General features: G+C 65.8%; 52 protein-coding genes (2 of these 52 cut by a window edge). 24 read left to right on the forward strand and 28 right to left on the reverse strand.

The features are described 5' to 3' along the window. Positions 1 to 99: the start of a GntR family transcriptional regulator gene (locus S58_RS31335; protein ID WP_015669454.1), read on the reverse strand. Its footprint begins 573 nt before the window's first position; only the first 99 of its 672 coding nucleotides appear in the window; the start codon lies at positions 97 to 99; the stop codon falls past the left edge of the window. Between the two features lie 144 nt (positions 100 to 243). Between S58_RS31335 and S58_RS31340 the strand changes: the two genes are divergently transcribed. The 3 genes from S58_RS31340 (at position 244) to S58_RS31350 (ending at position 4,223) form a co-directional block, all read left to right on the forward strand. Beyond that, entirely contained in the window at positions 244 to 1,446 is a 1,203-nt protein-coding gene (locus S58_RS31340; RefSeq protein ID WP_015669455.1) for an ABC transporter substrate-binding protein, read from the forward strand. A 293-nt stretch (positions 1,447 to 1,739) separates the two neighbouring features. Further along, entirely contained in the window at positions 1,740 to 3,428 is a 1,689-nt protein-coding gene (locus S58_RS31345) for a sensor histidine kinase (RefSeq protein WP_042340338.1), read from the forward strand. 84 nt (positions 3,429 to 3,512) lie between these two features. Next, entirely contained in the window at positions 3,513 to 4,223 is a 711-nt protein-coding gene (locus tag S58_RS31350; RefSeq protein ID WP_015669457.1) for a hypothetical protein, read from the forward strand. Here S58_RS31350 and S58_RS31355 read toward each other — a convergent pair. Continuing rightward, the gene (locus S58_RS31355) at positions 4,213 to 5,034 is read right to left on the reverse strand and encodes a tetratricopeptide repeat protein (RefSeq protein WP_015669458.1); all 822 of its coding nucleotides are present in this window, start codon (positions 5,032 to 5,034) and stop codon (positions 4,213 to 4,215) included. The two genes, S58_RS31350 and S58_RS31355, sit on opposite strands and share 11 nt — an antisense overlap. A 99-nt stretch (positions 5,035 to 5,133) precedes the next feature. Continuing rightward, the gene (locus S58_RS31360) at positions 5,134 to 6,081 is read right to left on the reverse strand and encodes an alpha/beta fold hydrolase (RefSeq protein WP_015669459.1); all 948 of its coding nucleotides are present in this window, start codon (positions 6,079 to 6,081) and stop codon (positions 5,134 to 5,136) included. Positions 6,082 to 6,274: 193 nt separating this feature from the next. Here S58_RS31360 and S58_RS31365 point away from each other — a divergent pair, with 193 nt between their 5' ends. Together S58_RS31365 and S58_RS31370 are read left to right on the forward strand one after the other, a co-directional pair. Continuing rightward, complete coding sequence (locus tag S58_RS31365; RefSeq protein WP_015669460.1) at positions 6,275 to 6,757, forward strand: Hsp20 family protein; 483 nt, start codon at positions 6,275 to 6,277, stop codon at positions 6,755 to 6,757. 164 nt (positions 6,758 to 6,921) lie between these two features. Next, a complete protein-coding gene (locus S58_RS31370; RefSeq protein WP_015669461.1) occupies positions 6,922 to 7,686 on the forward strand; it encodes an alpha/beta fold hydrolase in 765 nt (254 codons plus the stop codon). 366 nt (positions 7,687 to 8,052) lie between these two features. Here S58_RS31370 and S58_RS31375 read toward each other — a convergent pair whose 3' ends face one another. Beyond that, complete coding sequence (locus S58_RS31375; protein ID WP_015669462.1) at positions 8,053 to 8,319, reverse strand: hypothetical protein; 267 nt, start codon at positions 8,317 to 8,319, stop codon at positions 8,053 to 8,055. Between the two features lie 326 nt (positions 8,320 to 8,645). Here S58_RS31375 and S58_RS38245 point away from each other — a divergent pair, with 326 nt between their 5' ends. Next, on the forward strand, positions 8,646 to 8,807 hold the full coding sequence (locus tag S58_RS38245) for a hypothetical protein (protein WP_160167621.1): 162 nt from the start codon (positions 8,646 to 8,648) through the stop codon (positions 8,805 to 8,807). Between the two features lie 5 nt (positions 8,808 to 8,812). On the opposite strand, the gene S58_RS31385 is transcribed toward S58_RS38245, so the two are convergent. Continuing rightward, positions 8,813 to 9,856 (reverse strand): hypothetical protein, encoded by a 1,044-nt coding sequence (locus tag S58_RS31385; protein ID WP_015669464.1) that lies wholly within the window; start codon positions 9,854 to 9,856, stop codon positions 8,813 to 8,815. A gap of 551 nt (positions 9,857 to 10,407) precedes the next feature. Here S58_RS31385 and gltB point away from each other — a divergent pair. Then, positions 10,408 to 15,144, forward strand: coding sequence for a glutamate synthase large subunit (gltB, locus tag S58_RS31390; RefSeq protein WP_042340339.1), 4,737 nt, complete (start codon positions 10,408 to 10,410; stop codon positions 15,142 to 15,144). Between the two features lie 289 nt (positions 15,145 to 15,433). After that, positions 15,434 to 16,882: a glutamate synthase subunit beta gene (locus tag S58_RS31395; protein ID WP_015669466.1), complete on the forward strand. Its 1,449-nt coding sequence runs from the start codon at positions 15,434 to 15,436 to the stop codon at positions 16,880 to 16,882. Between the two features lie 894 nt (positions 16,883 to 17,776). Here S58_RS31395 and S58_RS31400 read toward each other — a convergent pair. The 3 genes from S58_RS31400 to S58_RS31410 all read right to left on the reverse strand — a co-directional run bounded on the left by S58_RS31400 (position 17,777) and on the right by S58_RS31410 (position 19,829). Further along, complete coding sequence (locus tag S58_RS31400) at positions 17,777 to 18,592, reverse strand: arylamine N-acetyltransferase family protein (protein ID WP_042340340.1); 816 nt, start codon at positions 18,590 to 18,592, stop codon at positions 17,777 to 17,779. A gap of 5 nt (positions 18,593 to 18,597) precedes the next feature. Continuing rightward, entirely contained in the window at positions 18,598 to 19,413 is an 816-nt protein-coding gene (locus S58_RS31405) for an arylamine N-acetyltransferase family protein (RefSeq protein WP_015669468.1), read from the reverse strand. An 89-nt stretch (positions 19,414 to 19,502) separates the two neighbouring features. Beyond that, positions 19,503 to 19,829 carry a winged helix-turn-helix transcriptional regulator gene (locus S58_RS31410; RefSeq protein ID WP_015669469.1) on the reverse strand — a complete coding sequence of 109 codons (327 nt, stop codon included), beginning with the start codon at positions 19,827 to 19,829 and terminating at the stop codon, positions 19,503 to 19,505. Positions 19,830 to 19,918: 89 nt separating this feature from the next. On the opposite strand from S58_RS31410, the gene S58_RS31415 reads away from it, so the two are divergent. Then, complete coding sequence (locus tag S58_RS31415; protein WP_015669470.1) at positions 19,919 to 20,473, forward strand: carboxymuconolactone decarboxylase family protein; 555 nt, start codon at positions 19,919 to 19,921, stop codon at positions 20,471 to 20,473. A 4-nt stretch (positions 20,474 to 20,477) separates the two neighbouring features. Here S58_RS31415 and S58_RS31420 read toward each other — a convergent pair whose 3' ends face one another. Beyond that, the gene (locus S58_RS31420; protein WP_042340341.1) at positions 20,478 to 21,479 is read right to left on the reverse strand and encodes a KpsF/GutQ family sugar-phosphate isomerase; all 1,002 of its coding nucleotides are present in this window, start codon (positions 21,477 to 21,479) and stop codon (positions 20,478 to 20,480) included. Between the two features lie 171 nt (positions 21,480 to 21,650). On the opposite strand from S58_RS31420, the gene S58_RS31425 reads away from it, so the two are divergent. Next, a complete protein-coding gene (locus S58_RS31425; RefSeq protein ID WP_042340342.1) occupies positions 21,651 to 23,354 on the forward strand; it encodes an outer membrane beta-barrel protein in 1,704 nt (567 codons plus the stop codon). 172 nt (positions 23,355 to 23,526) lie between these two features. Here S58_RS31425 and S58_RS31430 read toward each other — a convergent pair whose 3' ends face one another. The 3 genes from S58_RS31430 to hemH form a co-directional block, all read right to left on the reverse strand. Continuing rightward, the gene (locus tag S58_RS31430) at positions 23,527 to 23,973 is read right to left on the reverse strand and encodes an NfeD family protein (RefSeq protein WP_015669473.1); all 447 of its coding nucleotides are present in this window, start codon (positions 23,971 to 23,973) and stop codon (positions 23,527 to 23,529) included. Between the two features lie 16 nt (positions 23,974 to 23,989). Continuing rightward, the gene (locus S58_RS31435; RefSeq protein WP_015669474.1) at positions 23,990 to 24,994 is read right to left on the reverse strand and encodes an SPFH domain-containing protein; all 1,005 of its coding nucleotides are present in this window, start codon (positions 24,992 to 24,994) and stop codon (positions 23,990 to 23,992) included. A gap of 189 nt (positions 24,995 to 25,183) precedes the next feature. Next, on the reverse strand, positions 25,184 to 26,251 hold the full coding sequence (gene hemH / locus S58_RS31440; RefSeq protein WP_015669475.1) for a ferrochelatase: 1,068 nt from the start codon (positions 26,249 to 26,251) through the stop codon (positions 25,184 to 25,186). 95 nt (positions 26,252 to 26,346) lie between these two features. Here hemH and S58_RS31445 point away from each other — a divergent pair, with 95 nt between their 5' ends. Together S58_RS31445 and shc are read left to right on the forward strand one after the other, a co-directional pair. Then, positions 26,347 to 26,754 (forward strand): MAPEG family protein, encoded by a 408-nt coding sequence (locus S58_RS31445; RefSeq protein ID WP_015669476.1) that lies wholly within the window; start codon positions 26,347 to 26,349, stop codon positions 26,752 to 26,754. A gap of 207 nt (positions 26,755 to 26,961) precedes the next feature. Next, positions 26,962 to 29,016: a squalene--hopene cyclase gene (shc, locus tag S58_RS31450; RefSeq protein WP_015669477.1), complete on the forward strand. Its 2,055-nt coding sequence runs from the start codon at positions 26,962 to 26,964 to the stop codon at positions 29,014 to 29,016. A 774-nt stretch (positions 29,017 to 29,790) separates the two neighbouring features. On the opposite strand, the gene panE is transcribed toward shc, so the two are convergent. Further along, positions 29,791 to 30,654, reverse strand: a complete 864-nt coding sequence (gene panE / locus S58_RS31455) for a 2-dehydropantoate 2-reductase (RefSeq protein ID WP_015669478.1) — start codon at positions 30,652 to 30,654, stop codon at positions 29,791 to 29,793. Positions 30,655 to 30,872: 218 nt separating this feature from the next. Between panE and S58_RS31460 the strand changes: the two genes are divergently transcribed. Then, on the forward strand, positions 30,873 to 32,150 hold the full coding sequence (locus tag S58_RS31460) for an MFS transporter (RefSeq protein WP_042341040.1): 1,278 nt from the start codon (positions 30,873 to 30,875) through the stop codon (positions 32,148 to 32,150). Between the two features lie 197 nt (positions 32,151 to 32,347). On the opposite strand, the gene S58_RS31465 is transcribed toward S58_RS31460, so the two are convergent. The 3 genes from S58_RS31465 to S58_RS31475 are packed head-to-tail and all read right to left on the reverse strand — an operon-like array spanning position 32,348 to position 36,273. Beyond that, positions 32,348 to 33,541 (reverse strand): nickel/cobalt transporter, encoded by a 1,194-nt coding sequence (locus S58_RS31465; protein WP_015669480.1) that lies wholly within the window; start codon positions 33,539 to 33,541, stop codon positions 32,348 to 32,350. Further along, positions 33,538 to 34,167 (reverse strand): DUF1007 family protein, encoded by a 630-nt coding sequence (locus S58_RS31470; RefSeq protein WP_042340343.1) that lies wholly within the window; start codon positions 34,165 to 34,167, stop codon positions 33,538 to 33,540. The genes S58_RS31465 and S58_RS31470 overlap by 4 nt, the downstream gene beginning before the upstream one ends. 24 nt (positions 34,168 to 34,191) lie before the next feature. Beyond that, complete coding sequence (locus S58_RS31475) at positions 34,192 to 36,273, reverse strand: M3 family metallopeptidase (protein WP_015669482.1); 2,082 nt, start codon at positions 36,271 to 36,273, stop codon at positions 34,192 to 34,194. Between the two features lie 126 nt (positions 36,274 to 36,399). On the opposite strand from S58_RS31475, the gene S58_RS31480 reads away from it, so the two are divergent. The 6 genes from S58_RS31480 to S58_RS31500 all read left to right on the forward strand — a co-directional run bounded on the left by S58_RS31480 (position 36,400) and on the right by S58_RS31500 (position 41,392). Continuing rightward, a complete protein-coding gene (locus S58_RS31480) occupies positions 36,400 to 36,660 on the forward strand; it encodes a hypothetical protein (RefSeq protein ID WP_015669483.1) in 261 nt (86 codons plus the stop codon). A gap of 675 nt (positions 36,661 to 37,335) precedes the next feature. Beyond that, positions 37,336 to 38,478: a type III PLP-dependent enzyme gene (locus tag S58_RS31485; protein ID WP_015669484.1), complete on the forward strand. Its 1,143-nt coding sequence runs from the start codon at positions 37,336 to 37,338 to the stop codon at positions 38,476 to 38,478. 179 nt (positions 38,479 to 38,657) lie between these two features. Then, on the forward strand, positions 38,658 to 39,251 hold the full coding sequence (locus tag S58_RS31490) for a GNAT family N-acetyltransferase (RefSeq protein ID WP_042340344.1): 594 nt from the start codon (positions 38,658 to 38,660) through the stop codon (positions 39,249 to 39,251). Next, positions 39,239 to 39,400 carry a hypothetical protein gene (locus tag S58_RS38750; RefSeq protein ID WP_173424444.1) on the forward strand — a complete coding sequence of 54 codons (162 nt, stop codon included), beginning with the start codon at positions 39,239 to 39,241 and terminating at the stop codon, positions 39,398 to 39,400. The genes S58_RS31490 and S58_RS38750 overlap by 13 nt, the downstream gene beginning before the upstream one ends. Positions 39,401 to 39,498: 98 nt before the next feature. After that, positions 39,499 to 39,888, forward strand: a complete 390-nt coding sequence (locus S58_RS31495) for a RidA family protein (protein WP_015669486.1) — start codon at positions 39,499 to 39,501, stop codon at positions 39,886 to 39,888. A 79-nt stretch (positions 39,889 to 39,967) separates the two neighbouring features. Further along, on the forward strand, positions 39,968 to 41,392 hold the full coding sequence (locus S58_RS31500; protein ID WP_015669487.1) for a homospermidine synthase: 1,425 nt from the start codon (positions 39,968 to 39,970) through the stop codon (positions 41,390 to 41,392). Between the two features lie 322 nt (positions 41,393 to 41,714). Here the strand turns inward: S58_RS31500 and S58_RS31505 are convergent, their stop codons facing one another. The 9 genes from S58_RS31505 to S58_RS31545 all read right to left on the reverse strand — a co-directional run bounded on the left by S58_RS31505 (position 41,715) and on the right by S58_RS31545 (position 48,424). Continuing rightward, positions 41,715 to 42,023 (reverse strand): hypothetical protein, encoded by a 309-nt coding sequence (locus S58_RS31505; protein WP_015669488.1) that lies wholly within the window; start codon positions 42,021 to 42,023, stop codon positions 41,715 to 41,717. Between the two features lie 102 nt (positions 42,024 to 42,125). Next, a complete protein-coding gene (locus tag S58_RS31510) occupies positions 42,126 to 43,145 on the reverse strand; it encodes a WD40 repeat domain-containing protein (RefSeq protein ID WP_015669489.1) in 1,020 nt (339 codons plus the stop codon). Then, positions 43,145 to 44,188: a CobW family GTP-binding protein gene (locus S58_RS31515; RefSeq protein ID WP_015669490.1), complete on the reverse strand. Its 1,044-nt coding sequence runs from the start codon at positions 44,186 to 44,188 to the stop codon at positions 43,145 to 43,147. Before S58_RS31515 ends, S58_RS31510 begins: the two co-directional genes overlap by 1 nt. 71 nt (positions 44,189 to 44,259) lie before the next feature. Next, positions 44,260 to 45,135: a metal ABC transporter substrate-binding protein gene (locus S58_RS31520; RefSeq protein WP_015669491.1), complete on the reverse strand. Its 876-nt coding sequence runs from the start codon at positions 45,133 to 45,135 to the stop codon at positions 44,260 to 44,262. A gap of 11 nt (positions 45,136 to 45,146) precedes the next feature. Continuing rightward, positions 45,147 to 46,019, reverse strand: coding sequence for a metal ABC transporter permease (locus S58_RS31525; RefSeq protein ID WP_083938709.1), 873 nt, complete (start codon positions 46,017 to 46,019; stop codon positions 45,147 to 45,149). Further along, complete coding sequence (locus S58_RS31530; protein ID WP_015669493.1) at positions 46,016 to 46,777, reverse strand: metal ABC transporter ATP-binding protein; 762 nt, start codon at positions 46,775 to 46,777, stop codon at positions 46,016 to 46,018. Before S58_RS31530 ends, S58_RS31525 begins: the two co-directional genes overlap by 4 nt. Continuing rightward, complete coding sequence (locus S58_RS31535) at positions 46,777 to 46,971, reverse strand: hypothetical protein (protein WP_015669494.1); 195 nt, start codon at positions 46,969 to 46,971, stop codon at positions 46,777 to 46,779. The genes S58_RS31530 and S58_RS31535 overlap by 1 nt, the downstream gene beginning before the upstream one ends. A 293-nt stretch (positions 46,972 to 47,264) precedes the next feature. After that, a complete protein-coding gene (crcB, locus tag S58_RS31540) occupies positions 47,265 to 47,651 on the reverse strand; it encodes a fluoride efflux transporter CrcB (RefSeq protein WP_042341041.1) in 387 nt (128 codons plus the stop codon). A gap of 173 nt (positions 47,652 to 47,824) precedes the next feature. Then, positions 47,825 to 48,424, reverse strand: a complete 600-nt coding sequence (locus S58_RS31545; RefSeq protein WP_015669496.1) for a superoxide dismutase — start codon at positions 48,422 to 48,424, stop codon at positions 47,825 to 47,827. 105 nt (positions 48,425 to 48,529) lie between these two features. Between S58_RS31545 and S58_RS31550 the strand changes: the two genes are divergently transcribed. Next, positions 48,530 to 49,063, forward strand: a complete 534-nt coding sequence (locus tag S58_RS31550; RefSeq protein ID WP_015669497.1) for a GNAT family N-acetyltransferase — start codon at positions 48,530 to 48,532, stop codon at positions 49,061 to 49,063. Between the two features lie 155 nt (positions 49,064 to 49,218). Continuing rightward, positions 49,219 to 49,653 (forward strand): DUF2147 domain-containing protein, encoded by a 435-nt coding sequence (locus tag S58_RS31555; RefSeq protein WP_015669498.1) that lies wholly within the window; start codon positions 49,219 to 49,221, stop codon positions 49,651 to 49,653. 6 nt (positions 49,654 to 49,659) lie between these two features. Here the strand turns inward: S58_RS31555 and S58_RS31560 are convergent, their stop codons facing one another. Continuing rightward, on the reverse strand, positions 49,660 to 50,808 hold the full coding sequence (locus S58_RS31560) for a DUF3095 domain-containing protein (RefSeq protein ID WP_015669499.1): 1,149 nt from the start codon (positions 50,806 to 50,808) through the stop codon (positions 49,660 to 49,662). A 142-nt stretch (positions 50,809 to 50,950) separates the two neighbouring features. On the opposite strand from S58_RS31560, the gene S58_RS31565 reads away from it, so the two are divergent. Then, entirely contained in the window at positions 50,951 to 51,754 is an 804-nt protein-coding gene (locus S58_RS31565) for an RMD1 family protein (RefSeq protein ID WP_015669500.1), read from the forward strand. Between the two features lie 99 nt (positions 51,755 to 51,853). Then, positions 51,854 to 52,702 carry a hypothetical protein gene (locus S58_RS31570; RefSeq protein WP_015669501.1) on the forward strand — a complete coding sequence of 283 codons (849 nt, stop codon included), beginning with the start codon at positions 51,854 to 51,856 and terminating at the stop codon, positions 52,700 to 52,702. Positions 52,703 to 52,730: 28 nt separating this feature from the next. Here the strand turns inward: S58_RS31570 and S58_RS31575 are convergent, their stop codons facing one another. Beyond that, on the reverse strand, positions 52,731 to 53,447 hold the full coding sequence (locus tag S58_RS31575) for an MgtC/SapB family protein (RefSeq protein WP_015669502.1): 717 nt from the start codon (positions 53,445 to 53,447) through the stop codon (positions 52,731 to 52,733). Positions 53,448 to 53,593: 146 nt separating this feature from the next. Here S58_RS31575 and S58_RS31580 point away from each other — a divergent pair, with 146 nt between their 5' ends. Further along, positions 53,594 to 53,995 (forward strand): hypothetical protein, encoded by a 402-nt coding sequence (locus S58_RS31580; RefSeq protein ID WP_042340346.1) that lies wholly within the window; start codon positions 53,594 to 53,596, stop codon positions 53,993 to 53,995. A 1-nt stretch (position 53,996) separates the two neighbouring features. On the opposite strand, the gene S58_RS31585 is transcribed toward S58_RS31580, so the two are convergent. After that, positions 53,997 to 56,038, reverse strand: the 3' portion of a protein-coding gene (locus S58_RS31585) for a heavy metal translocating P-type ATPase (protein WP_042340347.1). The gene runs 253 nt beyond the window's last position; the window shows 2,042 of its 2,295 coding nt (coding positions 254-2,295); its start codon lies off the right edge, out of view; its stop codon occupies positions 53,997 to 53,999.

Below are 56,038 nucleotides of genomic sequence, written 5' to 3' on the forward strand. Positions count from 1 at the left end.
AAGCTCGCTGATCTTCAGCTTCTCCTCCGGCCGGTAGAGTCCGGAGAGCAGGCCGGCGCGGAGCTGTTCATAGACGGTCTGGGTGGCGCTTCCGGACATGGAATCATCTCGATGGACGTCATTCCATATTACCAGACCGAAAGTAGATTTTCTTAGAAAAGTATATTTTTATTGCCGCAAAGTCGCGCTGCCCCTATGCTTCGGGACACGCCGCCGTCAGCGCGGCCTGTCAGGGAGGTGTCCATGCGAAGCACCATCGCAGCCGCGGGGCTGTTAGCCGTCTCGGCGGTGCTCGGCGCGAGCGCCCGGGCGGAGGATCAACCCGGCATCAGCGCCAGTGAAATCCGGATCGGACAGACCATGCCCTATAGCGGGCCGGTGTCCGCCTTCGGCATTCTCGGCAAGGGCGAGGTCGCCTATTTCAAGATGGTCAACGACCGCGGCGGCATCAACGGCCGCAAGGTCAACCTGCTCTCCCTCGACGACAGCTACGTGCCGCCCAAGACGGTCGAGCAGACGCGCCGGCTGGTCGAGAGCGACGAGGTCGCCTTCATATTTTCCACCATGGGGACCGCGCATAACACCGCCATCGCGAAATATCTGCAGGGCAAGAAGGTGCCGCAGCTGTTCGTGGCCTCCGGCGCCTCGAAGTTCGGCGACCCCGCGCAGTTTCCTCTCGCGCTGATGGGCGTCATGGCGCCGTTCCGCAACGAGGCGCGGATGTATGCACGCTATGCCCTGGAGAGGAAGCCCGACGCGAGCTTCGCGGTGCTGGCGCAGAACGACGATTTCGGCCGCGACTATCTCGCCGGCTTGAAGGACGTGCTCGGCGAGCGCTTCGAGACGGCCGTCACAGCGGCGACCTACGAGCCGACCGAGCCGACGATCGACTCCCAGATCGTGAAGCTGAAATCGACCGGCGCGGATGCGCTGGTAATCGCCGCGACGCCGAAATTCGCCGCGCAGGCGATACGCAAGACCCATGAGATCAACTGGCGCCCGATGACTTTTCTGAGCAACGTCTCGGTGTGGATGTCTTCGGTGATGGAGCCGGCCGGACTGGAGGCCGGCATCGGGATCATCTCGACGGCCTATGTCAAGGACCCGCTCGATCCGGCCTGGGCGGACGATCCCGGTGTGAAGGGATGGCGCGACTACATGGCCAGATACGTACCCGACGGCGACCTCCGCGATTCCAACTACGTCAACGGCTACAACAACGGCATGGTGCTGGAGCACGTGCTGAAGGCGGCCGGGAACGATCTGAGTCGCGACAACATCCTGCGGCAGGCGTTGTCGATCAAGGACCTGGAGTTGCCGATGCTGCTGCCCGGCATCAAGGTCAATACCGGTGAGACCGACCACCTCCCGGTCGAGCAGGTGCAGTTCATGCGCTTCACCGGCAAGCAGTGGGAGCGCTTCGGCGAGGTGCTGTCGACGAAATAGCCAGCGGCGGAACCGATCGGTCACCCCTTACGCAGACCCGGGCCGCGGCGGGCTGTTAGCGTCGCTCGGGCAATCCACCGGCGTTGCGACACCGTGGCCGCACAGGAGTTGACAGGAGCGCGCAACAACGCGACGTACGCGGTTCGCGTTGATGAGCCCTGCGCTCACTGGAACAAAAGTTCCGCAAGATAGTTTCAGTTCGGGAGCGGCCTGCCCTTCTGCGGGGTCCGGCGTAGCAGTTCTTGCGGCAGACGCCATGGTCAGCCGCGCAGAGGGCGAGAGCGGGGAGACATGTGGTGCTGCGAGGGGCATTCCGAATCGTGCGGAGGTTCGGGACCTGGCCCATCTCGGCGTATCTCCTCATTCTCGCGCTCGCGACCTCCATTCCGATCACCGCCTGTGCAGCGTTTCTCGCCTATCACTTCGTTGCGGAGTCCTCGCAATACAGGAAGGTCGAGTACGAGGACCGGCTGCGGCTCATGCGCAACGCGACCGAGCTGCGGGTCGCCAACATCATCGAAGACCTTCAGGTCCTGGCGCTGTCGCCGTCTCTGGCGGATGGACGGTTTACCGAATTCAGGGATCACGCGATCGACGCCGTCAAGCTGATCGGCGGCGTGGCGATTGCCCTGTACGAGCCCAACGGGCAGCAACTCGTGAACACCCGGCTCGACCTCGGCACGCCGCTGCCGAAGCGGGTCGCGTTCGATGCCGAACGCCGCGCGATCGAGACCGGCCGCCCACAAGTGTCCGGCCTACAGAAGGCCGTCGTCGATGGCCAGCCGATCGTCACCATCGCGGTGCCCGTGCGCATTGCGGGGCAGATCCGCTACGCACTGAACGTCGGGCTGTCGCCCCGATACCTGTCGACCCTGCTGGACGACTACGTCACGGCCGGGCTCGTCGGCAGCATCATCGACCAGCAGGGGTTGCTGCTGGCGCGGCGGCCGCTGCTGGACGGCGATGAGCTGATCGGCCAGCCCACCATCCCGGCGGTGAGATCGCATCTTGGCGCGGCATCGGCCTGGTGGATCAAGGCGGTGTCGCGCTCGGGCATCGCCACCTACACCTCGCTGCTGCGGTCCGACCAGAGCGGCTGGACCGTCAACCTCGCCGTGCCGCGCGATGCCATCGACGGCCCGTTGCACCGGACGGTCGAATGGATCGTCGCGCTGACCCTTTTCACCTTCGCGCTCGGCATGGCGCTGGCGCGGCTGCTCGCCCATCGCTTTCTCGCCGAGTTCTCGGACCTGGAGCGCTACGTGTCGGGGCTGCAGGCCGGCGTCGCCCCGCCCAGGGTCGGGCGGATCAGCGAGGTCAACCGCATGAAGAAGGTGCTGTACCGGGTGGGCGGAGAGCTGGCGAGCGCGCTGCGCCAGCAACGCGACCTGCTCGACGAGATCAATCATCGCGTCAAGAACACGCTCGGCACCGTCCAGTCGATCGCGCGCCTGTCGCGCGCGAGCGCCGGCGACATCGATCAGTATGTTGTCGCGTTCGAGGGCCGCATCCTGGCGCTGTCCGAGGCTTATAATCTGCTGACTGAAAACAACTGGGTCGGCGCCGACGTCAGGGCGATCGTCGACCGCACGCTCGCCCCCTATGCCGGCCCCGACCGGCTGACCGTCAGCGGTCCGGGCCTGCTGCTGCCGCCGAAGCTGACGCTGGCGCTGTCGGCAGCCATCCAGGAGCTCAGCACCAACGCCGCCAAATACGGCGCGTTCTCGACGCCGTCGGGAAAGCTGGACATCGCCTGGACCGGCGACGAGAGCGATGTCGTCCGTCTGGTGTGGATCGAGACGGAAGGGCCGCTGGTCCGCAAGCCGACCCGGCGCGGCTTCGGCACAAAGATGATCATGGCCATGTTCGGCTCCGAAGCCGGGTGGTCCGTCGACCTCGACTTCGATCCCCGCGGCCTGCGCTGCACGATGCAGTTTCGCGTCGGAGACGAAGAACGGAACGAGGTGAGATTGACCGGTTGAGCGCGCCATCGCGCACTGAAAGTGTCTGACACAAGCGGCGCGCTCAGGTACATTCTCACGTCGCCATCAGGAGCAGCAGGACCAATGTCGGACGACGATCCGCTCACGCTGAAATTCCGCTGTCCGAAGGAGCTCGAGGGCCTCATTCCCCCCCCGGTGCCGGCGCCGATGGGCGTTCCCGACTGGGTCAAGACGATGCCGGCCACCGCGTTCAGCGCGCTCAACCAGGCCGAGGAGCAGACCGTCAAGCGCTGCCCGCCCTTCATCGACGCGATGACGACGGGCTTTCTCATTCCGCTGATCTGCGATCTCAAGGTCGAGGATGGCGGCATCAGCTGGGACAACGAGCTGCCGCCGGGCGGCGCGATCGACTTCCCGCGCTCGCCGATCAGCTTTCACGACGTCGCGCAGGTCACGGGTTCGCCGCTGTTCGAGGCCGACCGTTTCCTGCTCAAGTTTCACAATCTCTGGACCATCGAGTCGCCCGAGGGCTGGGCCTTGCTGTTCACCCATCCCGTCAACCGCTTCGACCTGCCCTTCACCACGGCGACGGGGCTGGTCGACAGCGATCGCTTTCACGACTCGTTCGTGCACTTTCCCGCGCATTGGCACGACACGGCGTTTCGTGGCGTGATCCCGAGGGGCACGCCGGTCGCGCAATGCATCCCGGTGAAGCGGCAGGCATGGACGATGCAGACCTCGGCCTTCACCGAGGAGGAGGTCGCCGAGATCCACGAGGTGCGCGATGCGCTGAAGCGCGAGACCGGCGTCTATCGCAAGCGGTTCAGGGCTTGAGCGTCCCGTCGGCGCCAAGGAATTTGGCGGCGGCGCTCGGACGGAAGAAGAAGCGGCCGTGCGAGGTCACGGCCATGATGTAGGCCGCACGTGACAGCAGATGCGGACGGCCGCGCACCACCGTGCGCAATGCGGCCTGGGCGCCGTCGCGATCGCCCATCTCGGCAAGGCACATCGCGAGATGGGCGCGGGTCTGGGTGTCCTCGGGCCGCAGCCCGAGCGCGTGGCGGTAGCTACCCGCGGCCTCGGCATAGTCGCCATCGAGGAACTGCACCTGGGCGAGCTCGATCAGGATGTCGGGCCGTCCCGCCGCTGCGTCGCGCGCCGCCAGCAGGTGCGTCCGGGCACGGACGCGATCATTGGCCCGCAGGCAGAGCCGCGCCAGATCGAGCGCGAGGTCGACGTTGTCGGGTGACAGCGTCAGCGCCTCCTCGATGACGGCGATGGCTTCACCGAGCTGTCCGGACTGGGCGAGCCGCCCCGCCAGCTCCTGGAACGCCGGCAGAAAGGGCGGCCGCCGCGCCGCGGTCTTGCGCAGCTGCGCGATGCCGTCCGCTGCGCGCCGGGACTCGCACAAGGCTGCGCCGAGCAGCGTCTCGAGTTCCGGATCGCTGCCGCGGAGCACAGCCTTCTCCAGCGGCGCAACCGCCTCGCTCGCGCGCTGCTGGCCGAGCAGCGCATGGGCGAACACCAGGAGCGCAGGCCGATCGGCCTTGGCTGTGCGCAGGATCGAGACGGCGATCTGCTCGGCGCGGGCGAACTGCCGCGCACGCAGCGCGTGGATCGCCTCCTGCAGTGCCTGCGCCTGCAATCTGTTCTGCGCCTTGCTCACAACCAGCCGTCACGACACGTGGGGAGCGATAGCTCTAGCCCGCAAGGCCCAGGGGTGTCCAGCAGACGGCGCGAAGGCTCAGCCGAACAGCGGCGTGCCCGGCACGAAGGCGTCGAACGCGGCCCAGAACTGCGAACGGTAGCGGTCCTGCTCCTGCAGGATCTCGTGCTTGGCGCCGGCGATGACGAGATGCGAGCCGGCGCGCAGATGATAGGCGAACTCCTCGATCGCCGCCGTCGACACCACCGTGTCGCTGGAGGCCGCCAGCATCAGGATCGGCTGGCGGATCTGCGACGGATAGCTCATGCCGCGAAAGGTCATCATCGCGGAGAATGCCGCGTCCGCCCATGCGACCGTGGGCGAGGCGATGCCGAGCGTCGGATCTTCTTCGAGGATCGCGGCGTTGCGGGCATAGCGGACGGGATCCGAGGTCAACGGATTGTTGACGAAGGGCGCGAGCCCGCTGATCTCGTCGTTGCCGCCCGGCACATAGCGGCCGCCCTGCCCGGCGATGCGCATCGCCCGCAGCAACAGCCGCGCCGGCAGCGAGGTGCGGCTGCCCGGCAGGTCGATCATCGGCGCCGACAGCACGACGCGGTCGAACCAGCGCTTGCCGGAATGCGCGAGCCGCAGCAGCACCGTGCCGCCCATCGAATGCGCCAGCGCGAAGTAAGGCGGCGGACAGTCCGGCAGCACCACCTGGGTGACGAAGGTCTCGACATCGATCTCGTAGTCGGAGAACGAGCGCACATAGCCCTTGCGCGTGTCGCGCAGCCGCCGCGACGAATGGCCCTGGCCGCGCCAGTCGATGATGGCGACCGCAAAGCCGCGGTCGCGCAGGTCGCGCACGGTCTCGAAATACTTCTCGATCGACTCGCTGCGGCCGGTGAACACACAGACCGTGCCCTTGCGCCCGGCCGGCGGGGCCCAGCGCGCAAAGCGCAGCTCGGCACCATCGGGAGTCTTGATGGTGCCGGCGGTGACGTCTTCGGGGACGGGATTGGCGGGAATCGAGACGAGCGTCATGAGGCGCCCATCGAATAGGTGAAAGGCAGCGGGAATCAAGGGGTGGAACGGCAAAAAGAGCAGGTCATGGACGCTCTTGAACGTCGAAACGTCTGACCCATATCGAGATTGTGCAGGCCGCATCAGGCTGCACGACAGCCCGGCCCGATGGCGGGCGGGTTAGCCAACAGTCGCTCAATGGAGGACTTCGACCATGCGTACCTATGATCTCACCCCGTTCTATCGTTCCACCGTCGGTTTCGACCGTCTGTTCTCGCTGCTCGACCAGGCGACCGCCGAGCCCAGCCCCGGCTATCCGCCCTACAATATCGAGCGCACCGGTGAGAACGCCTACCGCATCACCGTCGCCGTCTCCGGCTTTGGCAAGGATGAGCTCTCCCTCGTCGCGAAGGAAAACACGCTGACGATCAAGGGCGAGAAGGCCGCCAACGAGAACGGCAAGGCGAAGGCCGAGTTGCTCTATCGCGGCATCGCCGCCCGTGCGTTCGAGCGCTCGTTCCAGCTTGCCGACCACGTGGTGGTGAAGAATGCCAGCCTCGAGAACGGCCTGCTCCATGTCGACCTCGTGCGCGAGATTCCGGAAGCGAAGAAGCCCCGTTCGATTCCGATCTCGACCTCGGCGCAGGCGTCCGAGCAGCCGGTGATCGAAGGATCGGCCGAGAAGGCCGCCGCCTAACCGGCATACGCACTTTGGGAATGCCAACGCCCCGGACAACCGGGGCGTTTTTTTTGTGCGTGCTGCAGTGCAATCAAACGATCGTGACCCGCGGTAACGGCCTGCGCCCTGCCCGCGAAGACGCCAGTGATCACCTCATCCTCCCGAACACTGGAGCCCTCGCCATGAACGTCTTTCGCACCCTCTCGCTCGTTGCAGCCCTGACGGCCTTGGCCGGCCCTGCCCTGGCGCAGCCCGCCCCGCCGCCCAAGGTCCACAACGTCGTGCTGGTGCACGGCGCCTGGGCCGATGGCTCGAGCTGGGCCAAGGTCATCCCCTATTTGCAGGCTGCCGGCCTCAAGGTCACGGCCGTGCAGAATCCGCTGACCTCGCTTGCGGACTCCGCGGCCGCCACCCGCCGCGCGCTGGCGGAGCAGGATGGGCCGGCCGTGCTGGTCGGCCATTCCTGGGGCGGCACGGTCGTGAGCGAGGTCGGCACCGATCCGAAGGTCAGCGCGCTGGTCTATATCGCGGCCCGCGGGCCCGATGCGGGCGAGGACTTCGTCAAGCTCGCCGGCCAATATCCGACACCGCCGGCGCGCGCCGGCATCGTCGATCATGACGGTGAGACCAAGCTCAACGAGGAAGCCTTCCTCAAGTACTTCGCCAATGGCGTCGATGCGACGACGGCGAAGGCTCTCTATGCGGTGCAGTGGCCGACCGCGGCGACGATCTTCGCCAACCGCACCACACAGGCAGCGTGGCACGACAAGCCTTCCTTCTACGCAGTGTCGAAGCAGGACAAGACCATCGATCCGGATTTCGAGCGCTTCCTGGCCAGCCGCATGCACGCCACCACGATCGAGCTCGATGCCGGGCACCTGTCGCTGGTGTCGCATCCGAAGGAGGTTGCGGATCTGATCCTGAAGGCCGCCGGGCAGCACGAGTGATGCGACAGACGACAGATGGTGCCGGACTCGTCCCCGGGCCCAACAAGTAACGCTGTCATGCTCGCGATAGGAGGCTGCTGCGTCAGGACCGCGACGTGACCCGCCGCACTCTGGCGAAATCATGCTGCATGTGTCGAGTCATCCATCGTCGTGCGATGGCAACGCCGAGAGCCAGCGGTGGCGGTGCTTGCACAAGCTCGCCGACGACGGCGGGGTCGGTGACGGAGGGGGTCGGGTGCGTATCATTTGGCAGGTTTGCCCCGCGCCTCGCCAGATCGCGGTGGCTTAACGATGAAGTCACGCGGCGATCTGGTACAGGGGAGACCCCGGAGGCCGCCTGCCTCCGGGGTCTGACAATGGTCCCCGTCACGCAGGCTGCGACAGCTCCGGGCCGGTGAAGGATGCATTGCGCCGGGCCGCGCGCTTTTGTTTCAGGCAACCGTTGCCGAACGTGCCCCAGGAGGCCGGGTTGTTCTTGCCGCAGCGCCAGGTGAGGCCTGCCGTCTGCACCGGAGCGCCGATCGTATCGAACGGAGCGGCGGACGGGACGGTCGCGTGGGCGGCGGTAACCAGGAACGTGGCAGAGATTGCCGCGGCGAAAGCGGAAACACGATTGAGGGAAATGCGCTTCATGGGAATAACTCCTTTTGGGGTGCAATGAAATTTACGGATGCCCTTCATCTGACTGGCAAATATTCGTTCCATCGCGCCGGCCTCGGGTTCACCGTCAGACCGCAACCGTGACCATTCGCCACACTCGAGACGCGAATATTAGCTCAGCCACAACCCCGCGCGCCCGCGAGGAGAGGTGCACCTCTGTTGCTGGATCAGATCGACCTGATCTCATCTGCACGCCGACGCGCCCGCCGAACTGGCCATCGTCGGAGCGGATGCCGGCCTGCGAAGGCGCCGCCCCGGGGGACCGGGGCGTTTTTGTGCGGAAGGATTGGAATGCTCTGATGCTCCGCAGCCGCTCCAAACACAATGTCATGCCCGCGAAGGCGGGCATCCAGTACGCCGAGGCGGTGGTGATGAGCCGAGATGCCGGTGGCTACTGGATCGCCCCGTCAAGCCGGGCGACGACAGGTGTGGTTGGGGTGACAGCACGGCAGAACCTCTGAACGGCTTAGTCCAGCCCCTGAGCCGGCGGCATCTTTGCCGTCGGCAAGATCTGCGGCGCCGGCTTCGCAGCCGGTGGGGGCACGGAGGCGGTCGTCTGCGGTGTGGCCGCGGCCGATTGGACAGGCTTTGCGTCGGCCGGCTTCGCCTCCGATGCTTTCGCTTCCGGTGCCTTCGCCTCCGGTGCCTTGGCCTCAACCGGCTTGGCCTCAACCGCTTTCGGCTGCTCCGCCTTGGCCTCGACCGGCTTCGTCTCGACGGGCTTCACGTCGACAGGCTTTACGTCGACAGGCTTGGCCTCGGCCGGCTTGATGTCCGCGGGCCGGGGCGCAACCGGCTTGGCCGCCTCGGCCGGTTTCGGATTGAGCGCGGCGGTCTGCGGCGCGGGCGCCACCGGCCGGGCGGCGGGTGTCGGCACCTTCGGCAGCTGGGCCGGCATCGCATTGGCCACCCGGGGCGTGGCAGGCATCGGGGGCACCAGGCGCGGATCGGCCCGGATCACGCTCGGCGGCGGCAGACGATCGAGGCCGCCGCGCGGCGCCGGCTCGTAGCGCATCCGCTCATAGTCGTCGCCCCATTGGGATGCCGGCACGAAGCGCAGGATGCGGCCGGAGCGGGCATCGACGACGAGCTTGCCGTCCTCGCCCTCGCGGTCGAGCACCGCCACGACATAGACATTGCCGCGCTGGCGCGGCGCGCCGAGCGGCGAAAAGCCGTTGTCGCGCAGGATCGCATAGACCTCATGCACCGGCAGGAAGGCCGGCGCGTAGCCATAGTCCGGCTGGTAGCCGTCTCGATAGCCATCCTGGCGGTACACCGGCGCCGGCGGCACATAGCGCTCGTCGCGGTAGCCGTAGTCAGGGCCCGGCCGGTAGCCGTAGCGCGGCGGCGGCGCGGGCACGACGGCCGGCGGCGGCAGATCCGGATAAGGCGCATCGAAATCGGAGACCGCCGTATAGGGCGCGCGGATGCCCGACGGCGGCAGCGGCTCGGCCTGCGCGGCAAATGCCGCGATCAAAGAGGCTGAGACGGCTCCAACTAGCAACTTCATGGCTCAAAGCTCCTGCATGCCCCCGCACGTGAAGCTGTTCGCTTCTTCTCAAGTGTCGCGGAAGTTCTGCCGTGATTCCGGCGGTCCTGGGTCGGAGAGGGGGCGGGATCGAGGCGTTGGATTTCAAAATCGCGCGCAACGCGTGATCGGCAGGCGCCGGTGCGGCGTTCCCAGCCGGAAGATTTGCCGGGGTTTATGGCCTGGAGAGCGGCTTGGCCGAAGGACTCGGACGCGCTTGTGTGATAGGTTAAAGTTTGGCATCTTGCGTTTTAGGACAGAAATGCTGTCTAAAATTTCGTTGCAAAGGTGACCGAGACTTTGCAATGATGTTACGGCGCCCAATCACGTTACGACATGGGGCGCTGCGACATGAACAGGCCGTGATCGTCCAGAGGGGACTTAGTCCCCCGGACCCTGGCCTGAATTCTGCAAATGCGGCTCGCTGAGAAGGACGAGCGTTGGTTCCGGAGAGGGGCCGCGCAGCGCCCGGGGTGCGCCGGACTGTACCGGACTGTGGTGAAGGCCCTGACCAATAATTGATGGGGACGGATATGAGCGGATCGAAGGTCGAGCACGGAAAGTTGGGCGGCGCGGTGCAGGCTGTGGATTCGCGTGAAAAACCGGCCGAGATCACCCGCGAGCTGCATACGTGGCGCCCCGAAGCCGAGGGCCTCTATGACCCCTCGCAGGAGAAGGATTCCTGCGGCGTCGGCTTCATCGCCAACATCAAGGGCCAGAAGTCGCATCAGATCGTCTCCGACGCGCTGAACATCCTGTGCAATCTCGAGCACCGCGGCGCCGTCGGCGCCGATCCGCGCTTCGGCGACGGCGCCGGCATCCTGGTGCAGATCCCGCACGCCTTCTTCTCGCGCAAGGCGAAGGAGCTCGGCTTCACCCTGCCCGCCCCCGGCGAATATGCCATCGGCGCGCTGTTCATGCCGCGCGACGAAGCGTGGCGGAACGTCATCAAGAGCATCATCGCCGACCAGATCGAGGACGAAGGCCTGGTGCTGCTCGGCTGGCGCGACGTGCCGACCGACAACTCCTCGCTCGGCGTCACCGTGAAGCCGACCGAGCCGCGCACCATGCAGGTGTTCATCGGCCGCAACGGCGCCGCCAAGACCGAGGACGAGTTCGAGCGCAAGCTCTACATCCTCAGAAAGTCGATCTCGCAGGCGATCTACCAACGGCGCGACCGCGGCATGTCGGGCTATTACCCGTGCTCGCTGTCGTGCCGGACCGTGATCTACAAGGGCATGTTCCTGGCCGACCAGCTCGGCAAGTACTACGCCGATCTGCACGAGCCGGACTTCGAGAGCGCGCTGGCGCTGGTGCACCAGCGCTTCTCGACCAACACCTTCCCGACCTGGTCGCTGGCGCATCCGTACCGAATGATCGCGCATAACGGCGAGATCAACACCTTGCGCGGCAACGTCAACTGGATGGCGGCGCGGCAGGCCTCGGTGTCGTCGGAGCTGTTCGGCAAGGACATCAGCCGCCTCTGGCCGATCTCCTATGAAGGCCAGTCCGACACCGCCTGCTTCGACAACGCGCTCGAATTCCTGGTGCAGGGCGGCTACTCGCTGCCGCACGCGGTCATGATGATGATCCCGGAGGCGTGGGCCGGCAATCCGCTGATGAGCGAGGAGCGCCGTTCGTTCTACGAATATCACGCCGCGCTGATGGAGCCGTGGGACGGCCCGGCTGCGATCGCCTTCACCGACGGCCGCCAGATCGGCGCCACGCTCGACCGCAACGGCCTGCGGCCGGCGCGCTATCTCGTCACCAAGGACGACCGCATCGTGATGGCGTCCGAGATGGGCGTGCTGAAGATTCCGGAGGACCAGATCGTCACCAAGTGGCGGCTGCAGCCCGGCAAGATGCTGCTGGTCGATCTCGAGCAGGGCCGCCTGATTCCCGACGACGAGATCAAGGCACAGCTGGCCGCCAGCCATCCGTACACCGAGTGGCTCGGCCGCACCCAGATCCAGGTCGAGAAGCTGCCGGACGTGGCGACCAAGGGCGCGCGCACAAACCTGCCGCTGCTCGATCGCCAGCAGGCGTTCGGCTACAGCCAGGAAGACATCAGCCTCTTGATGACGCCGATGGCTGCGACCGGCGAGGAAGCCATGGGCTCGATGGGCAACGACGCGCCGATCTCGGCGCTGTCGGACAAGCCCAAGCTCCTGTTCACCTACTTCAAGCAGAACTTCGCCCAGGTCACCAACCCGCCGATCGATCCGATCCGCGAGGAGCTGGTGATGAGCCTGGTCTCGATCATCGGTCCCCGGCCGAACCTGTTCGACCTCGAAGGCGTCGCCTCGACCAAGCGGCTCGAAGTGCATCAGCCGATCCTGACCGATGCGGACCTGGAGAAGATCCGCTCGATCTCGGAGGTCTCCGACAGCCACTTCGTCTCGCGCACGCTCGATACCACCTTCGATGCGAGCCTGGGCGCGGCCGGCTTCGAGCAGGTGCTCGACGATCTCTGCGGCCGCGCCGAGGCCGCGGTGCGCGAGGGCGTCAACATCATCATCCTGTCCGACCGCATGGTCTCTGCCGACCGGATTCCGATCCCGTCGCTGCTCGCCTGCGCCGCCGTGCATCATCACCTGATCCGCACCGGCCTGCGCACCTCCGTCGGTCTGGTCGTCGAGTCCGGTGAGCCGCGCGAGGTGCATCACTTCGCGTGCCTGGCCGGTTACGGCGCCGAGGCGATCAACCCCTATCTGGCCTTCGAGACCATCGTCGCGCTGAAGGACAAGCTGCCGGGTGCGCTGAGCGACTACGAGGTCGTCAAGCGCTACATCAAGTCGATCGGCAAGGGCCTGCTCAAGGTCATGTCGAAGATGGGCATCTCGACCTACCAGTCCTATTGCGGCGCGCAGATCTTCGACGCGGTCGGCCTGCGCGGCGAGTTCGTGCAGAAGTTCTTCTACGGCACCCATACCCGGATCGAAGGCGTCGGCCTTGCCGAGATCGCCGAGGAGACCACGCGCCGCCATCGCGATGCGTTCGGCGACGCGCTGGTCTACAAGACTGCGCTCGACGTCGGCGGCGAATATGCCTTCCGCACCCGCGGCGAGGACCACGCCTGGACCGCGGAGTCGGTCGCGACGCTGCAGCATGCGGTGCGCGGCAATTCGCAGGAGCGCTATCAGGCGTTCGCCAAGCTGCTCAACGAGCAGTCCGAGCGGCTCCTGACCTTGCGCGGCCTGTTCCGGATCAGGTCGGCCGAGGACGACAAGCGCAAGCCCGTGCCGCTCGACCAGGTCGAGCCCGCCAAGGACATCGTCAAGCGCTTCGCCACCGGTGCGATGTCGTTCGGCTCGATCTCGCGCGAGGCGCACACCACGCTCGCGATCGCCATGAACCGGATCGGAGGCAAGTCGAACACCGGTGAAGGCGGCGAGGAAGCCGATCGCTTCAAGCCGCTGCCGAACGGCGATTCCATGCGCTCGGCGATCAAGCAGGTCGCCTCGGGCCGGTTCGGCGTGACGACGGAGTATCTCGTCAACTCCGACATGATGCAGATCAAGATGGCGCAGGGGGCCAAGCCCGGCGAAGGCGGCCAATTGCCCGGCCATAAGGTCGACGCCACCATCGCTCGCGTGCGCCACTCCACGCCGGGTGTGGGCCTGATCTCGCCGCCGCCGCATCACGACATCTACTCGATCGAGGATCTCGCGCAGCTGATCTACGACCTGAAGAACGTCAATCCCGACGGTCAGGTCTCGGTCAAGCTGGTGTCCGAGATCGGCGTCGGCACTGTCGCGGCCGGTGTCGCCAAGGCGCGCGCCGACCATGTCACGATTGCGGGTTATGAGGGCGGCACCGGTGCCTCTCCCCTCACCTCGATCAAGCATGCGGGCTCGCCGTGGGAAATCGGCCTTGCCGAAACCCACCAGACCCTGGTGCGCGAGCGGCTGCGCAGCCGCATCGTGGTCCAAGTCGACGGCGGCTTCCGCACCGGACGTGACGTCGTCATCGGTGCCCTGCTCGGCGCCGACGAGTTCGGCTTCGCCACCGCGCCCCTGATCGCGGCCGGCTGCATCATGATGCGCAAGTGCCACCTCAACACCTGTCCCGTGGGCGTCGCGACCCAGGACCCGGTACTGCGCAAGCGCTTCACCGGCCAGCCCGAGCACGTCATCAACTACTTCTTCTTCGTCGCCGAAGAAGTCCGCGAGATCATGGCTGCTCTCGGCTACCGCTCGTTCGACGAGATGGTCGGCCAGACCCAGATGCTCGACCAGTCCAGGCTGGTGGCGCATTGGAAGGCCCGTGGCCTCGACTTTTCCAAGTTGTTCGTGAAGCAGAAGGCGGAGCCGGGCCAGAAGATCCATCACGCCGAGCAGCAGAACCATCATCTCGAAGCCGTGCTCGACCGCACGCTGATCGATCAGGCCAGACCCGCGCTCGATCGCGGCGCGCCGGTCAAGATCGAGGCCGAGATCAACAACACCGACCGTTCGGCGGGCGCGATGCTCTCGGGCGCGGTGGCCAAGATCTACGGCCATGCCGGCCTGCCGCAGGACACGATCCATGTCAGCCTGAAGGGCACGTCGGGACAGGCCTTCGGCGCCTGGCTGGCGCACGGCGTGACCTTCGAGCTCGAAGGCGAAGGCAACGACTATGTCGGCAAGGGCCTGTCCGGCGGCCGCATCATCATCAAGCCGCCGCGCAACTCCGGCATCGTGCCGGAGGAATCGATCATCGTCGGCAACACCGTGATGTATGGCGCCATCTCCGGCGAGTGCTACTTCCGGGGCATCGCCGGTGAGCGCTTCGCGGTCCGCAACTCGGGTGCGGTCGCCGTGGTCGAGGGCGCGGGCGACCATTGCTGCGAATACATGACCGGCGGCATCGTCGTCGTGCTCGGCAAGACCGGGCGCAACTTCGCCGCGGGCATGTCGGGCGGCGTCGCCTATGTGCTCGACGAGGCCGGCGACTTCGACAAGCATTGCAACATGGCGATGGTCGAGCTCGAGCCGGTGCTGTCGGAGGAGATGATCGCGGAGGACACCTATCACCAGATGGGTGATCTCGAGGCGCATGGCCGGGTCGACGTGTTCAAGAACCTGCTGGCCTCGGACATCGAGCGCCTGCACGTCCTGATCTCGCGTCACGCCAAGGCCACTGGCTCCAAGCGCGCCGCCGACATCCTGGCGAACTGGAAGGACTATGCGTCGAAGTTCCGCAAGGTGATGCCGGTGGAGTACCGCCGGGCCCTGAAGGAGCTCGCGGCCAACGCCGACGCCGAGCCGAAGATCGCGATCGGGGCTTGAGGCGCACGGCACTAACCAAGGACGTCATTGCGAGCGCAGCGACTTGTCCGCCGAAGCCCCTAGGGCGTAGGCGGAAGCAATCCAGGGCCATGAAGAAAGTCTGGATTGCTTCGTCGCCTCCGGCTCCTCGCAATGACGGAATGAAGCAGACGGGCCTCGCCCTTCGAGACGCGGCGCAAGCGCCGCTCCTCAGGGTGAGGAGAAGCAGGAAACTAAACCCTCGTGGTGAGGAGGCGCGCAGGCGCCGTCTCGAACCGTGAGGCCCGAGCAGTCAGGGACGTCACAGGTCATGGGCAAGGTCACAGGTTTTCTCGAAATCGAGCGGCACGATCGCAAGTACGCGCCGGTTGCCGAACGGCTGAAGAACTTCAACGAATTCGTGGTGCCGCTCTCCGAGAAGGAGCTGCGCGACCAGGCGGCGCGCTGCATGAACTGCGGCATTCCCTACTGCCACGGCACCGGCTCGGCCGCGCCGGGCACGCCAGGCTGCCCGGTCAACAACCAGATCCCGGACTGGAACGACCTGATCTACAACGGCAACTGGGAAGAGGCGTCGCGCAACCTGCACTCGACCAACAACTTCCCGGAATTCACGGGGCGCATCTGCCCGGCCCCGTGCGAGGCGTCGTGCACGCTGAACATCGACGACAATCCGGTGACCATCAAGACGATCGAATGCGCCATCGTCGACAAGGCCTTCGAGCAGGGCTGGATCAAGCCCGAGCCGGCCGCCGTCAAGACCGGCAAGAAGATCGCGGTCGTCGGCGCCGGCCCGGCCGGCATGGCCTGCGCGCAGCAGCTCGCGCGCGCCGGTCATGACGTTCATGTCTTTGAGAAGAACGCCAAGGCCGGCGGTCTGCTGCGCTACGGCATTCCCGACTTCAAGATGGAGAAGGGCATCATCGACCGCCGCGTCGGGCAGATGGAGGGCGAAGGCATCACCTTCCATTACGGCGTCAACGTCGGCGGCAAGGACGGTTTGGACACCAAGAGCCTGCTGAAGGACTACGATGCCGTCGCGCTGACCGGCGGCGCGGAAGCGCCGCGCGACCTGCCGATCCCCGGCCGCGATCTCGCCGGCATCCACTACGCGATGGACTTCCTGCCGCAGCAGAACCGCCGCGTGGGCAATGAGCCTGTGAACGCCACCGAGATCCTCGCCGGCGGCAAGCATGTCGTCGTGATCGGCGGCGGCGACACCGGCAGCGACTGTATCGGCACCTCGCTGCGCCAGGGCGCCAAGTCCGTCACCCAGCTCGAGATCATGCCGGCGCCGCCGGAGCGCGAGAACAAGGCGCTGACCTGGCCGAACTGGCCGCTGAAGATGCGGACGTCGTCGAGCCAGGCCGAGGGCGCCGTGCGCGAGTTCGCGGTGCTGACGCAGAAGTTCGAGGGCGAGAACGGCGCCGTCAAGACGCTGCATTGCGTGCGCGTCGATGGCCAGTTCAAGCCGATCCCGGGCACCGAGTTCGCGCTCGCCGCCGATCTGGTGCTGCTGGCGATGGGCTTCGTGCATCCGGTGCACGAAGGCCTGCTCAAGAGCCTCGGCGTCGACCTCGACCCGCGCGGCAACGTCAAGGCCAATTTGACGGACTACCAGACCTCGCTGCCGAAGGTGTTCTCCGCCGGCGACATGCGCCGCGGCCAGTCGCTGGTGGTGTGGGCCATCCGCGAGGGCCGCCTCTGCGCCCAGGCGGTCGACAAGTTCCTGATGGGCAAGACCGAGCTGCCGCGCTGAGCGGCGTGAATACTAGTTGGACTCCACCTCTCGCCGCGATGTCGGTGCACTCCTCTCCCCCTTGCGGGGAGGGGTCGGGGGTGGGGGTCTCCGGGCGCTGAACGGCGTAAAATTCGTCGGTCGCCTGAACTGGCGTGCGGCAATCGCAGCTCTCGCGGACGCTCTCTATCTTAGCTACGTCCGTCATCGCGAGCGCAGCGAAGCAATCCAGGGCCAAGCAAGCGACTCTGGATTGCTTCGCTGCGCTCGCAATGACGCGGTGAGGAAGTAGACTCCAATAAGCGGTTCGCCCGCGGAGCTATGGCTTAGCTCTCATCACGTAGAGCGCGACTCGTGGACCCCCACCCCCGACCCCTCCCCGCAAGGGGGAGGGGAGCGCACCGTCTGTGGGGTCAAGATCGCGTCCAGTCGGCAGAGCGTGAAACAAAAAAGGGGTGGGGGCTTCGTCGACATGAATCCCCGCACGGCCTGAAGTGGCAGGTCAGGTCGACGTTCCATGATCGATCGGATGAGCGTCGAAGCGTCAGAGTCGACGGTTCACCGTGAAGCCCCCACCCGTCCTGGCCATCAGGCCAGCTCGGATGAGCCGCGGCTCGCGCGGCTCTGATGTCAGGCGGGATGAGGCCGCATGCAGCGACAGCGGCCCGGCTCTGCAGCGGGCGTGCCCTCAAGGATTGCGCGCGCCGCGAGCATCACGATGTCAGTCATGGTTGACGGTCCCCAACGTTCGACGGCAGGACGCCGCGAGCCCCCTTGGTTCCCGCAACCTAAAGCTGCGACTCTTAAGATAAGCACAATGGCCGCACCGACATTCCATTCAAATGCAGTTCGCACGTGATGATGTCTGCGCTGAGAACGCGAACACACGAATTGGCTCGCGCAATCCGCGAATGATCAGGCCTTGGTACGTGCCCAGATGTCTTCGACCGGCACCGGTGGCGTCACCCGGAATATCTCGTCGATGACGCGGCCGAGCTCGGCGGCGCTCTCGATCACGCGCTCCTCGATGAGCTCGCCATCGCGTGCCTCCACGATGGAGCGGCGATTGACCAGCTTGTGGCGCACGCCGCGCGACACACGCTCCATCGTCAGCGTGTGCGTGGCCGGCACATTCGGGCTGGTCGACGTGTACCAGCTGCCGAGCACGTAGTCGGCATGGATCTGCGGCACCAGGTCGAACGCGTACATCATGCGCCAGCCCGCCGGCTGTTTCGCGCTGATCGTGGTGAGCCCGTTCCAGGTGCCGATGCGAAAGGTGCCCATCGCCGTCTGCTGCTCGAGCCCGATCTCGAGGCTGATCGGCGCATCCATCATGCAGATGCCGAAGCCGACATCGACGAGATGCGGCCGCCCATCGACCTCGACCAGCAGCATCATGTGCTGGCGCGGCCCGAGCGGATCGTCAGGTGCGGAGCGCCAACGCACGCGCCCCGTGAGGCCGGTGACCTCGAAGCCGACCGCTTCCAGCGCCGCCTGGAACAGCACGTTCTGCTCGAAGCAGTAGCCGCCGCGCCGGCTGAGCACGAGCTTCTGCTGCACCGAGGGCAGATCGACATGGACGGGACGTCCCATGAGCGGATCGAGCGCCTCGAACGGGATCGCGTCGACATGCGCGGCCTGCAACGCGGTCAGTGTCGACAGGTCAGGCGCCAGCGGCCCCTGATAGCCGATGCGCGCGAGATAAGAATCCAGCCGAAGCGCGTCCTGCATCCTGGTCAGTCCCCGATCCGCGCCCAGACGTCTTCCACAGGCACGGGCAGCGTCACGCCGAACAACTCGTCGATCACGCTGCGCAATGCCGCGGGCGTCTCGATGATCTGTTCGCTCCTGACCTCGCCGTCGCGCGCCTCGATGACGAGGCGGCGATTGACCAGCTTGTAGCGCGCCTCCGGCGTCAACCGCTCCAGGATCAGCACCGAGGTGAACGGTGTCAACGGGCTGGTCGAGGTGAACCAGTTGCCGAGCATGTAGTCGGCATGGATCTGCGGCACGAGGTCGAACGCATACATCGTGCGCCAGCCGGCCGGCTGCTTCGCCGCGAGCCAATGAAGCCCGTCAGCCTGCGTCAGGCGGAACGTGCCCATCGCGGTCGGCTGCTCGATGTCGGGCACCATCTGCAGCGGCGTATCGAGCAGGCAGGAGCCGAATCCGACATCGGCGAGATGAGGCCCCTCGGGCAGGTCGACCTTGAGCATCATGTGCGTGCGCGGCGTCAGCGGCGCGACCGCATCGAGCCGCCAGCGCACCCGCGCCGAGAGCGGCGTGACGGCGAAGCCGATCGTCTCGAGCGCCGCCTTCAGCAGCGCATTCTGCTCGAAGCAATAGCCGCCGCGGCGGCCGTCGACGATCTTGGCCTGCACCGATGCGAGATCGATGTTCACGGGGCGGCCGAGCAGCGGATCCAGCCCCTCGAACGCGATCGCGTCGACATGCGCGGCCTGCAATCCGGCCAGCGTTTCGAACGTCGGCGTCAGCGGCCCGCGATAACCGATGCGCGCGAGATATTTGTCGAGATCGAATTGGTCAGGCATTGCCCCGCCTTTGGGTCATTCCAGGAGCCATACCACGATGGATCGGAGGCAGACAGTCGTACATCAACATGGTGGCCCTGCCCTGCCGCTCATTCCACCTGCTTGCTCCAGCGGTCGGCGAAACGATGCAGCGGCAGGAAATTCTCCAGCAGCTCCCGCCCGAGCGGCGTCAACCCATAGCCATCGTCCCCAAGTTCGAGGAAGCCGGCCCCGCGCAGTTCGTCCAGCCGGGTCTGCAGCACGGTCGGAGACACATCATCGCAGGCGGCGCGAAGTGCGCGCGACGTGAGCGCGCCGGCGCGCAGCTCCCACAGGATGCGCAGCGACCAGCGCCGGCCGAGCAGATCGAGTAGCACCATGATCGGCCGGCCCGTGCGCGACCCGCGCACCCGAGGAGGCTTGGTGGAGCGCGACATTTCGTGATCTCCCGGGCGTTGTAAAGCGCTACGGAAAGCGTAGCATGCTGCTACGTTATATGTAGCACACCGGCCGAAAGGACGTCATCATGCCACGCATTGCGGCTCTGCAGCCGCCCTACGCACCCGACATTCAAGCCCAGTTCGATCAGATCATGCGCGGCGCGCCGCCCTTGATGCTGTTCCGCGTCATGGCCGGCCACACGCGCGCCTGGGACAAATTCCGCAGCGGCAGCCTGCTGGATCGCGGTCCGCTATCGCTGCGCGTCCGCGAGATCGTCATCGACCGCACCTGCGCGCTCAATTCCTGCGAATATGAATGGGGCGTCCATGTCGCAACCTTCGCAGCCGCAGCCGCCCTGACGCCGCAACAGATCGACGCCACGGTGCTGGACCCGGCGGATGCGCCATGCTGGTCGGAGCAGGAGCAGGTGCTGATCGCAGCGGTGGACGCGCTGCATGCCCGTGCCAGCCTCGAAGAGACCGAGTTTGCACGCTTGAGGGCCTGCTACACGGAAGACCAGGTGCTGGAGATCATCCTGCTGTGCGGCTTCTACCGCACGGTCTCCTGCCTTGCCAACGCGCTTGGATTGCCCCTGGAGCCACGCGCCGCACGCTTCCCGCGATCGGCCGCGGCGATCTAGAAGATCACGCCACCCCTGCCCGCAACAGGTCGTGCATGTGCAGGATGCCGACCGGCTTGGCGCCGTCGGTCACGATCAGGGTCGTGATCTTGGCGGAGTTCAGGATCTCCAGCGCCTCGGAGGCGAGCGCCTCGCGGCGGACGGTGCGCGGGTTCGCGGTCATGATCTCGTCGACCGATGCGGACAAGAGATCGGCGCGCATTTTCCGCCGGAGATCGCCGTCGGTGATGATGCCCGCGACATGGCCGCGGCCGTCGACGATGACGACGCAGCCGAGCCCCTTCGCGGACATTTCGGCGAGGGCGTCCGGCATGCCGGTGCCGAGCGGCCTCAACGGCACCGCGTCGCCCGAGCGCATCAGGTCCGAGATATGCTTGAGCATGGCGCCGAGCTTGCCGCCCGGATGGAAGTTGGCGAATTCCAGCGCGGTGAAGCCGCGGCCTTCCAAGAGCGCGATCGCGAGCGCGTCACCGATTGCGGCCTGCATCAGGGTCGAGGTGGTCGGCGCCAGATTGTGCGGACAGGCCTCGCGGGCTTTCGGCAGTTCCAGCACGGTCCGGGCCGCCTGCCCGAGCGACGACTGCGCGTTGGAGGTGATGGCGATCAGCGGGATCGCGAAGCGCTTGGCGTAGTTGACCAGCGTCTTCATCTCCGGCTGCTCGCCGGACCACGACAGCGCAATCACGACGTCGTCCGAGGTGATCATGCCGAGATCGCCATGGCCCGCTTCGGCCGAATGCACGAAGAAGGCGGGCGTTCCGGTCGAGGCGAGCGTGGCGGCCATCTTGCGCGCGACATGGCCGGACTTGCCGAGGCCCGTCAGGATCGCGCGGCCCTTGGCCTGGCGGATCAGCTCGACGGCGGCGACGAAGGACGGTCCCAGCGGGCCTGACAGCGCCGCGGCAATCGCGGCAATGCCATTGCTGCCCGCATCCAGGGTGCGCAGCGCTGATTGGATATCTGCGTTCGCAGGAACGGCGTCGGTCAACGGCTTCGATCTCGGCATCCGGGCTTCCAAGGCTGAGACAGTCAGGCGCCGCTCTTTAGCATGGGTAAGGCGGCAAGGCGTCATCAACAGCCCATTAACCATATTTGTTTTTACTCCCTTAACGACGCGGTTTGCCGGCGGCGCGGGGTGGCCCGACGACGCAATTGATTTTGTTGGAGTATTTTCATCGTGGGGTGGAGGCCTGACAGCGGCCGCGCGAGGCGCGCGATGTGGCGCGGCGCCTCCGCCGCATGCCTGCTGCTCGGCGTTGTGGGCACCGAGGCGGCCCACTCCCAGACCATCGACGCATTCCGGCCGGTGCGTGACGGCTTCCTCGCTCCGCAGGATTCTCCGCTGCGCCGAACCGCGGTGAGCGGGTTGTCCGACGCCGTTCCGACGCCAGGGCTGCCCGCCACGCCTGCTCCGAGCAGTTCGTCGCGCCGGGCGCAGGTGCCCCTGCCCGGCGTGCCCGCTGCCAGCGGAGCCGCCGAATTCGGCTATGATTCGCTGAACCGCACCCGGAAGAAGCCGAAATATTATCCCGCCCAGGCGCGGCCCAAGCCGCCGCCGGGACCCGGCACGCCGCCCTCCGGCGAGCTGACCGGGCAGTTGCGCCCGACCTTGCCGCCGTCCGCCACCGCCAACAGGCAGCCGGTGTCCCCCGCCATGGCGGGCACCGTCCCCGGCCAGCCGCCGCGCAAGCGGCTCAAGATCGACGACGACCCGTTCGGCGCGGTCGGCGACTATGTCGGCCCGTTCCTGATCAAGGGCGCGGTCGAGCTCTCGGCTGGCTATGACAGCAATCCGGCCCGGCTCGCCAAGGAGCGCGGCATGCCGGTCTGGATGATCGCGCCCGAATTCCTGGCGGTGTCGAACTGGGAGCGTCATGCCCTCGTCGCCGACCTCAGGGGATCCTTCACCGGCTATGGCAGCACCTTGCCCGCGACCATGGACGGCGGCATCAATTCGGCGCCGACTACGCTCGACCGCCCGGACTTCACCGGCCATGTCGACGGCCGCCTCGACGTCAACAGAGACACCTCGGTCGGCGCGCAGCTGCGGCTGCGCGCGGCGACCGACAATCCCGGCAGCCCCAGCGTGCAGGCGGGATTGGCGCGCTATCCGGTCTACACCACGCTCGGTACCACCGTCGGCGTCGACCAGCGCTTCAACCGGCTGCAGATCTCGGCCGGCGCCACCGCCGACCGCACCAGCTATCAGCAGAGCAAGCTGACCGACGGCACAATGACGTCGAACGACGACCGCAACTACAACCAGTTCGGCGGCATCGGCCGCGCGTCCTACGAGATCCTGCCGGGCCTGAAGCCGTTCGCCGAGATCCAGGGCGACAGCCGCGTCCACGACGAAAGGTTCGATCGTTCCGGCTACCAGCGCGACTCCTCGGGCGGCTATGCCAAGGCCGGCACCTCGTTCGAGTTTACCCGGCTTCTGACCGGCGAGCTCTCGATGGGTTACGCCACCCGCAGCTATGTCGATCCAAGGCTGAACCGGCTGCAGGGCTTCCTGACCACGGCCTCGCTGGTGTGGTCGGCGACGCCGCTGACCACCGCGCGGTTTCTCTCCGATACCCAGCTTGCGGAGACCACCGTGGCCGGCGCCTCGGGCGTGCTGGTGCGCACCTATACGGTGCAGGTCGACCACGATTTCCGCCGCTGGCTGACCGGCATCGGCAAGTTCAGCTTCGGCACGCTCGACTATCAGGGCTACGGCCGCAGCGACCGCACCTATTCGGCCGAAGGCAACCTCGTCTACAAGATGACCAGGAATCTCTGGGTCAAGGGCTCGCTGCGCTATGACAGGCTCGATTCCAACATCACGGGTGCCGGATCGTCGGGCACGGTGGTGATGCTGGGCGTAAGATTGCAGAATTAGGCAACGCTCTCTCCCCGTCATTGCGAGGAGCGAAGCGACGAAGCAATCCAGGGCTTTGGAAACGACTCTGGATTGCTTCCGCCTTCGCTCTTCGAGCTACGGCGGACACGTCGCTTCGCTCGCAATGACGTGGTGAGGCCGTCGCCTCAATCGAACGACGTCGCCCGCAGACCTAAGCCGCCGTCACCGTCAGATGTGCGCCATCCGCCTGGACGATGCGGACGCGGCTGCCAGCCGGCGTGTCCGGGCCGGCGACGCGCCACACCGTGTCGTCGATGCGGACGGTGCCGTTGCCGTCGATGATCGGCTTCTCCAAGGTGAAGACGCGGCCGACCAGCGCCGCCGAGCGGCGGTTGAGAAAGGGATTGTCCTGCGACGGCGCAGCATTGGTGCGTGCCAGGCGCCGCCACAGCGGGACGGCGGCGATCGCAAACAGCGCAAACATCAGGATCTGCAGCTGCCATCCCGGCGTTGTGACGAACGAGATCAGGCCGACCAGCAGCGCGGCGAGCCCGAGCCAGAACAGGAAGATGCCGGGCGCCAGCAGCTCCAGCGCCATCAGCAGGACGCCGAAGATCAGCCAGTTCCAGGTGCCGAGCGTGACGAACATGTCGCTCATGACGACCTCCTCCGCTCTACGTCCGCGGCGGCACGGGCGGCGCCGGCGGTGTGCCCGCTGACGGCACCGAACCGCCGCGGCGCGCTGCCGCCACGGCAGAGGCAGAACTCTCGCCGAACGTCGCCTTGGCGATCTCGCCGATGCCGGCGAGCGAGGCCAGCATGCCGGTGGCCTCGAGCGGCAGCATGATCACCTTCTGGTTCGGTGAATCGGCGAGCTGGCCGAACGCCTTGATGTATTTGTCGGCGATGAAGTAGTTGAGCGCGGCGACGTCGCCTTTCGAGATCGCGTCCGACACCATCTGCGTCGCCTTGGCCTCGGCTTCGGCCGCGCGCTCGCGCGCCTGGGCATCGAGAAACGCCGACTCGCGGCGGCCCTCCGCCTGCAGGATCTGGCTCTGCTTGGCGCCTTCCGCGCGCAGGATCTCCGACTGCCGCTGGCCCTCGGCCTGCAGGATGTCGGCACGCTTGACGCGCTCCGCCTTCATCTGCCGGCCCATCGCCTCGACCAGATCGGCCGGCGGCACAATGTCCTTGATCTCGATTCGGTTGACCTTGAGACCCCATGGCGACACCGCGGCATCGACGACGCGCAGCAGCCGCTCGTTGATCTCGTCGCGATGCGACAGCACCTGATCGAGGTCCATCGCGCCCATCACCGAGCGGATGTTGGTCATCGTCAGGGTGACGATCGCCTGGTTGAGGTTGGCGACCTCATAGCTCGCCTTGGCCGCGTCGAACACCTGGTAGAACGCGACGCCGTCGACCGTCACGGTGGCGTTGTCCTTGGTGATGACCTCCTGCTCGGGAATGTCGATCACCTGCTCCATCATGTTGATCTTGCGACCGATGCGATCGAAGAAGGGCACGATGATGTTGAGGCCCGGCGACAGGGTGCCGGTGTATTTGCCGAACCGCTCGACGGTCCAGTCGAAGCCCTGCGGCACGGTCTTCACGCCCGAATAGAGGGTGACGATGACCAGCAGCACCAGCAATATGGCGAAAACGTCGAAACCGCTCATGGATCCTCCAAGGGAGGAGACATCCGTCCCCTCACCAGCCTCTGCAGCAATCACAATCTAGGGATTGCTACATGATTTTGTCGGGGGTCCGATGGTCGCGGTTCAGGAAAGTATTTTCGACGGCCGCGCGGCCGTTAACCTTGCGCGGGCCTGGAGCTTACCTAGCAGGCCGGCAGTACCGCCGAGGACTCAGAGCCAGCCCTGCAGCTCGCGCAGCACCAATTGACGCAGCACCTCCATGCCCGGCGCGCTGTCGTTCAGGCAGGGCACCGCGGAGAATTCCTCGCCGCCATTGTGCTTGAAGATCTCGCAATTCTCGCCGGAGATCTCCTCCAGTGTCTCGAGGCAATCGGCGGCAAAGCCCGGCATCACCACGGCGATGCGCTTGACGCCGTCCTTGGCGAGCTTCTCGATGGTCTTGTCGGTATAGGGCTGCAACCACTCCGAGAAACCGAAGCGCGACTGGAACGTCAGCAGCAGCTTGGTGTCGTCCATGCCGAGCCGCTTGCGCAGCAGCTCGGTGGTCGCAACGCACTGCTCGCGATAGGGATCGCCCTTGTCGACATATTCCTTGGGCATGCCGTGGAACGAGGCCACGATCAGCTCGGGCGCGTAGGGCAGCGTCTTAAGATGATCCTCGATCGAGACCGCCAGCGCCTCGATGTAGAAACCGTCGTTGTAATAAGGCGGCGTGACGCGGAGCGTCGGCTGCGCACGAAGCTCCGTCAGCACGCGGAACGCCTCGTCGCACACGGTCGCAGAGGTCGCGGCTGAATATTGCGGATAGAGCGGCACCACGAGGATACGATCGCATCCTTTGGCCATGAGACCATCGACACCGGCCTTGATCGACGGATTGCCGTAGCGCATCGCCCAGTCGACGACGACGTGGCTGCGGTCGGCAATGCTGGCGGCGAGCTTCTCGCTCTGCGCACGCGTGATCGTCTTCAGCGGCGATTCGTTCTTTTCGTTGTTCCAGATCGACTGATAATCCCTCGCCTTCTTGCGCGGGCGGACGTTCAGGATGATGCCGTTGAGGATGATCTTCCACAGCAGGCCCTGGTCCTCGATCACGCGGCGGTCGGACAGGAATTCCTTCAGATAGACCCGGACCCCGGCGGCATCAGCCGTATCCGGCGTGCCGAGATTGACCAGCAGCACGCCGACGCGCGCAGCGTTCGCGACCGGCAACGGCTTGGCATCAAGAGGCTCGGCATCAAGAGGCCTGGCATTGTCGAGAGAGATGGCGGCGGTCATGATGCCCAGGACTGGTGAAGGACGTGGCTTGGCGGCTTGTTTCAACATTGTCAAGATAAGGGCCATTTCACCGATGTCATCGGGCCGGAGGAGCCATGACGATTGCCGAATTATGCATTTTTGCCTGCGTCATGCTGTACCTGCTAACGATCGTGCCGGCGAAATGGATCAGCGTCGATGGCGCCGGTCGCTACGACAATGCCCGGCCCCGCGATCCCGCCTTCTATGACGGTGGCATCCGCGAGCGGGCACTGGGCGCCCACCAGAACGGCATCGAGGCGTTCCCGTTCTTCGCCGCGGCCGTGTTGCTGGCCGAGTTCCGGGGCGCGCCTCAAAACCTGGTCAACGAGCTGTCGGTGCTGTTCGTGATCGTGCGCGCGGCCTACGTGCTCACCTACATCGGCGACAGACCCTCGCTGCGCTCGATCCTGTGGACGATCGGCTTCCTGATGACGGTCGCCATCTTCTTCCTGCCTTTGCTGCGCAATTACCTGCCGGCTTGAGTGGCCTTCTGCTGCGTGAGCCGCGTCACACCGAGGCCGGAGCGGCTGCGCTATGCTGAGGCGGAATGCCTCTCTTTGTACTTTTTTTGTTTCCGATATGATCTTGCTCGCTACGGCCAGTTGATTGGATTTGGCGACGAAATTCCCTATAGGGCGGGGTGAATTCCATTGCTGCAGCGGCGTTGTGAGGCCGCCAGAGGGATCGTGATGACTTTGACCAGCTCGGCCTCCGCGCGCGCGCCGCGCGACCCCGGGAATTACCAGACCGCCCTGCAATCGACGGTGCGGGCGGCAGCGGACTGGCTGATCGCCAGCCAGAAGCCTGATGGACACTGGGTCGGCCGAGCCGAATCCAACGCCTGCATGGAGGCGCAATGGTGCCTCGCACTGTGGTTCATGGGGCTCGAGGATCACCCCTTGCGCAAGCGCCTCGGACAGTCGCTGCTCGACAGCCAGCGGCCCGACGGCGCCTGGCAGGTCTATTTCGGCGCGCCCAATGGCGACATCAACGCGACCGTGGAGGCCTATGCCGCGCTCCGCTCGCTCGGTTTCCGGGATGACGAGCCGCCGGTGCGCCGGGCGCGCGAATGGATCGAGGCCAAGGGCGGCCTGCGCAACATCCGCGTGTTCACGCGCTATTGGCTGGCGCTGATCGGCGAATGGCCATGGGAGAAGACCCCGAACATTCCGCCCGAGGTGATCTGGTTTCCGGTCTGGTTTCCGTTCTCGATCTACAATTTCGCGCAATGGGCGCGCGCCACCCTGATGCCGATCGCGGTGCTGTCGGCACGGCGGCCGAGCCGGCCGCTGCCGCCGGAGAATCGGCTGGACGCACTTTTTCCGCGCGGACGCGCTGCGTTCGATTACGATCTGCCGGTCAAGGCCAATGCCGGCGGCTGGGACAGGTTCTTCCGCGGCGCCGACAAGGTGCTTCACGCCCTTCAGAACTTCGGCAACCGGCTCAATCTCGGCCTGTTCAGGCCTGCGGCCACCAGCCGCGTGCTGGAATGGATGATTCGTCACCAGGATTTCGACGGCGCCTGGGGCGGCATCCAGCCGCCCTGGATCTACGGCCTGATGGCGCTTTATTCGGAAGGTTATCCGCTCGACCACCCCGTCCTCACCAAGGGCCTCGATGCTCTGAACGATCCCGGCTGGCGCGTCGATGTCGGTGACGCCAGCTACATTCAGGCGACCAACAGCCCGGTGTGGGACACCATCCTGACCCTGCTCGCCTTCGACGATTCCGGCGTGCTCGGCGATTATCCCGAAGCGGTCGACAAGGCGGTGAACTGGGTGCTGGAGCGCCAGGTGCGCGTGCCCGGCGATTGGTCGGTCAAGCTGCCGCACGTCAAGCCCGGCGGCTGGGCGTTCGAATACGCCAACAACTATTACCCCGACACCGACGACACGGCGGTGGCGCTGATCGCGCTGGCGCCGCTGCGCCATGATCCGAAGTGGAAGGCCAAGGGCATCGACGAGTCCATCCAGCTCGGCGTCGACTGGCTGATCGGCATGCAGAGCGAAGGCGGCGGCTGGGGCGCCTTCGACAAGGACAACAATCAGAAGATCCTGACCAAGATTCCGTTCTGCGACTATGGCGAGGCGCTCGATCCACCCTCGGTGGACGTCACCGCGCACATCGTCGAGGCGTTCGGCAAGCTCGGCATCTCGCGCAACCATCCGTCCATGGTGCGCGCGCTGGACTACATCCGACGGGAGCAGGAGCCGACTGGCCCCTGGTTCGGCCGCTGGGGCGTCAACTACGTCTACGGCACCGGCGCGGTGCTGCCGGCGCTGGCGGCGATCGGCGAGGACATGACGCAGCCCTATATCGGCCGGGCCTGCGACTGGCTGCTTCAACACCAGCAGCCCGATGGCGGATGGGGCGAGAGCTGCGCCTCGTACATGGACGTCAGCGCGGTCGGCCGCGGCACCACCACGGCGTCGCAGACCGCCTGGGCGCTGATGGCGCTGCTCGCCGCCAACCGCCCGCAGGATAAGGACGCGATCGAGCGGGGCTGCATGTGGCTGGTCGAGCGCCAGTCGGCCGGCACCTGGGACGAGCCGGAATTCACCGGCACCGGCTTCCCCGGCTACGGCGTCGGCCAGACCATCAAGCTGACCGATCCCGCATTGTCGGAGCGGCTGATGCAGGGCCCGGAACTCTCCCGCGCCTTCATGCTCCGCTACGGCATGTACCGCCATTACTTCCCGCTGATGGCGCTCGGCCGCGCGCTGCGGCCGCAGGGCCACGTCTAGGCGGCGATGCCGGCGAGCCATCGCGAGGAGGCCAGCGCGGCGTTGCAGGCGGCGGTGAGCGATGGCTCGATCGGCTAAAGCGAGCGGACGCTTCACTCTCACCGTCATTGCGAGCGCAGCGAAGCAATCCAGAGTCCTTGCTCGGCCCTGGATTGCTTCGCTGCGCTCGCAATGACGCCTGTTGCAGGAGCGGTTTCGCATCTCAAACAGCGTGACAAGTCCAGGCAATCTCGCGGCATCTGATGCCCGAGCTTTGCGATCATCGTGCCCCTCGACAATGCAAAGGGCGCAGGGAAGGCCAGGCGTCGGCTGACGCCTGCGGCCCGCCTGCGAAAAAGAATGCAGGCGGCAGGTACCACAGGTGCAGCCGAGAACGCCCGGCCTTCCCTGCGCGATGGTCTTCACGTTTATACGCGATCTCCCCGGTGTCCGGGCTTGTTAGCCACCGTCGCCCGCGAGATGCTTGAAGCATCACCGCGAACTTGACGCCAGCATCGGGGCGCCAGGACCACGCGACTTCACGTCCGCACATCACCGTTCGTCCGCGCACCCGAAAGCACGCTGCGGCAATCCGCGGCCACCGCTCCCCGCCTCGCGTGTCGTGACGATCGCGCGCTACGCCCCTTTGCTCGAGGCGGGATGCGCACAGACAATCACAATTCCCGAAAAAGCGCAACAGATTTATTTTTTTCAGAATAAGATCCCGGCTGCGACGGTGACACCATTTTCCGTCAGTCACTCCACCATATCGGCGATGTAGACGACGGGACGCGATCAGCGGCGCGTTTGCTCGTAGGCCTTCAGATGCGTGTAGGCCGTGCGAAGCCGGGGCACCGGAATTCTTGCGGCGTCAGCGCGCGCAATCAGGTCGCCAATCACATGGTCGGCTTCGATCGGTTGGCCTGCCTTGATGTCGCGGAACATCGATGCGGTGAGCGACGAGCCTTCCGCGGTCGCGACTACCCTGCTTTCGTCGAGAATGCCAAGTAGGAAGTCCCTGCCGCCGGGCGCCGCCAAGATCATGCCGATCGGTGCACGCATCAAGCTGGTCGAGGCTGCGTTCGACGCGAGGAACACCCATTTCTCCCACATGTCCTGCAGGACAGTCTCGCTCGCCGCGCCGTCGAAATTGCAGTTTCCGACGAGGTCCGCAATGGCGCGAACCCGGTGTGACATCTTGCCGTCGCGCTCGCCGAAACCAAGCGACTGTATCGGGCCGAGCTGGACCACCTCCCGCTTATCGTTCAGTGTTACCGCCGTCAGGCAAAGCCCTCCGAGCACGTGGCTCGCTCCAAATTGTTTGTCGAGAACGTCCAGATGACGCATGCCGTTGAGCAGCGGGATGATCGAGGTATTCTCGCCTACCGCCGGTGCCAACGACTTGATCGCATCGTCGAGGTCGTAGGCCTTGCAACTCAACAGCACGACGTCAAACTTGTCCTTGATGGTGTCGGCCTGGACAACGGGCGGATCCTTCAGTGTGACGTCTCCGTTGGGGCTTTTTATCACGAGGCCCGCGGCTGCAAGCTCTGCCGCGCGCCGCGGTCGCACCAGAAAGGTGATGTCGCGGCCGGCTTGCAGCATCCTGCCGCCGAAATATCCGCCAATGGCTCCGGCGCCAACGATGAGAATGCGCATCTGTCAATTCCTCCGGTTGTTGGATGGGTAACGATCCTGCCAAATCGTCTCCGAACGGGCGGACTTCCACCCACCATCATCTAGATATGGCGAGGTAGATGCTTCGATCGTGGTCGAAGCATCCTGCGTCGAGTTCGGCCTAGCTTGTGAGCGACACGCCCTTCCGGCCATACGCTCCGCCGAAGGCGTGGACGCACTTCAAGCCGAATGGCGGGGTCATGCAGGGCAGCAAGAAGACGGATATCTTCTATGGGTGGCGCGTCGTTGCAGCCGTATTCGTGCTTGCGACGCTCGGCTGGGGAGTCGGCTTCTACGGTCCCCCCATCTACCTGCACACCGTCCAGGAAACGCGGGGGTGGTCGCTGAGCGTCGTTTCCATGGCGGTAACGGCCCACTATCTGTTTGGTGCGCTCGTGGTCGCAAATCTGCCGAAGCTATACCGGCATTTCGGCGTGTCGCGTGTTACCAAGGTTGGATCCATCACGCTTGCGGTCGGCGTCGCGGGCTGGGCGTTTGCCAAAGAACCTTGGCAGCTTTTTGCCGCAACGCTTGTCAGCGGCGTCGGATGGGCGACCATGGGCGCCGCTGCAGTCAACGCAATCATTGCACCATGGTTCGTGCGAACGCGGCCGGCGGCGCTATCTTCAGCCTATAACGGGGCAAGCATCGCGGGCGTCGTCTTCTCACCGCTCTGGGTCGCCACGATAGGGCTGTTCGGATTTCCTTGGGCCACGGTGGCGATCGGCCTCGTCATGATTGTCGTGATCTGGATTTTGGCGGATGTGTACTTCGCCAAGATGCCAGAGCAGATGGGATTGATCCCTGATGGCGTCGCGCCCATTTCGCGCCCGGCGCCGCCGATCGAAAGATCATGCCCGGGCAACCAACTATGGCGAGATCGAAGATTCATCACACTCGCAGCGGGCATGAGCCTCAGCCTGTTTGCGCAGATCGGACTTCTCGCTCATCTATTTTCATTGCTCGTACCGGCGTTGGGCGAGCAACTTGCCGGCTTCGTGGCGGGCTTGGCTACGGCTGCCGCTATTGCAGGGCGTACGCTCGTCGGTTGGCTGATGCCCGCGGGGGCCGATCGCCGTTTGTTCAGTGGCGGCAATTGCATTCTGCAAATTGTGGGATCGCTCGCGTTCTTGTTTGCAGCCGGCGACAATCTGCCCTTGTTGTTTCTGGGAATCCTGCTGTTCGGCGCGGGCATAGGAAACAACACGTCACTGCCACCGCTGATCGCGCAGGCCGAATTCAGCAAAGAGGACGTGTCCCGGGTGGTTCCGCTCATTGTCGCAATCAGCCAAGGGACTTATGCGTTCGCGCCCGCTGCGTTCGGCTTTATTCGCGCCTTGGAATATCGATCGTCCTCGATATCAGGGGGAGCCGCACCATGGGTGTTCATCTGCGCAGCGCTTATCCAAGCCGCCGGCGCTGTCGCGTTCCTCGTCGGTCGTGACGAAAGAGTGGGCGGGACAAAGATCGAGGGATAGATCGCCAGACAGGAGTATGGGTTCCGGGTCGGTGCCACGATCGCGCTATCGCGCGCTCGTGGCCTGCCCGGGACGGCACTGGTGGTGTTGCGCGCTGGTGGCCCACCTCCACCACTGTCATGCCCCGTGCAGGCGGGGCATCCAGTACGCCGGGGCGGAAGTGGAGGGCGAGAGCAGAGGAGCGGAGCCCGGGCCGCTCAGAAGCAGGTGGTGCGTTCCGCGGCCATATAGCCCAGCAACAAGCCCGCTCCGAACAGTAGCACGAGCCCAGCGGCGCCGAATTCCAGGCCGCGCATGATCAGCGCGCCGCCGCCTTCGCGGCCGGCGCTGAGGCGGCGGGCGATGTCCTTGGCGGCGACGGCGAGCACGGCGATGGTCGCGACCGTGATCGCGGTGCCCAATCCCATGACGAAGGTGGCGGCGACGCCGGCCCAGAACAGGCCCTGCGCCAGCGCGAAGACCAGCACCAGGATCGCGCCCGAGCAGGGTCGGATGCCGGCGGCGAAGATTGCCTGGAAGCCACGCTGCCAGCCGCCGGGCCCTTCAAGCTCGCTCGGCGCCGGGCCGTGGGAATGGCCGCAGCCGCAATCGTCACCATGGACGTGATCATGGTGGACGTGATCATGCGCCACCGCGTGCGCATGAGCATGATCGGGGTGATGATCATGGCCGTGTTGGTCACGCGCTTGGTGATCCAGGCCGTGGCGATCGTGACCGTGATCGTCGTGATGATGGTGCGCGCGATGCTGGTGATCATGCGCGTGGCCATGATCGTGCGCCGCGTGAGTCACGACGGCTCCCGGCGCATGTCCGGCCAACGCGAGCGCCGGCGCCGCCGGCTGCCAGGTGCGCAGGAAGGCCGCGCCCTTGACCCAGACCAGGCGCGCGCCGAGCAGTGCGATCAGGCCGTAGCTTGCGATCTCCACCACCTTCTCGGCGCTGCACATCGTGGCCGCTGTCGCGTTGAGCACCACCGCGCCGATGCCGACGATGACCACCGCGACCAGCGACTGCATCAGGCCCGACGCGAACGACAGCACGATGCCGCGCTTCGCCGTCTCCTGGTTGGCGACGAGATAGGACGCGATCACAGCCTTGCCGTGGCCGGGACCTGCCGCATGAAAGATGCCGTAGGCAAACGAGATCGCGAGCAGCCACCACACCGCCGAGCCATCTTCCTTGGCCGAGCGGATCGCCCCCGACATCTGCCGGTAGAACTCCGACTGCTTGGCCAGCAGCCAACCGACGATGCCACCGACCTGGGGCTCCGCCGGCGCGCCGAACGGTGATTTGGCGAGCAGCACATGGGAGGCGGCGTCGGCGGCGAGAAGCGTTGCGAGGATCGCGGCGCAGGTGAGGAGCGGGCGGGCGGCGGTGGGGCGAGGTGTCATGGACATTCCACTGAGATCTTGTTGGCGAAGTTCATTCCGAAATTGGCGTTCGCCCCGCCGCTCAGGAATGTCTGTTCGTTCATCGTCTGCGCGACGGTTCCGCCGTCGCTCGGTCTCACCAGGCCGAACTTGCAGCCCGAGGGAGCGCTGACCAGCTTGACGGGATCCTTCTCCGCCATCTGGAAATCGATGAAATAGCTGGGATCGTACACCTCGACCTGGAGCTGCCTCGGCTTCACCGGCGCCTTCAAGGGCAGGGTGAAGTGCAGGGTCAGCTTGGTGTCCTTGTATTCGAGATAGTAGTCGACGGGGTCTTCGAGCTTCTGCTTGCGCCCGTCGGACTTGATGAAGGTGAAATAGGCATATTCCTTCAGCGACTCCGCGTTGGTCTGCGCCAGCGGCGCCAGCTCCTCGCGGGTGTAGACGCCCTTCTGCTTGGTCTCGAGACCCTGCAGCGCATAGGTCGCGAACATGTCGTCGAAGGTCCAGGCATGGCGCACGCCGGTCAGCGAGCCGTCGGCCGCATAGAGCAGCTCGCTGGTCGCGGTGACCCAGACATGGGGATGGGCTTGGGCCGCGCTCGCGCCCAGCACGAGCGCCAGCGTGGCAAGGAGAGTGCGCAGCATGGTGATCACCTCAGGCCCGTCTTCTCAAGCCGCCTTGGGAACGTCGAGCAGGCCGCGCCGACGCAGCAGCGCGTCAGGCTCCGGCTCGCGGCCGCGGAAGGCAACATACGCCGCTTCCGGATCGACCGAGCCGCCCGAGGAGTAGACGTTGTCGTGCAGCCGCTTGGCGACCGCGGGGTCGAAGATGTTGCCGGCCTCCTCAAAGGCGCCGAAGGCATCCGCATCCATCACCTCCGACCACATGTAGCTGTAATAGCCCGCCGCGTAATGGTCTCCCGAGAAGATGTGGCCGAATTGGGTCGGCCGGTGCCGCAGCGCGATCTCCCGGGGCATGCCGATCTTGTCCAGCTCGGCCTTTTCGAACGCGCGGACATCCTGCGAAGCCGCCGCCGGCTGGGTGTGGAACTCGAGATCGATCAGCGCCGAGGAGACAAACTCCACGGTGGCAAAGCCCTGGTTGAAGCGGCGTGCCGCCAGGAAGCGCTCGAGCAAATCCTGCGGCAGCGGCTCGCCGGTCTGGTAGTGGCGCGCGAAGGTCTGCAGCACCTCGGGGCGCTCCTGCCAGTGCTCGTAGAGCTGCGACGGCAGCTCGACGAAATCGGTGAACACCGAGGTGCCCGACAGCGACGGATAGGTCACGTTGGAGAGGATGCCGTGCAGGCCGTGGCCGAACTCGTGGAACAGCGTGCGGGCATCATCCGGCGACAGCAGCGACGGCTGGCCGTCGGCGCCCTTGGCGAAATTGCAGACGTTGATGATCAAGGGCGCGGTGTCGCCGTCGAGCTTCTGCTGGTCGCGCAGCGAGGTCATCCAGGCGCCGGAGCGCTTCGACGAGCGGGCGAAGTAGTCGCCATAGAACAGCGCCTTGTGGCGGCCTTGCGCGTCCGTGATCTCCCAGACCCGGACGTCCGGATGCCAGACCGGGATGTCCTTGCGCTCGGAGAAGGTGATGCCGAACAGCCGCGTGGCGCAGTCGAAGGCGGCCGCGATCATGTTGTCGAGCGCGAGATACGGCTTGATGGCGGCGTCGTCGAAGTTCGCCTTCGCCTGGCGCAGCTTCTCGGCGTAATAGCGCCAGTCCCAGGCCTCGAGCTGGAAATTGCCGCCCTCCTCCGCGATCAGCGCCTGCAGCGCGTCGCGGTCGGCCAAGGCCTTGGCGCGGGCAGGCTTCCAGACCCGCTCCAGCAGGCCGCGCACCGCCTCCGGCGTCTTCGCCATGGAATCCTCCAGGCGATAGGAGGCGAAATTGGCAAAGCCCATGATCTTGGCAGCTTCCTCGCGCAGCTTGAGGATCTCGCCGATCACGGTGTTGTTGTCGTTGGCGTTGCCATTGTCGCCGCGCGCGGTGAACGCCTTGAACACCTTCTCGCGCAGGTCGCGGCGGGCGGAGCTCTGCAGGAACGGCTCGACCGAGGAGCGCGACAGGGTCACGATGGCCTTGCCGGGCATGCCGCGCTCGTCCGCCGCAGCTTTCGCCGCCGCGACGTAGCTGTCGGACAGACCGGCGCGGTCATCCTCGCCAAGCTCCAGGAACCAGTCCTGCTCGTCGCCGAGCACGTGATGGCTGAAGGTGGTGCCGAGCTGGGCGAGCTTCTCGTTGATCTCCGCCATCTGCGCCTTGGCCTCGTCATCGAGGCCGGCGCCGGCGCGGCGGAAGCGGGTATAAGTGCGCTCCAGCAGCCGCTGTTCCTCAGCCGTGAGCGCGAGGCTCTTGCGGTTGTCGTGGAGCCGCGCGATGCGGCCAAACAGCACGGCATTCATCATGATCGGGTTCCAGTGCCGCGCCATGCGCAGCGACACGTCCTTGTCGATCTCCAGAATGGCCGGATTGGAGTTGGCCGAGACCAGGTCATAGAACACCGCGGCCACCTTGGAGAGCAGCTTGCCCGAGCGCTCCAGCGCCGTGATCGTGTTGGCGAAGTCGGGCTCCGCCGGATCGTGGCTGATGGCGTTGATTTCGGCCGCATGATCGGCGAAAGCGCGCTCGAAGGCCGGCAGGAAGTGCTCTGGCTGGATCGCGTCGAAGGGCGGTGTCTGGTGCGGGGTCTCCCAGGCCACGAGCAGCGGATTGCTCTGGACGTCGATCGTGGCGGTCGTGTCGGACATCGGCTCGTGCTCCCCGGATCTCGAAGGCGCCCCTCTTACCACGGAGCCGGTCCTTTTTGGGTCATTTCCCCTTGAAGGGCGGGGCCATTTCGGAGAGATTGCGCCGCCTGAAGAGGACTTAGGACCATGAACGCAGAGACCACGTCGAAGCCTGCCCGCCAGATCGTCTGGCCGACCGTGATCACCGTCATCTCGGCGGCGATCCTGATCGGCGCGGAAGTATTCGGCGCGGCGTTTGCCGGCGGCTGGGCGCTCGCGATTCTGTTCGGGCTCGGCGACCAGGGCGCGCACATCCTGCAGGCAGTGCTGTTCGCGATCGGCGTGTTCGTGATGATCGGCTTCATCCGCGGCGCGCAGCGTGTCGAGCCGTTCACGAAGCGCGCGTGAGAGTCCGCGAAAACACTGGCCGGCAAGCGTGAACGCGTTACGAAACCTTAAGCTCGCTTAACGTTCGTTCAGACAGTCGAGCCGCGTGTGTGGCTCGTAAGCACAGGTTAGGGAAATCTATCCCAACTCTGAAAATTCCCTTGCGAACGAAATTCAAAACGCTTATTTCCGCTTCTGCCCAATTTCGCACGTGCCTGTGGTCGTGTGTCAGTCGGTAGGTATCCGGACAAGAGGCCGGACAGCCGCCAAGGGATGAGGAACCGAGGGGTTCTCGGATCGTTGCGATCAGGATCAGTTCGATCGAGATCGTCATGCTCCAGGAGCCCAGCATCTCTCTCAAGAGATGCCGCTGAAGGTCACCTCCTCTTTTGCAACCGTGACTGGCAGCCGGAGGCGAACCGGCGCACCCCGCTCTCAACGGGGGACGCGACTTAAAGCAACGACGGATCGGGCTTTTTTGGTCTCTACCGGCAGTCCAAAGCCGGCGCGGGCTACTGAAAAGGCTTGTCCTTCATTGCCAGGTGTGCGGGCGGGAAATTCCCAACCAATCCACGGCAGCACAATTCGGCTACGGGTTCGAGGTTTTGTCGCCTTTCCATCGGGCGGCAACGCCAAGGCACCCGTGTCGAGATCATTTTGAACGGGTCTCGTCGCTGGGACCGTTTGGAGGGTGCTATGACCGAACGTATCCGGGAATTCCTGCGCAACCGCCGCGAGGAAGGTCTGGACCACGAGCCCTGTCTCGTCGTCGACCTCGACATCGTGCGCGACAACTACATGAACTTCGCCAGGGCGCTGCCGGACAGCCGCGTGTTCTACGCGGTCAAGGCCAACCCTGCGCCGGAAGTGCTGTCGCTGCTCGCCTCGCTCGGCTCGTCGTTCGATACGGCAACCGTCGCCGAGATCGAGATGGCGCTGGCCGCCGGTGCGACGCCGGACCGCATCTCCTACGGCAACACCATCAAGAAGGAGCGCGACATCGCGCGCGCCTACACGCTCGGCATTCGCCTGTTCGCGGTCGACTGCGCCGCGGAGGTGGAGAAGATCGCGCGCGTGGCGCCCGGTGCGAAGGTGTTCTGCCGCATCCTGTACGATTGCGCCGGCGCCGAGTGGCCGCTGTCGCGCAAGTTCGGCTGCGATCCGGAGATGGCGGTGGAAGTGCTGGACCTGGCGAAGCGGCTGGGCCTGGAGCCGTGCGGCATCTCGTTCCATGTCGGCTCGCAGCAGCGCAAGGTGAAGGCGTGGGACCGCGCGCTGGCGATGGCCTCGACGGTGTTCCGCGACTGCGCCGAGCGCGGCATCAACCTGACCATGGTCAACATGGGCGGGGGCTTCCCGACCAAGTACCTCAAGGACGTGCCGCCGGTCGTGCAGTACGGCCGCTCGATCTTCCGCGCGCTGCGCAAGCATTTCGGCAACCAGATCCCGGAGACGATCATCGAGCCGGGCCGCGGCATGGTCGGCAATGCCGGGATCATCGAGTCGGAAGTGGTGCTGATCTCGAAGAAGAGCGACGAGGACGAGCTGCGCTGGGTCTATCTCGACATCGGCAAGTTCGGCGGTCTCGCCGAGACGATGGACGAGTCGATCCGCTACGCGATCCGCACCCCGCATGAAGGCGCGGAGATGACCCCGTGCGTGCTCGCCGGCCCGACCTGCGATTCGGCCGACGTGATGTACGAGAAGCTGCCGTATCCGCTGCCGGTGACGCTCTCGATCGGCGACAAGGTGCTGATCGAGGGGACCGGGGCCTATACGTCGACCTACTCGGCGGTGGCCTTCAACGGCATCCCCCCGCTGAAGACGTATCACATCTGATCCGGCTTCCTTCGCCGCCCGCGCGCGGGTGAGACGACAAGGAGCTTCGGGTGGGGCAGCCCCCACCCCAACCCTCCCCCGCAAGCGGGGGAGGGAGCGATAGACCGTCATCATCAACCTGACATCACGTGTTTGCGCGCGGGCGAAAGCCGGCGGCGCAGGCCGGGGACTGACGTGCCATGACCGCTTTTCGCATCCCTTCGACCGCGCCTGTTCGGACTGCCGCTCCGTTCGTGATCCGAGCCGAGCGCGCCTCCGACGTCGCGGCGCGCGAGACGCTGCTCGATGCCTGCTTTGGCGACAATCGCCATGAGCGCACCTGCCAGCGCCTGCGCGACGGACGCGCGCCCGCCGCAGGCCTCGCTCTGTCGGCGATGCGCGGCGGCGTCCTGGTGGGAACGCTGCGGTTGTGGCACGTCAGCGCCGGCGGACGCGATGCGCTGATGCTGGGGCCGCTGGCGGTCGCCACAGAGGCGCGCGGCCTCGGGGTTGGCGCTGCGCTGATGAATGCCGCGCTGATGATCGCGGCCTCACGCGGCCATGGCGCGGTGATCCTGCTCGGCGACGCGCCCTATTACGCGCGCTTCGGCTTCGATGCCGCGAAGGCAGCCGAACTCGAGCTGCCCGGCGCGTTCGAGCGCGCGCGCCTGCTCGGGCTCGAACTGGTCGAAGGCGCGCTCGAGCGCGCCTCCGGCATGATCCTCGCCACCGGCGCCCGGGAGCGGAAGGCGCGCCGCACGCGCCGCGAGCGGATGGTATCATGCGCGGCGTAACCGCCCGCGACGGGCACGCGCCGCGACGGCGGACATTGCTGCCGACGCTGGTGCTGATCCTGCTCGGGATCATGATCGTCCGCGACATCGTGGTGCGCCGCTGGTCCAGCGCCCCGCCCCCCGGACCGGACGTCACGCGGCTGCGTTAGGCATTCCGGCAAGCCACGCCCGGCCCGCCCTGCCAGGGGTTGCGCAGGTGCAGCAAAAGCTCTTTAACCGCCGAAAATCTCCCCCGACGAGGTCCCAAATGCCCCGCCGCCTGATCTCTACCGGATCACCATTCGAGAAGACCGCCGGCTACAGCCGTGCGGTGATCGATGGCGACTTCGCGTTCGTCGCCGGCACCACCGGCTACGACTACACCACCATGACGATGCCGACCGATGTCACGAGCCAGTCACGCAACTGCTTCAAGACCATCGCGGCGGCCCTGCAGGAGGGCGGCTTCGAGATGGCCGACATCGTCCGCGCGACCTATTACCTCACCGACGTCAACGACGCCGACGCGCATTTCGCGGTCTGTGGCGAGGTCCTCGGCGACATCAGGCCGGCCGCCACGCTGCTCGTCGTCGCGGGCCTCTACAAGCCCGAGATGAAGGTCGAGATCGAAGTCACCGCCAAGCGCCGCAGCACTTGAAGCGCCGCAGCGCCTGATTGCTGCCATTTCCGACACGTGCGCCCTCGGCGCAGCCACCGTCCGAGAAGAGAGACCCATCATGAGCTCGCAGATCCACGCCAAGATTTCCGGCCCCATCGTGATGATCGGCTTCGGCTCGATCGGCAAGGGCACCCTGCCCCTGATCGAACGCCATTTCGAGTACGACAAGAGCCGCTTCGTCATCATCGATCCGCACGATGATGGTGCGCTGGCCAAGAAGCATGGCGTGCGCTTCATCCAGCAGGGCGTGACCCGCGACAATTACCGCGAACTGCTGGTGCCGCTGCTCACCGAAGGCGGCGGCCAGGGCTTCTGCGTCAACCTCTCGGTCGACACCTCCTCGGTCGACCTCATGACGTTGTGCCGTGAGATCGGCGCGCTCTATATCGACACCGTCGTGGAGCCGTGGGCCGGCTTCTATTTCGACAAGCAGATGGGGGTCGAGCAGCGCTCCAACTACGCGCTGCGCGAGACCTTGCTGGCAGCGCGCCGCAAGAGCCCGGGCGGCACCACGGCGGTTTCCACCTGCGGCGCCAATCCCGGCATGGTCTCCTGGTTCGTCAAACAGGCGCTGCTCGACATCGCCAGGGACACCAAGACCGAGATCGTCGAGCCCAAGAGCCGTGAGGGCTGGGCGCAGCTGATGCAGAAGCTCGGCGTCAAGGGCGTCCACATCGCCGAGCGCGACACCCAGCGCTCCAAGAACCCGAAGCCGATGGACGTGTTCGTCAACACCTGGTCGGTCGAGGGTTTTGTGTCCGAGGGCATGCAGCCGGCCGAGCTCGGCTGGGGCACGCACGAAAAGTGGATGCCGGAGAACGGCCGCTGCCACACCGAGGGCTGCGGCGCTGCGATCTACCTGCTGCAGCCCGGCGCCAACACCCGCGTGCGCTCCTGGTGCCCGACCCCGGGCGCGCAATACGGCTTTCTGGTGACCCACAACGAGTCGATTTCGATCGCCGACTACTTCACCGTGCGCGACGGCGACAAGGTGGTGTATCGCCCGACCTGCCACTACGCCTATCACCCCGCCAACGACGCGGTGCTGTCGCTGCACGAGATCTTCGGCGCCACCGGCAAGATGCAGGAGAAGTGGCACATCCTCGACGAGAACGAGATCGTCGACGGCATCGACGAGCTCGGCGTGCTGCTCTACGGCCACGGCAAGAACGCCTATTGGTACGGCTCGCAGCTGTCGATCGAGGAGACCCGCCGCATCGCGCCCTACCAGAACGCCACCGGCATGCAGGTGTCCTCAGCCGTTCTCGCCGGCATGGTGTGGGCACTGGAGAATCCGACCGCCGGCATCGTCGAAGCCGACGAGTTGGATTTCCGCCGCTGCCTCGAGATCCAGACGCCGTATCTCGGCCCGGTGAAGGGCTACTACACGGATTGGACGCCGCTGAACGATCGCCCCGGCCTGTTCCCGGAGGACATCGACACCGACGATCCGTGGCAGTTCCGGAATATCCTGGTTCGGTAAGCGCCCGCTGTCGTCCCGGGCAAGCTGCGACGGCAACGCCGTCGCCGCGCCGACCCGGGACACATGCTCCGCAGCGGCCGTGGGGCGCGAGCTGGAGCGACCAGCCTGCCTCAAACCACTCCCTGTGGTTATGGGTCCCTGCGTTCGCAGGGACGACAGCGGAGTGTTTGCAAAAGCGTGCCCCGCAACCCGCTGCCCCGCGATCGGTGGGGCGGCCGAATCACCGGTGTCGTCCCTGCGAACGCAGGGACCCATACCGCGAATGCTATCGAGGGAGCCTGGCGGCCAGCGCCACGCTTTGTACCGCCAACGGCAGCGCCGGTTACTTCTTCTCCATCGGCGGCGCGACCTTTTCCGCAGGCGCCGGCGGCAGCGCAGGCTTGGCGCCCTCCTGCTGGGCAGCCGCATCCGGACGCGCCGGCTCCGGCGCCGGCGTGGTCGGGCGGGTGCCGCCGGGCTTTGACTCGGCTGGCGTCGCTGACGGCTCGGGCGTCGCCTGGGCGATCTGGTCGAGATGGCCCGCCTTGATCTCGGTCAGCGAGATGATCGCCACCAGCGCGCCCAGGCCGAGCAGGCCGCCTGCCAGCAGCAGGTCTCTGCGCAACGTCTGTTTGCTGTTGATCGAGGCCATGGCTGTCATCCGCATCTTGTGATGTCGGGAACAACGAATGGACGGCAGCGAGGTTCCCATTGGAGCCTGCGCCCCAATGCCCCATCACGCTGCGACGCCCCTTCAGAGCCGCAGCAGCCCCGCCTCGCCGCTCTCGTCGGAGAAAGCGAGCCAGGTTCCGGCTGCATTCCAGCCAATCGCCGTGATCGGCGGGGTCTCGTTCCGCCGCACCAGGATCTCGGCGCCATCCTGCATCCGCACCATCAAGACCGTGCCGTCCTCGTAGCCGCAGGCCAGGATGTCCTGCTTGGGATGGCAGGCCACGGCGGTAACCTTGGCCTTCATCGGCGCCAGCATCGCCGGCTCCTTGCCCATCGGGCCGTCCTTGCCGACGAACGGCCAGAGGATGACCATGTCGGCGCCTGACGTCGCCAGGAACCGGCCGCCGCTACCCCAGGACATCGACCTCACCCGCGACGGATAGCCGGTCATCCGCATGTGCCGGCTATCGGCGAGGCGCCAGCCGTGCAGCGCCGGCTCGTGCATCGCAGTGACCAGAAACTTGTTGTCCGGACTGAAGGTGACGGCGTGATGCGAGCCGGCCCAGCCGAGGAATTCGGGCTCGCCGGCCATGTTGGGAAACCACAGGGTCGCGCCGTTGTAATGCGCGATCGCGAGCCGCAGCCCCTTCGGCGCGAACGCGAGACCGCCCGCGGTCGAGGGCACCTCGAGCGACTTCTCCTCGCCCTTCGGCTGACGCACGAACGCGGTCTTGCCGACCGACCAGGCGATCGCACCATCGGGATGAAGCGCGACGTTGTCGATCCAGCGCCGCTTCGGATCGGTCACGACCACGCTCACGCTGCCGGCCTTGTCGAGCGCGGTGACCTTGCCGTCATCGCCGCCGATCAGGATGCGCGAGCCGTCCGATACAGCCGACAGGATGCCGCCGCCGGTCACATCGACCTTGCTGATCTCGCCCTCGGTGTCGACGACAGCAACGCTCTCCTCGGTGCCGACGAAGGCCGCGCGATCGCCGAGATAGTGCACGGCCGTGACGGCCATGCCGAGCGAGACCGGCTTCACCTTGTCGGTGACGGAGACGATGGATGCGGCCTCGCCGCCCTGGTCGAACGAGCTCATCAGGTCACGATGCAGCGTTCGAAACCTTCGCGGATGGCGTCTTCCGGCAGCTCGCGGCCGATGAAGACGACGCGGCTCTGCCGCGCCTCGTCCGGCTTCCACTTCCGCTGATGATCGCCTTCCAGCATCATGTGCACGCCCTGGAAGACGTAGCGGTCGTCATCGTCCTGGAACGACAGGATGCCCTTGGAGCGCAGGATCTTGCCGCCCTCGGTCTGCACCAGGTTCTGCAGCCACGGCATGAATTTCGACGGATCGAGCGGCTTGTCGGAACGCAGCGACAGCGATTGCATGTCCTCGTCGTGATAGTGCTTCAGACCGTGATCATGATGATGGTGATCATGGCCGTGGTCGTGGTCATGGTCGTGGTGATGATGATCGTGGTCGTCACCGGCGTTCAAAAATTCCGGCTCGATCTCCAGGATGCGGTCGAGATCGAACGCGCCGCGCTCGAGCACGTCCGAGATCGCGACCTGACAGCGCTCGGTGCGGTGCAGCCGGGCGTAAGGATTGATCGCGCGGATGCGGGCCTCGACCTCGGCGAGCTCCGGCTTGGTGACGAGATCGGTCTTGTTGAGCACGATGACGTCGGCAAAGGCGATCTGGTTCTTGGCCTCGGGCGCATCCTTCAGCCGGTCGGACAGCCACTTGGCATCGGCCACCGTCACCACCGCATCGAGCCGCGCGTTCTTCTGCACGTCCTCGTCGACGAAGAAGGTCTGCGCCACCGGCGCCGGATCAGCGAGGCCCGTGGTCTCGACGATGATGGCGTCGAACTTGCCCTTGCGCCGCATCAGGCCGGAGATGATGCGCACGAGGTCGCCGCGCACGGTGCAGCAGATGCAGCCATTGTTCATCTCGAACACTTCCTCATCGGCGCCGACGATGAGGTCGTTGTCGATGCCGATCTCGCCGAATTCGTTGACGATGACGGCGTATTTCTTGCCGTGGTCTTCGGAGAGGATGCGGTTCAGAAGCGTGGTCTTGCCGGCCCCGAGATAGCCGGTCAGGACCGTCACTGGTGTCTTGCTCGCGTCGGACATGCTCACTCCGAAAAACTTCGCTCACGTCGAAAAATGGCTCATGGCGCGCTGCCGCAAGGGCTTCCGAAGCCCTAACGGACCAGCGCGCTCGTCAGCGCCCTTATATTGTGCCTGACCATGGCAATGTAAGTGGGGACAGGGCCCTTTTCCTCGCTCAAGGCGTCGGAATACAGCGTCCCGCCGATCTTCGCACCGGTCTCGGCCGCGATCCGGCCGACCAGCCGGTCGTCGTTGAAATTTTCCAAGAACACCGCCGGAATCCTGGCTTTTCTGACCTGCGCGATGATCTCGGCGACGTCGCGGGCCGAAGGCTCGGTCTCGGTGGAGACCCCCAGCGGCGCGATGAACTGGATGCCGTAGGCATCGGCGAAATAGCCGAAGGCGTCGTGGGTCGAGATCACCTTGCGCCGCTCGGCCGGTATCTTCTCGATCTCCGCACGCACCTCTCGGTCCAGCACGTCGAGCTCTGCGAGATAGCGCTCCGCATTGGCCTTGAAGACGTCGGCATCGGCCGGATCGGCCGCGACCAGCGCATCGCGGATATTCCGCACATAGACCTTGGCATTGCCGACCGACTGCCAAGCATGCGGATCGGCATCCGTCCCGCGCTTGCGCGGGCTGATGCCCTGCGTTGCGACGATGATCGGCGCCTTGCTTCCCGAGGCCTGCTGCAGGCGCGGCAGCCAGCCTTCGAGGCCGAGGCCGTTGACGATCAGCAGCCGCGCGGCACCGACATCCTTCGCGTCGTGCGGGGTCGGCGTGTAGACGTGCACATCGCTGTCGGGCCCGACCAGCGAGGTGACGCCGACCTTGTCGCCACCGACCTGGCGGACGAAGTCGGCGAGGATCGAGAAGCTGGTCACGACGTTCAGCCGCGTCTCCGCCGCTACGGGCACAACCAGAACAAGACCGAGGAGCAGGCTCAGGACAGGCAGCAGGCGTTTCATAAACATCGACTTCAAGCTTCGAGATGGCGTCCCGGAAACAGTTGCGGAAGCACGCCGCCCACACGTCCGCACAGCACCGAGCCGAGATAGAGTAGCGACGCGACCAGGATGATGGCCGGACCGGAGGGAATGCGGGTCTGGAACGACAGCACCAATCCGATGTAGCCGGAGAGGATCGCCGAGGCGACGGCGATGCAGATCATCGGCGTGACGTCGCGCGACCAGAATCGCGCGATGCCCGCGGGCAGAATCATCAGGCCGACCGCCAAGAGTGTGCCGAGCGCCTGGAAACCGTTGACGAGATTGACCACGATCAGGGCCAGGAAGATCAGGTGCGCCGGCGCGCCGGCCCGGCTCACGGTGCGCAGAAACAGCGGATCGACGCTCTCGACCACCAGCGGGCGGTAGATCACGGCGAGCACGACCAGCGTGAGCGTGGCGTTGAAGGCCACCATCAGCAGCGTCGGATCATCCATCGCCAGGATGTTGCCGAACAGCACATGCAGCAGATCGATATTGGTGCCCTTGACCGAGACGATGGTGACGCCGATCGCAAGCGAAGCCAGGTAGAAAGTCGCCAGCGACGCGTCCTCCTTCAGCCCGGTCGAGCGCGACACCAGGCCGGACAGCAGCGCCACGGCGAAGCCTGCGATCAGGCCGCCGGTCGTCATCGCGAACAGGTTGAGCCCTGACAGCAGGAAGCCGATCGCGGCGCCCGGCAGGATCGCATGGGCCATCGCATCACCGACCAGGCTCATGCGCCGGAGCATCAGGAAGACACCGATCGGGCCGGAGCCGAGCGACAGCGCGATCACGGCGGCGAGCGCGCGGCGCATGAACTCGAAATCCGAGAACGGAGCGAACAGCACCTCGCGCAGCATCATGCCGCCTGTGAGGCTTGCGCCGGGGCGCAGGGCGCGGCGGCATCGTCGAAGGCCTCGCACATCCGGCGCGCCGCCAGGAGATTGTCCGCCGTCAGCACCTCCGCCGTCGGCCCCCAGGCCACGGCCTCGCGCGCCAGCAGCAAGGTCTGCGGGAAATGCGCACGCACCATGTCCATGTCGTGCAACGCCGCCAGCACGGTGCGCCGCTCGCCATGCCAGTGCTCGACCAGTTGCAGCAGGTCGGCGGAGGTCTTGGAATCCATGGCGTTGAACGGCTCGTCGAGCACGATCACACGGGCATCCTGCAGCAGCACGCGCGCGAACAGCATGCGCTGCATCTGGCCGCCTGACAGCGTGCCGATGCCGCGGCCCTCGAAGCCGGTGAGGCCGACCGCCGCAATGGCGTGCGCGATCTTCTCGCGCGCAGCAGCGCCGATGCCGCCGAAGATGCCGACGCTGCGCCACAGCCCGGTGCTGACGAAGTCGAACACCGAGATCGGGAAGGTGCGGTCGATGTCGGCGATCTGCGGCAGGTACGCAATCTCGCGCGGCTTCAGGCCGGCGGCGGCGATGGTGCCGGCGAGCGGCTTCAGCAGGCCGACGATGCCGCGAAACAGCGTCGACTTGCCGGCACCGTTGGGGCCGACCACCGCGAGCAGCGCGCCTGGCGCGATCTCGCCGGAGAGATGATGCACGGCCGGATGGCGGTCATAGCCCAGCGTGACGTCGCGGAATTGCAGCTGAGCCATCGCCGTCATCACCGCATCGCCAGAAAGACGATCAGCCAGAGCACGGCGCTCGCCCCCAGCGCGGCGCCGAGCCGGGTGGTCACCGGCATGCGCAGGATCGACCACGGCGCGGGCTGCGCCGGATGCGGCGCGGCAGGGCCGTGGCTATGGGCATGGCCGTGCCCGTGCGTATGGCCGTGGCTATGGAGGGCAGACTGGGTCATTTCCTGATAATGTTACATTATAACATCACCCCTGTCCACCGCGGGTGAATGCCGACTTCACCGCCCAACTGGGAGAGCGGCCCGGTGCCCGGCAGGACATTCTCCTCGGCCCCTGGATCGCTTCGCTACGCTCGCGATGACGGAGTTTGTGGCAACGCTCGGTACCCGCCCCACCCGTCATTGCGGCACACCGCCCGAACCTTGCTCCGTCATCGCGAGCGCAGCGAAGCGATCCAGGGGCTAAGTAAAAAGTGGATTCCGTTCGCCTTCGCCCGGAAGCGACCGACGATGCCTCAGCTGAAATACCGCATCAGCGCCAAGCCGCCGAACAGTCCGGCGATCGAGATGCCCACCGATCCCAGCACATACAGCGCCGCCAGCCCCAGCGCACCACGCTCATACAGCAGCGCGGTATCCAGCGAGAACGCCGAGAACGTCGTATAGCCGCCGAGGATGCCGGTCATCAGGAACAGCCGCCAATGCTGGGTGGCGCCGCCCTTGAAGGCGAGGTAGCCGGCGATCAGGCCCATCACGGTCGAGCCGGTGATGTTGATGATGAAGGTGCCCCAGGGAAAATCGGTGCCGAGCGCCCTGGCGCTGGCCATGTTGATTGCATGCCGCAGCGAGGCGCCGCAGCCGCCGCCGAAGAACACCAGAGCATATCCAAACAGCTGATTCACGGGACCCCACCAGCAGAGCGCATCGAGCGAGCGGATGCCCTGCATCTCGCCACAAGAGATGCAAAACTTTTGCCGCAAGGATGTCACGCTGGCAAGCATCGCCTGATTGAAAGCGTTTGCCACGAAAAAGGGCGGCGAGCCGAAGCTGCCGCCCTTGTCGCTCGCTAGAACGATCAGATCGCCTTGCCGTAGAGCTCGTCGACATAGTCCCAGTTGATGAGGCTGTCGACGAACGCCTTGAGATAGTCGGGACGGCGGTTGCGATAGTCGATGTAGTAGGAGTGCTCCCAGACGTCGCAGCCGAGGATCGGGGTTGCGCCGTGCACCAGCGGGTTTTCGCCGTTCGGGGTCTTGGAGATTTCGAGCTTGCCGTTCTTGACCGAGAGCCAGCACCAGCCCGAGCCGAACTGGCCGACGCCGGCGGCGGCGAAGTCGGCCTTGAACTTCTCGAAGCCGCCGAGATCCTCGTCGATCTTCTTCTCGAGACGGCCGGGCAGCTTGGAGCCGCCGCCATTCGGCTTCATCCACGACCAGAAGTGGATGTGGTTGAAGTGCTGGCCGGCATTGTTGAACACGGCGGGGTTCTTGCCGAACGAGCCCTTGACGATCTCCTCGAGGGACTTGCCTTCGAATTCGGTCCCCTTGATCGCGTTGTTGCCGTTGGTCACATAGGCCTGATGATGCTTGTCGTGATGGTACTCGAGCGTCTCCTTGGACATGTAGGGTCCGAGGGCTTCATAGGCGTAAGGCAGGGGGGGAAGCGTAAATGTCATGGGGGCGGTTCCGCAACTTGTGGGAAGACGGGATTTAACGGGACCTCCTTATAGAAGGTTCCGAACTCCTAAACACTGTGATTTTGGAAAAAGCGAGCCGTTTTGATGAGCATCGAAATCGAGATCCTGAATGGCGACGCCTCCTGGCCGCTGGTCAAGCCGCTGTATGATGCGATCTGGCCGCCCGAAGTGGTCGCTGGATTACCCTGGGCCGGTATTACGTTTGCGCATGCCGACCTGCGCGTCCTGGTGCAGGACGAGAGCGGCGAGGTGCTCTGCCATGCCGGCATCTATCGCCGGCTGGTGAAATGGAACGGACAGAACGTCAATATCGCCGGCATCGGCGGCGTTTTGACGCGCGCCGACCGGCGCAACCGCGGACTGGCCACCGTCGGGCTGAATGCCGCGATCCAGACCTTGCGGCATGAGGATTCCATCAATTACGCGGTGCTGTTCTGCGCGCCCGATCGCATCCCCTTCTACACGGCGAGAGGATTCTTGCCGTTCGACGGCGATGTCTATGCCGAGCAGCCGGAGAGGGGACGCGTCCGCTTCGACACGCTGTCCGCGCTCGTGCACGACGTCAAGCGCACCGCGCCGACGCGTGGCACCATCGACCTGTGCGGACTGCCGTGGTGACGCCGGTGCGGGCGGCGAGACAAACGCGCAAGAGAATGAGACAGAACGCCCTGGCTGCACCTGATCGTGATGTCGCGGCGTGGGACAACGGTCGCCCGGTGATTGCATCGGCCAAGTTTGCTGTTATGGAAACTCGTCTTCAACCGGGGGTTAAGATGATTTGCAAACTGCGTTTGGCCGCTCTTGCGTTCGTTGCGCTCGCTATCGCGCAGCCGGCATTGGCGGCCGACGATCCGACCGGCACCTGGCTGACCCAGGCCGGCGACGCCAGGATCAAGGTCGCCAAATGCGGCGCCAATCTGTGCGGCACCGTGGTGTGGCTGAAGGAGCCGATGGATACTGACACCGGCAAGCCGGCCGTCGACAACAAGAACCCCAATCGCGCGCTCGCCAACCGCCCGATCATCGGCTTGCAGCTGTTCGAAGGCGTCCAGCCCGATGGGGCCAACAAATGGTCCGGCAAGATCTACAATGCCGATGATGGCCAGAGCTATATCAGCCACATCTCGGTGTCGGGCCCGGATACGCTGAAGGTCGAAGGCTGTGTCGGCACGCTGTGCGGCGGCGAGACCTGGACCCGCGCGCGCTGATCAACGTCAGGCGACCGTGCTCTTGAGCGCGGTTGCCGCCGAGGCGTAGCCGCCCTGCGCGCCATCGATGAAATGAACGTGATCGGGGCGGATGGCTGACGGCGTGAAGCAGGTCATCATCGCCGCATCCTGCCGATGCAGCCCGTAGCGGACGAGGCCGTGTGACGCCGCGGCGCCGAGGCGCCGCTCCAGCTCCAGCGCCAGCTCTTCGGTACAATCCAGGATCATGCGCAGCGCATCGTCGTATTTTCGGAAGTCGGAGTTCTCGACCAGCTGCTGCTTGTAGAGATCCGGAATGAACCCGCCCATGCTGATGCCGAACCGCATCACCGCGTAGACGAACAGCGTGCGACCGAGCACGCGAGCCCAGCGTGCCACGCGGGGACCGCGCGCGGCGCGGACCTCGTAGGCGAACCCTTGCGGCGGCCATCGCAGTGCCGGCCCGCCAGAGGGCACCGGCCGCCCGGCATCGGGGCTGCGCTCCGTCAGCTTGATGATGTCCTCGATGACATTTCGATAGGCCGAAGTATCTGCGCCCGCAGCCGGCAGCACCAGTACGGAGAGAATGAGACCGCGCGCCGACGGGATCTCCTCGAACCGGCAGGACAGTCCGGACAGATCAGGCTGCGCGCCGGACGGCGCCGGGGAAATGGCGAACTCGCCGCGCTTCATCGCCGCCTCGGCCCAGCCCAGGCCGCCGCCTGAAAACATCGCGTAGGACAAATTGGGCGACGGACCGTAGCGCGCGACGCGCACGTCGAGCCCCTGCGCACGGATCGCGCTGACCGGCACGAGCGCGATCCGCATCGAGAGGCCGAGATCCTCGCTCACCCACGTGGCGGTGGCCGCAAGGGCCTCGCGCGCGGCCGCCGCGTCATCGGGCCCGACGGCAAAGCTCGCGCCGTCGCCGCCGAACACGAACGGGAATTCACGCCCCTCCAGCGCATTGGTGACGGCGGCGATGATGGCCGCCCCGGCCATGTTGACCGCCTTGTAGCGCCTGTCGGCGATCGCCTTCGTGGACTCGACGATGTCGGCGACGCCGACCATCCAATCGTCCGGAACCGGCTTGTAGAGCTGTGGCTCCATCAGGCGCGCAAAGCCGCGAAACACCGGGATCGCGGCATAGTAGTCCACGGCGCTGGTGTTCGACATCGCGAGGTCATCCGTCCGGAATGCGCCTTCAATGGCGAGCTACGATCGTCCCTGTCAAGCGGGTTCAGACGGAATTTCCCCCCCTGCGGCCGCAATCGCCCGTGTTATCGAACCGTTCGCATGGCGGTGCTAGGCTCATGGCATGAGCACCGAAGCCCCACTTGTCCCGCAACTCGTCGCCCACGCGATGCAGATCGCGGACCGCATCAATACCGCCGGTTTCGAAGGCCAGGTGCTGTCGGCGACACCGCTTGCGGTCCGCATCGGCGAGACCGGGATCGCGGTGGTCTTCCGCTATGGCGTCGTCGTCTTCATCGGCCTGTCGGTCGCCGAGGAGATCAACTTCCTCGACCGGCTGAGCGCGCGGCTGTTCGGCCCGATCGCGCCCCACGAAGAAGAGACGGCCAAGGTCCAGGTGGCGCGCGAATCCGAGGAGCCGATCCCGGTCGGCGGTCCGATCCTGGTGAAAGAGCTGTCGCTGGAGCGATTGCTGATCGTCGCCGATGCGCTCGCCAAGAGCGTCGTGCTCGGCCGCAGCGAGCGCGAGATCGCCAATGTGTTCGACACGATCGAGCCGTTCGCGCGCGAGCTCGCGTCGTTGGGACGGACATCCAAGAGCCGCGTCGCGATGCTCAAGCTTCTCGGCGAGGCGCTGCTGGTGCAGCACCGCGTCTCCGGCCGCGTGGCGGTCGGCGAGAAGCCCGACGTGTTGTGGGACCGGCCCGATCTCGAACGTCTCTATGCAAGGCTCGAAGACGAGTATGAGTTGAGGGAGCGTGAGGAAACGCTCAACCGCAAGCTCGCCGTGATCGCCGAGACGGCGACGACTCTCGCCGACATCATCGACACCAAGCGCTCGCTGCGCCTCGAGATCATCGTCGTCATCCTGATCGCGTGCGAGATCGTGCTCGGCTTCTATGAGATCTTTGCCCGCGGCGGACATTGATCCGGCCGGCTGCCACGGACATGTCATAGATCCCTGGTTGTATTTCCTGATCGGCTCCCTATCATCCGAGGGAGCCCGTCCACGATCGGGAAGAGCCCCATGAGACGTCCTGCTGCATGCGCCACCGTCCGCACCTGGCAGGTGGCCGGTGCCGCAATCTCGTTCACATTGGTCGCGGCGCTTCCGGCCGCGCCGGCGCGGGCCGCCGCCGATCCCGTCACGGCCTGCACTGCCCTCGACATCTGCTATTGCGTCCATCAGGAGTTCAAGGAGACAATCGGCGCGAACGTCGCGCGGGTGCGCAAGCTGATCGCCGATCAGCGCGCCCAGGGCAAGGCGATCGGCTATCTCAGCGTGCCGCTGTCGGCGGCCGGCGGCGGTGCGTTCGTCGTGAACACGGCGATCGCTGCCCGGATCGCGGAGCGCGTGACCGAGCGCTTCGGTCCTCGGTCCGTGTTCGTGCTGAATCCCGGCGCCGAGGGTGGCGACGGCATGCAGGGCGCCAGCGGCGCCGACTACATGTACATGTGGACGCAGATTCTCGAAGGCGAGAACGGCCTCGGCGAGGCCTTCGACTTCGTCTACTTCTCCGGACCCAGCGACTTCGCGAAGTATTTCGAGCTCACCGGGACCCACGATTTCGAGCGGCTCGAAGCCTGGTTCGACGACAAGATCGCACCGGATCCGAAGTACAAGGAGGCGATCGCCAATGGCAGCCTGACGCGCGCCGGCTTCCGCAACTACTACGGCCTGCGGGCCTCAGTCGCATTCAGCTATGGTTCACACGACGAGTGGAACATTGCGCGCATGATCAACGATCGGCGCCGGGGTGCGACGGATTATGGCATCGCCAACCAGCTTGCGGTGGTCTTCGATGGCCAGCCGGTGTCCCCTGGGGGTTATGAGACGCCGACCGCCGCGGGCGATGTCGGCCGTTGCGTCAAATAGACAGGGACGCGACGTCCCGCCTCGCACCTCACTCCAGCGCGCTGACGTTCCAGGTCGCGTGACGGACGCCGGGCAGCTTCGCGAGCTCCGCCGTGACCCGGTCGAGCTCTGCCGTGTCGGCCGCAAGCGGCACCAGCGTAGCGGTGATCTCCGCGAGGTCGTCGGAGCGGTAGGCCACCTCGGTCTCGCGCACGGGATATTTGGCGGCATCGAGCCGCTCATCCAGGGCCTCGCGCAATTCGGCGGCATGCAGGACATCGGTGGTCACGACGATCTCGTAGTTGGCCTCGGAGGTCGCGGCATTGAGCGGAATGCGGTCGATCGCATTGACCAGCGGCCGCAGCAGCGTGTTGCCGGCCAGCACGAACACGGTCAGCGCGACCGATTGCGCGATCAGGTCGGCACCGGCACAGGCGCCCACCGCGGCCGAAGCCCACAACGTCGCCGCCGTGTTGAGACCGCGGACGTTCATGCCCTCCTTCATGATCGTGCCGGCGCCGAGAAAGCCGATGCCCGAGACCACATAGGCGATGATCCGCACCGCACCGTCGGCGCCGGTGAGCCGGTTGCCGATATCGACGAAGGCGGCCGCGCCGACCGCGACCAGGACGTTGGTGCGCAGGCCGGCGCTGCGCTGCCGGTATTGCCGCTCGGCACCGATCAGCGTGCCGAGCACGAAGGCAGTGAACAGGCTGACCAGCGTATCGAGGAAATCGTAGAGCTGAAAGGTGTGCAGGAATCGCATGGGTAACCGCTTGTCTATGGATCACGCGGATGGCCGTCGGGCGACGGCCACGCGGAGGGCGGCCGGACCGCCGCGAGAACGCCGCTTTCTTAGGACGTCCTTGATCGAAATCAAATCCTATTCCCTCCAGCATATTTTAGGTTGATATGATCAACAGGCAGATGACGCCGACGATGACGCCATTGTCCGACACGCGAAAGGATCACAGCCCCGCCGTCAGGCTGGGGCATGACGCGGTGAGCGCGGTGAAGCTGTCGCAGGAGCTCACCGCCGACATCGATGCCTGGGCCGAGACGCACCAGATCACGCGCTCCGATGCCATCAGCCAGTTGCTCACGATCGGCCTGCATGCATCGCGCCCGGCGGCATCCCTCCAGCCCCAGCTGAAGGATCCGATCACGATCGAGCAGAATGCGATCCGCCAGATCGACCAGATGCTCGATCCGGCGCTGCCGGCGGACGAGCGGGAGCGGCGGATTCGCCGGCTGATCGATGGGCCGGCGGAATTTGCCGGCGAGCGGATCGATCTGCCGAAACCTTACGGCTGAGTTACGCGGCCGAGCGTGCCGCCACGGCCTCGTAGATGTCGTCCTCCTGCGCGGTGTGCATGCGCACCAGCGTCTCGATCGCCTCGATCACGCGCTGGGCATCGCGGATCAGATAGCGGTCGACATGCTCGGACGGCAGATCCTCGGTGAGGCGGCCGAGCAACCGCGCCAGATGCAGGATCTCGCGATGCGCCCGGCTCATCGCCGACAGGCCATGGCTGTCCTGCAGTAGCCGCGCGAGTCTGGGATACACCGAGCCTTCGTCGTCACGCTCATGGGCGACGACCTGGTCCTGGACGACGGCGTTGGCCTGTCCGATCAGGATGATGGCCTGTTCGGGCTCCGCCTCGTCGAGCGCATCGACGATCGCGCGCAGGCGATCGAGCCCGCGCAACAACGCCTGATGATCATGCCGCAGCCCGCTTCCGTCTTCCGCGGTGATCCGGCCGGCCTTGCCGCGGCCGGCGGGCAGCAGCGCCCGTAGCGCGTTGAGGATGACGGCGACGTCGATGGCCTCCTGGACCAAAGCGGCAGGCACCGGCTGCAGCACTCCAAAGGCCGCCGCGCCCATCGCGATGAACGACAGCGCCATGCCGGCAATGATGCTCTCGAGCGCAATGCGCCGGGCGCGCTGCGCGATCACGATCGCCTCGCCGACGCGGTCGAGCCGGTCGGCGAGAATGACGACATCGGCCGCTTCCGACGAGGCGCTGGCGCCGCGGGCGCCGAGCGCGATGCCGACATCGGCCGAAGCCAGCGCCGGGGCATCGTTGATGCCGTCGCCGACCATGATGGTCGGATGCAGCCGCTGCTCGCTCTTGACCGCGTCGACCTTGTCGGAGGGAACGCGGTCGGCGAGCACCGCGTCGAGGTCCAGCGCGGCGCCGATCGCCTGGGCGGCGGCGGCGCGGTCCCCGGTCACCATCACCATGCGCGCGATGCCGGCCTCGCGCAGCCAGCGGATGGCGCGCGGCGTGTCGGCGCGCAATTCGTCGGCCAGCAGCAGCGCGCCGATCAGCCGCCCCTCCATGGCGATGAACACGATCAGCGCCGAGCGCCAGGATGCACGGCGGATGGCGCGCGCCGCCCAAGGCGGCGGAGTGCGATTGCCGAGCACGAGGTCGCGCGAGCCGGCGCTGATCCGGCGGCCGTCGATGACCCCTTCGAGACCGGAGCCCATGGTCTCCCGCACCGCCTCCGGCACCTTCAGCTTCAGCCCACGGTCGCGGCCGGCCTGGACGATGGCATGCGCGACGACGTGGTGCGAGGCCTGCTCCAGCGAGGCGCAGAGCAAGAGGACGGCGTCGGCGTCCTCGCCCGGCGCGGCCTCCACCGACAGCAGGCGCGCGCCACCGACCGTGAGCGTGCCGGTCTTGTCGAACAGCACGGTATGGGCACGGGCCAGCGCTTCCAGCTTGCCGCCGCCCTTCACCAGGATGCCGCTGCGCGCCGCCTGCGCGACGCCTGCAATGAAGGCCACGGGCGCGGCCAGGATCAGCGGACATGGCGTCGCGGCGACCATCACGGCAAGGCTCCGGATCACGTCACCGGACGCAAAATAGGCAGCCGCCGCGATGGCGAGGCTCACCGGCAGAAAGATCAGCGCATAGCGGTCGGCAAGCCGCACGAATGGCGCCTTCGCGGTCTGCGCCCCCGTCACCAGCTTGACGATGCCCGCATAGGTGCTCTCGCCCGCCGTGGCCGTGACCGACAGCTCGAACGTCTCGCCGGCATTGAGCGAGCCCGACAGGATCGCCATGCCGCGCGTCTTCGTAACCGGGATCGGCTCGCCCGTCAGTGCGGATTCATCGACCACGGCCATGGTCGTCTGCACCACGCCGTCGACCGGGACGATCTCGCCGGCGCGAACCATCAGCCGATCACCGACGTTAACATCGGCAACCGGAACATCCTCGATCTGATCGTCACGCCAACGATGCGCCTGGCGCGGCGCCCGATCCACCAGCGCACGCAGATCATGCTCGGCGCGGGCGACGGCGATGTCCTCGAGCACGTTGCCGCCGGAATACATCAACGCCACCA

The sequence above is a fragment of the Bradyrhizobium oligotrophicum S58 genome (assembly GCF_000344805.1).
Taxonomy (GTDB): domain Bacteria; phylum Pseudomonadota; class Alphaproteobacteria; order Rhizobiales; family Xanthobacteraceae; genus Bradyrhizobium; species Bradyrhizobium oligotrophicum.

Excerpts from the sequence above, each read along its gene's own strand:
- S58_RS31580 (WP_042340346.1), top strand. The coding sequence starts at position 53,594 with ATGATCAACAGGCAGATGACGCCGACGATGACGCCATTGTCCGACACG.
- shc (WP_015669477.1), top strand. The coding sequence starts at position 26,962 with ATGACTTTGACCAGCTCGGCCTCCGCGCGCGCGCCGCGCGACCCCGGG.
- S58_RS31490 (WP_042340344.1), top strand. The coding sequence starts at position 38,658 with ATGACCGCTTTTCGCATCCCTTCGACCGCGCCTGTTCGGACTGCCGCT.
- S58_RS31525 (WP_083938709.1), bottom strand. The coding sequence starts at position 46,019 with ATGATGCTGCGCGAGGTGCTGTTCGCTCCGTTCTCGGATTTCGAGTTC.
- S58_RS31560 (WP_015669499.1), bottom strand. The coding sequence starts at position 50,808 with ATGTCGAACACCAGCGCCGTGGACTACTATGCCGCGATCCCGGTGTTT.
- S58_RS31360 (WP_015669459.1), bottom strand. The coding sequence starts at position 6,081 with ATGACGCTCGTCTCGATTCCCGCCAATCCCGTCCCCGAAGACGTCACC.
- S58_RS31445 (WP_015669476.1), top strand. The coding sequence starts at position 26,347 with ATGACGATTGCCGAATTATGCATTTTTGCCTGCGTCATGCTGTACCTG.
- S58_RS31535 (WP_015669494.1), bottom strand. The coding sequence starts at position 46,971 with ATGACCCAGTCTGCCCTCCATAGCCACGGCCATACGCACGGGCACGGC.
- S58_RS31460 (WP_042341040.1), top strand. The coding sequence starts at position 30,873 with ATGCAGGGCAGCAAGAAGACGGATATCTTCTATGGGTGGCGCGTCGTT.
- S58_RS31545 (WP_015669496.1), bottom strand. The coding sequence starts at position 48,424 with ATGACATTTACGCTTCCCCCCCTGCCTTACGCCTATGAAGCCCTCGGA.
- S58_RS38750 (WP_173424444.1), top strand. The coding sequence starts at position 39,239 with ATGCGCGGCGTAACCGCCCGCGACGGGCACGCGCCGCGACGGCGGACA.
- S58_RS31500 (WP_015669487.1), top strand. The coding sequence starts at position 39,968 with ATGAGCTCGCAGATCCACGCCAAGATTTCCGGCCCCATCGTGATGATC.
- S58_RS31465 (WP_015669480.1), bottom strand. The coding sequence starts at position 33,541 with ATGACACCTCGCCCCACCGCCGCCCGCCCGCTCCTCACCTGCGCCGCG.
- S58_RS31415 (WP_015669470.1), top strand. The coding sequence starts at position 19,919 with ATGCCACGCATTGCGGCTCTGCAGCCGCCCTACGCACCCGACATTCAA.
- S58_RS31475 (WP_015669482.1), bottom strand. The coding sequence starts at position 36,273 with ATGTCCGACACGACCGCCACGATCGACGTCCAGAGCAATCCGCTGCTC.
- S58_RS31555 (WP_015669498.1), top strand. The coding sequence starts at position 49,219 with ATGATTTGCAAACTGCGTTTGGCCGCTCTTGCGTTCGTTGCGCTCGCT.
- S58_RS31410 (WP_015669469.1), bottom strand. The coding sequence starts at position 19,829 with ATGTCGCGCTCCACCAAGCCTCCTCGGGTGCGCGGGTCGCGCACGGGC.
- S58_RS31340 (WP_015669455.1), top strand. The coding sequence starts at position 244 with ATGCGAAGCACCATCGCAGCCGCGGGGCTGTTAGCCGTCTCGGCGGTG.
- S58_RS31435 (WP_015669474.1), bottom strand. The coding sequence starts at position 24,994 with ATGAGCGGTTTCGACGTTTTCGCCATATTGCTGGTGCTGCTGGTCATC.
- panE (WP_015669478.1), bottom strand. The coding sequence starts at position 30,654 with ATGCGCATTCTCATCGTTGGCGCCGGAGCCATTGGCGGATATTTCGGC.
- S58_RS31550 (WP_015669497.1), top strand. The coding sequence starts at position 48,530 with ATGAGCATCGAAATCGAGATCCTGAATGGCGACGCCTCCTGGCCGCTG.
- S58_RS31515 (WP_015669490.1), bottom strand. The coding sequence starts at position 44,188 with ATGTCCGACGCGAGCAAGACACCAGTGACGGTCCTGACCGGCTATCTC.
- S58_RS38245 (WP_160167621.1), top strand. The coding sequence starts at position 8,646 with ATGCTCCGCAGCCGCTCCAAACACAATGTCATGCCCGCGAAGGCGGGC.
- S58_RS31510 (WP_015669489.1), bottom strand. The coding sequence starts at position 43,145 with ATGAGCTCGTTCGACCAGGGCGGCGAGGCCGCATCCATCGTCTCCGTC.
- S58_RS31570 (WP_015669501.1), top strand. The coding sequence starts at position 51,854 with ATGAGACGTCCTGCTGCATGCGCCACCGTCCGCACCTGGCAGGTGGCC.
- S58_RS31395 (WP_015669466.1), top strand. The coding sequence starts at position 15,434 with ATGGGCAAGGTCACAGGTTTTCTCGAAATCGAGCGGCACGATCGCAAG.
- S58_RS31470 (WP_042340343.1), bottom strand. The coding sequence starts at position 34,167 with ATGCTGCGCACTCTCCTTGCCACGCTGGCGCTCGTGCTGGGCGCGAGC.
- S58_RS31370 (WP_015669461.1), top strand. The coding sequence starts at position 6,922 with ATGAACGTCTTTCGCACCCTCTCGCTCGTTGCAGCCCTGACGGCCTTG.
- S58_RS31505 (WP_015669488.1), bottom strand. The coding sequence starts at position 42,023 with ATGGCCTCGATCAACAGCAAACAGACGTTGCGCAGAGACCTGCTGCTG.
- S58_RS31485 (WP_015669484.1), top strand. The coding sequence starts at position 37,336 with ATGACCGAACGTATCCGGGAATTCCTGCGCAACCGCCGCGAGGAAGGT.
- S58_RS31350 (WP_015669457.1), top strand. The coding sequence starts at position 3,513 with ATGTCGGACGACGATCCGCTCACGCTGAAATTCCGCTGTCCGAAGGAG.
- S58_RS31495 (WP_015669486.1), top strand. The coding sequence starts at position 39,499 with ATGCCCCGCCGCCTGATCTCTACCGGATCACCATTCGAGAAGACCGCC.
- S58_RS31565 (WP_015669500.1), top strand. The coding sequence starts at position 50,951 with ATGAGCACCGAAGCCCCACTTGTCCCGCAACTCGTCGCCCACGCGATG.
- S58_RS31520 (WP_015669491.1), bottom strand. The coding sequence starts at position 45,135 with ATGAAACGCCTGCTGCCTGTCCTGAGCCTGCTCCTCGGTCTTGTTCTG.
- S58_RS31365 (WP_015669460.1), top strand. The coding sequence starts at position 6,275 with ATGCGTACCTATGATCTCACCCCGTTCTATCGTTCCACCGTCGGTTTC.
- S58_RS31430 (WP_015669473.1), bottom strand. The coding sequence starts at position 23,973 with ATGAGCGACATGTTCGTCACGCTCGGCACCTGGAACTGGCTGATCTTC.
- S58_RS31530 (WP_015669493.1), bottom strand. The coding sequence starts at position 46,777 with ATGACGGCGATGGCTCAGCTGCAATTCCGCGACGTCACGCTGGGCTAT.
- S58_RS31400 (WP_042340340.1), bottom strand. The coding sequence starts at position 18,592 with ATGCAGGACGCGCTTCGGCTGGATTCTTATCTCGCGCGCATCGGCTAT.
- S58_RS31405 (WP_015669468.1), bottom strand. The coding sequence starts at position 19,413 with ATGCCTGACCAATTCGATCTCGACAAATATCTCGCGCGCATCGGTTAT.
- S58_RS31420 (WP_042340341.1), bottom strand. The coding sequence starts at position 21,479 with ATGCCGAGATCGAAGCCGTTGACCGACGCCGTTCCTGCGAACGCAGAT.
- gltB (WP_042340339.1), top strand. The coding sequence starts at position 10,408 with ATGAGCGGATCGAAGGTCGAGCACGGAAAGTTGGGCGGCGCGGTGCAG.
- S58_RS31385 (WP_015669464.1), bottom strand. The coding sequence starts at position 9,856 with ATGAAGTTGCTAGTTGGAGCCGTCTCAGCCTCTTTGATCGCGGCATTT.
- S58_RS31575 (WP_015669502.1), bottom strand. The coding sequence starts at position 53,447 with ATGCGATTCCTGCACACCTTTCAGCTCTACGATTTCCTCGATACGCTG.
- S58_RS31375 (WP_015669462.1), bottom strand. The coding sequence starts at position 8,319 with ATGAAGCGCATTTCCCTCAATCGTGTTTCCGCTTTCGCCGCGGCAATC.
- S58_RS31480 (WP_015669483.1), top strand. The coding sequence starts at position 36,400 with ATGAACGCAGAGACCACGTCGAAGCCTGCCCGCCAGATCGTCTGGCCG.
- hemH (WP_015669475.1), bottom strand. The coding sequence starts at position 26,251 with ATGACCGCCGCCATCTCTCTCGACAATGCCAGGCCTCTTGATGCCGAG.